The organism is Parvibaculum sp., assembly GCF_049671045.1.
Lineage (GTDB): Bacteria > Pseudomonadota > Alphaproteobacteria > Parvibaculales > Parvibaculaceae > Parvibaculum.
The window spans coordinates 1-53499 of sequence record NZ_JBATUH010000113.1 but is presented as its reverse complement, the minus strand read 5'-3'; the positions used below and the strand labels follow the sequence as shown (position 1 = coordinate 53499).

General features: G+C 65.9%; 56 protein-coding genes and 1 tRNA gene. 19 read left to right on the top strand and 38 right to left on the bottom strand.

Going from position 1 to position 53499, the window contains the following annotated elements; genetic code table 11:
• Nucleotides 1-49: 49 nt before the first annotated feature.
• Entirely contained in the window at nt 50-1528 is a 1479-nt protein-coding gene (locus WBG82_RS13430) for a DUF7133 domain-containing protein (RefSeq protein WP_424425021.1), read from the bottom strand.
• Nucleotides 1529-1611: 83 nt separating this feature from the next.
• Complete coding sequence (locus WBG82_RS13425) at nt 1612-2676, bottom strand: alpha/beta fold hydrolase (protein WP_424425020.1); 1065 nt, start codon at nt 2674-2676, stop codon at nt 1612-1614.
• Nucleotides 2677-2899: 223 nt separating this feature from the next.
• On the opposite strand from WBG82_RS13425, the gene WBG82_RS13420 reads away from it, so the two are divergent.
• From WBG82_RS13420 to WBG82_RS13410, 3 genes are read left to right on the top strand one after another with little or no spacing between them, the layout of a single operon-like run.
• Entirely contained in the window at nt 2900-3703 is an 804-nt protein-coding gene (locus WBG82_RS13420; RefSeq protein WP_424425019.1) for an SDR family oxidoreductase, read from the top strand.
• Between the two features lie 35 nt (nt 3704-3738).
• Nucleotides 3739-4560, top strand: a complete 822-nt coding sequence (locus tag WBG82_RS13415; RefSeq protein ID WP_424425018.1) for an enoyl-CoA hydratase/isomerase family protein — start codon at nt 3739-3741, stop codon at nt 4558-4560.
• A gap of 20 nt (nt 4561-4580) precedes the next feature.
• Nucleotides 4581-4937, top strand: a complete 357-nt coding sequence (locus tag WBG82_RS13410; protein ID WP_324297529.1) for a hypothetical protein — start codon at nt 4581-4583, stop codon at nt 4935-4937.
• An 11-nt stretch (nt 4938-4948) separates the two neighbouring features.
• On the opposite strand, the gene WBG82_RS13405 is transcribed toward WBG82_RS13410, so the two are convergent.
• A complete protein-coding gene (locus WBG82_RS13405) occupies nt 4949-5275 on the bottom strand; it encodes a hypothetical protein (protein WP_424425017.1) in 327 nt (108 codons plus the stop codon).
• 337 nt (nt 5276-5612) lie between these two features.
• Between WBG82_RS13405 and WBG82_RS13400 the strand changes: the two genes are divergently transcribed.
• A complete protein-coding gene (locus WBG82_RS13400; protein WP_424425016.1) occupies nt 5613-7271 on the top strand; it encodes a putative bifunctional diguanylate cyclase/phosphodiesterase in 1659 nt (552 codons plus the stop codon).
• Nucleotides 7272-7281: 10 nt separating this feature from the next.
• Here the strand turns inward: WBG82_RS13400 and phaR are convergent, their stop codons facing one another.
• Nucleotides 7282-7938 (bottom strand): polyhydroxyalkanoate synthesis repressor PhaR, encoded by a 657-nt coding sequence (gene phaR, locus WBG82_RS13395; protein ID WP_424425015.1) that lies wholly within the window; start codon nt 7936-7938, stop codon nt 7282-7284.
• A gap of 263 nt (nt 7939-8201) precedes the next feature.
• On the opposite strand from phaR, the gene WBG82_RS13390 reads away from it, so the two are divergent.
• Both WBG82_RS13390 and phbB read left to right on the top strand, forming a co-directional pair.
• On the top strand, nt 8202-9392 hold the full coding sequence (locus tag WBG82_RS13390; protein ID WP_424425014.1) for an acetyl-CoA C-acetyltransferase: 1191 nt from the start codon (nt 8202-8204) through the stop codon (nt 9390-9392).
• 43 nt (nt 9393-9435) lie between these two features.
• Nucleotides 9436-10161 (top strand): acetoacetyl-CoA reductase, encoded by a 726-nt coding sequence (gene phbB / locus WBG82_RS13385; RefSeq protein WP_424425013.1) that lies wholly within the window; start codon nt 9436-9438, stop codon nt 10159-10161.
• A 2-nt stretch (nt 10162-10163) separates the two neighbouring features.
• Here the strand turns inward: phbB and WBG82_RS13380 are convergent, their stop codons facing one another.
• The 4 genes from WBG82_RS13380 to gloB all read right to left on the bottom strand — a co-directional run bounded on the left by WBG82_RS13380 (nt 10164) and on the right by gloB (nt 12946).
• Nucleotides 10164-10793, bottom strand: coding sequence for a DUF882 domain-containing protein (locus WBG82_RS13380; RefSeq protein WP_424425012.1), 630 nt, complete (start codon nt 10791-10793; stop codon nt 10164-10166).
• A gap of 17 nt (nt 10794-10810) precedes the next feature.
• Nucleotides 10811-11671: a polysaccharide deacetylase family protein gene (locus tag WBG82_RS13375; RefSeq protein ID WP_424425011.1), complete on the bottom strand. Its 861-nt coding sequence runs from the start codon at nt 11669-11671 to the stop codon at nt 10811-10813.
• Nucleotides 11672-11744: 73 nt separating this feature from the next.
• On the bottom strand, nt 11745-12173 hold the full coding sequence (locus WBG82_RS13370) for a cupin domain-containing protein (protein ID WP_424425010.1): 429 nt from the start codon (nt 12171-12173) through the stop codon (nt 11745-11747).
• Between the two features lie 2 nt (nt 12174-12175).
• A complete protein-coding gene (gene gloB, locus WBG82_RS13365) occupies nt 12176-12946 on the bottom strand; it encodes a hydroxyacylglutathione hydrolase (protein WP_424425009.1) in 771 nt (256 codons plus the stop codon).
• Nucleotides 12947-13064: 118 nt separating this feature from the next.
• On the opposite strand from gloB, the gene WBG82_RS13360 reads away from it, so the two are divergent.
• Entirely contained in the window at nt 13065-13826 is a 762-nt protein-coding gene (locus WBG82_RS13360; protein ID WP_424425008.1) for a class I SAM-dependent methyltransferase, read from the top strand.
• Here the strand turns inward: WBG82_RS13360 and metW are convergent, their stop codons facing one another.
• Together metW and metX are read right to left on the bottom strand one after the other, a co-directional pair.
• On the bottom strand, nt 13827-14477 hold the full coding sequence (metW, locus tag WBG82_RS13355; RefSeq protein ID WP_424425007.1) for a methionine biosynthesis protein MetW: 651 nt from the start codon (nt 14475-14477) through the stop codon (nt 13827-13829).
• Nucleotides 14474-15658, bottom strand: coding sequence for a homoserine O-acetyltransferase MetX (metX, locus tag WBG82_RS13350; RefSeq protein ID WP_424425006.1), 1185 nt, complete (start codon nt 15656-15658; stop codon nt 14474-14476). Before metX ends, metW begins: the two co-directional genes overlap by 4 nt.
• A 285-nt stretch (nt 15659-15943) precedes the next feature.
• On the opposite strand from metX, the gene pheA reads away from it, so the two are divergent.
• The 3 genes from pheA to WBG82_RS13335 are packed head-to-tail and all read left to right on the top strand — an operon-like array spanning nt 15944 to nt 18884.
• Entirely contained in the window at nt 15944-16840 is an 897-nt protein-coding gene (pheA, locus tag WBG82_RS13345) for a chorismate mutase (protein ID WP_424425005.1), read from the top strand.
• A gap of 2 nt (nt 16841-16842) precedes the next feature.
• A complete protein-coding gene (hisC, locus tag WBG82_RS13340) occupies nt 16843-17940 on the top strand; it encodes a histidinol-phosphate transaminase (protein WP_424425004.1) in 1098 nt (365 codons plus the stop codon).
• Nucleotides 17937-18884 carry a prephenate/arogenate dehydrogenase family protein gene (locus tag WBG82_RS13335; RefSeq protein ID WP_424425003.1) on the top strand — a complete coding sequence of 316 codons (948 nt, stop codon included), beginning with the start codon at nt 17937-17939 and terminating at the stop codon, nt 18882-18884. Before hisC ends, WBG82_RS13335 begins: the two co-directional genes overlap by 4 nt.
• Here the strand turns inward: WBG82_RS13335 and WBG82_RS13330 are convergent.
• Complete coding sequence (locus WBG82_RS13330; protein WP_424425002.1) at nt 18881-20017, bottom strand: DUF2125 domain-containing protein; 1137 nt, start codon at nt 20015-20017, stop codon at nt 18881-18883. The two genes, WBG82_RS13335 and WBG82_RS13330, sit on opposite strands and share 4 nt — an antisense overlap.
• Before the next feature lie 96 nt (nt 20018-20113).
• Between WBG82_RS13330 and WBG82_RS13325 the strand changes: the two genes are divergently transcribed.
• Nucleotides 20114-20626 carry a gamma-glutamylcyclotransferase gene (locus WBG82_RS13325; protein ID WP_424425001.1) on the top strand — a complete coding sequence of 171 codons (513 nt, stop codon included), beginning with the start codon at nt 20114-20116 and terminating at the stop codon, nt 20624-20626.
• Here WBG82_RS13325 and WBG82_RS13320 read toward each other — a convergent pair.
• The 10 genes from WBG82_RS13320 to ftsE all read right to left on the bottom strand — a co-directional run bounded on the left by WBG82_RS13320 (nt 20568) and on the right by ftsE (nt 29709).
• A complete protein-coding gene (locus WBG82_RS13320; protein WP_424425000.1) occupies nt 20568-21773 on the bottom strand; it encodes a winged helix-turn-helix domain-containing protein in 1206 nt (401 codons plus the stop codon). The two genes, WBG82_RS13325 and WBG82_RS13320, sit on opposite strands and share 59 nt — an antisense overlap.
• Nucleotides 21770-22189, bottom strand: coding sequence for a VOC family protein (locus WBG82_RS13315; RefSeq protein WP_424424999.1), 420 nt, complete (start codon nt 22187-22189; stop codon nt 21770-21772). The genes WBG82_RS13320 and WBG82_RS13315 overlap by 4 nt, the downstream gene beginning before the upstream one ends.
• Nucleotides 22190-22194: 5 nt before the next feature.
• On the bottom strand, nt 22195-22671 hold the full coding sequence (locus WBG82_RS13310) for a CreA family protein (protein ID WP_424424998.1): 477 nt from the start codon (nt 22669-22671) through the stop codon (nt 22195-22197).
• A gap of 57 nt (nt 22672-22728) precedes the next feature.
• Nucleotides 22729-23184: a thermonuclease family protein gene (locus WBG82_RS13305; RefSeq protein ID WP_424424997.1), complete on the bottom strand. Its 456-nt coding sequence runs from the start codon at nt 23182-23184 to the stop codon at nt 22729-22731.
• A 600-nt stretch (nt 23185-23784) separates the two neighbouring features.
• A tRNA-Ala gene (locus WBG82_RS13300) sits at nt 23785-23871 on the bottom strand.
• Between the two features lie 266 nt (nt 23872-24137).
• Nucleotides 24138-26453, bottom strand: coding sequence for an adenosylcobalamin-dependent ribonucleoside-diphosphate reductase (locus tag WBG82_RS13295; RefSeq protein WP_424424996.1), 2316 nt, complete (start codon nt 26451-26453; stop codon nt 24138-24140).
• A 192-nt stretch (nt 26454-26645) separates the two neighbouring features.
• Complete coding sequence (locus WBG82_RS13290) at nt 26646-27362, bottom strand: lysophospholipid acyltransferase family protein (protein WP_424424995.1); 717 nt, start codon at nt 27360-27362, stop codon at nt 26646-26648.
• Nucleotides 27363-27383: 21 nt separating this feature from the next.
• Complete coding sequence (locus WBG82_RS13285; protein WP_424424994.1) at nt 27384-27986, bottom strand: YdcF family protein; 603 nt, start codon at nt 27984-27986, stop codon at nt 27384-27386.
• Between the two features lie 111 nt (nt 27987-28097).
• Entirely contained in the window at nt 28098-29057 is a 960-nt protein-coding gene (locus WBG82_RS13280; protein ID WP_424424993.1) for a cell division protein FtsX, read from the bottom strand.
• The gene (ftsE, locus tag WBG82_RS13275) at nt 29050-29709 is read right to left on the bottom strand and encodes a cell division ATP-binding protein FtsE (protein ID WP_424424992.1); all 660 of its coding nucleotides are present in this window, start codon (nt 29707-29709) and stop codon (nt 29050-29052) included. Before ftsE ends, WBG82_RS13280 begins: the two co-directional genes overlap by 8 nt.
• A gap of 193 nt (nt 29710-29902) precedes the next feature.
• Here ftsE and WBG82_RS13270 point away from each other — a divergent pair, with 193 nt between their 5' ends.
• The 3 genes from WBG82_RS13270 to WBG82_RS13260 are packed head-to-tail and all read left to right on the top strand — an operon-like array spanning nt 29903 to nt 31822.
• Nucleotides 29903-30886, top strand: coding sequence for a DUF3426 domain-containing protein (locus WBG82_RS13270; protein ID WP_424424991.1), 984 nt, complete (start codon nt 29903-29905; stop codon nt 30884-30886).
• Between the two features lie 3 nt (nt 30887-30889).
• Complete coding sequence (hpt, locus tag WBG82_RS13265) at nt 30890-31435, top strand: hypoxanthine phosphoribosyltransferase (protein WP_424424990.1); 546 nt, start codon at nt 30890-30892, stop codon at nt 31433-31435.
• Between the two features lie 3 nt (nt 31436-31438).
• Nucleotides 31439-31822 carry a response regulator gene (locus WBG82_RS13260; protein WP_424424989.1) on the top strand — a complete coding sequence of 128 codons (384 nt, stop codon included), beginning with the start codon at nt 31439-31441 and terminating at the stop codon, nt 31820-31822.
• Nucleotides 31823-31824: 2 nt separating this feature from the next.
• On the opposite strand, the gene WBG82_RS13255 is transcribed toward WBG82_RS13260, so the two are convergent.
• From WBG82_RS13255 to argH, 4 genes are all read right to left on the bottom strand, one after another.
• Nucleotides 31825-34413, bottom strand: a complete 2589-nt coding sequence (locus WBG82_RS13255) for a TIGR02302 family protein (protein ID WP_424424988.1) — start codon at nt 34411-34413, stop codon at nt 31825-31827.
• A gap of 99 nt (nt 34414-34512) precedes the next feature.
• Complete coding sequence (gene lysA, locus WBG82_RS13250; protein ID WP_424424987.1) at nt 34513-35802, bottom strand: diaminopimelate decarboxylase; 1290 nt, start codon at nt 35800-35802, stop codon at nt 34513-34515.
• An 11-nt stretch (nt 35803-35813) separates the two neighbouring features.
• Nucleotides 35814-36056, bottom strand: coding sequence for an LPS translocon maturation chaperone LptM (lptM, locus tag WBG82_RS13245; RefSeq protein WP_424424986.1), 243 nt, complete (start codon nt 36054-36056; stop codon nt 35814-35816).
• A 1-nt stretch (nt 36057) separates the two neighbouring features.
• Nucleotides 36058-37464, bottom strand: coding sequence for an argininosuccinate lyase (argH, locus tag WBG82_RS13240; protein ID WP_424424985.1), 1407 nt, complete (start codon nt 37462-37464; stop codon nt 36058-36060).
• Nucleotides 37465-37602: 138 nt separating this feature from the next.
• Between argH and WBG82_RS13235 the strand changes: the two genes are divergently transcribed.
• Complete coding sequence (locus WBG82_RS13235; protein WP_424424984.1) at nt 37603-38160, top strand: TlpA family protein disulfide reductase; 558 nt, start codon at nt 37603-37605, stop codon at nt 38158-38160.
• Between the two features lie 16 nt (nt 38161-38176).
• Here WBG82_RS13235 and WBG82_RS13230 read toward each other — a convergent pair whose 3' ends face one another.
• From WBG82_RS13230 to WBG82_RS13190, 9 genes are all read right to left on the bottom strand, one after another.
• The gene (locus WBG82_RS13230) at nt 38177-38692 is read right to left on the bottom strand and encodes a PAS domain-containing protein (protein WP_424424983.1); all 516 of its coding nucleotides are present in this window, start codon (nt 38690-38692) and stop codon (nt 38177-38179) included.
• 84 nt (nt 38693-38776) lie between these two features.
• On the bottom strand, nt 38777-39316 hold the full coding sequence (locus tag WBG82_RS13225; RefSeq protein ID WP_424424982.1) for a PAS domain-containing protein: 540 nt from the start codon (nt 39314-39316) through the stop codon (nt 38777-38779).
• Between the two features lie 121 nt (nt 39317-39437).
• Nucleotides 39438-40313, bottom strand: a complete 876-nt coding sequence (locus WBG82_RS13220; RefSeq protein WP_424424981.1) for a 3-hydroxybutyryl-CoA dehydrogenase — start codon at nt 40311-40313, stop codon at nt 39438-39440.
• Nucleotides 40314-40451: 138 nt separating this feature from the next.
• The gene (locus WBG82_RS13215; protein ID WP_424424980.1) at nt 40452-41393 is read right to left on the bottom strand and encodes an electron transfer flavoprotein subunit alpha/FixB family protein; all 942 of its coding nucleotides are present in this window, start codon (nt 41391-41393) and stop codon (nt 40452-40454) included.
• Complete coding sequence (locus tag WBG82_RS13210; protein WP_424424979.1) at nt 41390-42139, bottom strand: electron transfer flavoprotein subunit beta/FixA family protein; 750 nt, start codon at nt 42137-42139, stop codon at nt 41390-41392. The genes WBG82_RS13215 and WBG82_RS13210 overlap by 4 nt, the downstream gene beginning before the upstream one ends.
• A gap of 300 nt (nt 42140-42439) precedes the next feature.
• Complete coding sequence (locus WBG82_RS13205) at nt 42440-43033, bottom strand: cob(I)yrinic acid a,c-diamide adenosyltransferase (protein WP_424424978.1); 594 nt, start codon at nt 43031-43033, stop codon at nt 42440-42442.
• 9 nt (nt 43034-43042) lie between these two features.
• On the bottom strand, nt 43043-43597 hold the full coding sequence (locus WBG82_RS13200; RefSeq protein ID WP_424424977.1) for a cytochrome b: 555 nt from the start codon (nt 43595-43597) through the stop codon (nt 43043-43045).
• A gap of 60 nt (nt 43598-43657) precedes the next feature.
• Nucleotides 43658-44560 carry a haloalkane dehalogenase gene (locus WBG82_RS13195; protein WP_424424976.1) on the bottom strand — a complete coding sequence of 301 codons (903 nt, stop codon included), beginning with the start codon at nt 44558-44560 and terminating at the stop codon, nt 43658-43660.
• Nucleotides 44561-44729: 169 nt separating this feature from the next.
• Nucleotides 44730-45263 carry an acyloxyacyl hydrolase gene (locus tag WBG82_RS13190; RefSeq protein WP_424424975.1) on the bottom strand — a complete coding sequence of 178 codons (534 nt, stop codon included), beginning with the start codon at nt 45261-45263 and terminating at the stop codon, nt 44730-44732.
• 311 nt (nt 45264-45574) lie between these two features.
• Here WBG82_RS13190 and WBG82_RS13185 point away from each other — a divergent pair, with 311 nt between their 5' ends.
• Nucleotides 45575-46465: a hypothetical protein gene (locus WBG82_RS13185; RefSeq protein ID WP_424424974.1), complete on the top strand. Its 891-nt coding sequence runs from the start codon at nt 45575-45577 to the stop codon at nt 46463-46465.
• On the opposite strand, the gene WBG82_RS13180 is transcribed toward WBG82_RS13185, so the two are convergent.
• The 3 genes from WBG82_RS13180 to WBG82_RS13170 all read right to left on the bottom strand — a co-directional run bounded on the left by WBG82_RS13180 (nt 46447) and on the right by WBG82_RS13170 (nt 49532).
• Complete coding sequence (locus WBG82_RS13180) at nt 46447-46638, bottom strand: twin transmembrane helix small protein (RefSeq protein WP_424424973.1); 192 nt, start codon at nt 46636-46638, stop codon at nt 46447-46449. The two genes, WBG82_RS13185 and WBG82_RS13180, sit on opposite strands and share 19 nt — an antisense overlap.
• Nucleotides 46639-46721: 83 nt before the next feature.
• Nucleotides 46722-48419, bottom strand: a complete 1698-nt coding sequence (locus WBG82_RS13175) for an acyl-CoA dehydrogenase family protein (RefSeq protein WP_424424972.1) — start codon at nt 48417-48419, stop codon at nt 46722-46724.
• Nucleotides 48420-48638: 219 nt separating this feature from the next.
• Complete coding sequence (locus tag WBG82_RS13170; protein WP_424424971.1) at nt 48639-49532, bottom strand: MBL fold metallo-hydrolase; 894 nt, start codon at nt 49530-49532, stop codon at nt 48639-48641.
• 113 nt (nt 49533-49645) lie between these two features.
• Here WBG82_RS13170 and WBG82_RS13165 point away from each other — a divergent pair, with 113 nt between their 5' ends.
• Nucleotides 49646-50167 carry a rhodanese family protein gene (locus WBG82_RS13165; RefSeq protein WP_424424970.1) on the top strand — a complete coding sequence of 174 codons (522 nt, stop codon included), beginning with the start codon at nt 49646-49648 and terminating at the stop codon, nt 50165-50167.
• 13 nt (nt 50168-50180) lie between these two features.
• Complete coding sequence (locus tag WBG82_RS13160) at nt 50181-50972, top strand: sulfite exporter TauE/SafE family protein (protein ID WP_424425022.1); 792 nt, start codon at nt 50181-50183, stop codon at nt 50970-50972.
• Here the strand turns inward: WBG82_RS13160 and ccrA are convergent.
• Nucleotides 50969-52261 (bottom strand): crotonyl-CoA carboxylase/reductase, encoded by a 1293-nt coding sequence (gene ccrA, locus WBG82_RS13155; protein ID WP_424424969.1) that lies wholly within the window; start codon nt 52259-52261, stop codon nt 50969-50971. The two genes, WBG82_RS13160 and ccrA, sit on opposite strands and share 4 nt — an antisense overlap.
• Nucleotides 52262-52558: 297 nt before the next feature.
• On the opposite strand from ccrA, the gene WBG82_RS13150 reads away from it, so the two are divergent.
• The coding region (locus WBG82_RS13150) for a ferritin-like domain-containing protein (RefSeq protein ID WP_424424968.1) at nt 52559-53499 on the top strand (941 nt) is incomplete at its 3' end.

Genomic DNA, 53499 nt, shown 5'->3' with positions numbered 1-53499 from the left:
CCGGACCTCGCTCAAGAGCATGCCCAAGCCGGGCTCAAGTCTAATCCGCCTAGCGGTATGTGGCGAGCACATAGGCGGCGATGGCGCGGCGCTCGTCCTCCTTCAGATGGGCGAAGGAGGGCATGTTGGCCGGTGGCGTTGCCAGAAGCGCGGCGATGTCATCCTGGCCGTAGCGGGCGCCGAGATTCCTGAGCGGCGTCACCGGATGCTCGCCGCCATGGCAATTCTTGCAGCCGACCGCGCCGAACATGCCCTGGCCGCGCAGCACCTCGTCATTGGTCGGCGTTTCGCGCGGGCCTGCCGCCTCGACTTGCGGCTCGGCGGGCCGGGCGGCGGCGGAGGCGGCGTTGCCCTTGCCGTAGCTCACGCGATAGATGACGCCCGCATAGTCGTCGGAAATGTAGATCGCGCCGTCGGGCCCGACCGCCGTATCGACGGGGCGGCCAATCACTTCCTCGTTCTTCTCGAAGCCGGTGATGAAGGGCTCGAGGCTGATTCTTCCTGCGGCGTCCCAGTGGAGTGCGACGACCTGATAGCCGCTTTTTCGCGAGCGGTTCCACGAGCCGTGGAAGGTCACGAGCGCGGCGTTTTCGAGGCCGGGCAGGGCGGCGTGGAGGAACTTGATCGAGAGCGGCGCCACATGGGCGGGGAAGGCGAAGGCCGGCGGCACGGCGGCCTCGACGCGCGGATCGGGCGTCGCGCCGAAATCGGGGTCGGGCACGTTGTTCCCGTAGCGGAAGGGCCAGCCATAGAACCTGCCCTTCTCGATGTGGTTCAGCTCTTCCGGCGGCAGATCGTCGCCAAGGAGATCGCGGCCATTGTCGACGCCCCAGAGTTCGCCCTTCGCGTCCCAGTCGAAGCCGACGGTATTGCGAAGGCCTCCGGCGAAGATTTCCTCGCCCGATCCGTCGGGCCGGAAGCGCAGGATGGCGGCGCGGCGCGCGTCTTCCTCGATGCAGACATTGCAGCTCGAGCCCACATTCACATACATCCAGCCATCGGGCCCCATGCGCAGCGTGCGCGACCAGTGATTGCCATTGGCGGGAAGGCCGGTGAGGATGCGCTCGACCTTGCCGGTGAGTTCGCCCTTCGCCTCGTCGAAAGGCACGCGCAGGATCGCATCCGTTTCGCCGACATAGAGATAGCCGTCATGGATCTCGATGCCATGCGGGCGGTTGAGGCCGGTGAGAAGCGCGCGAACGGCGCCGCCGCGTCCGGTCTTTTTCGTATCGCGGCCGATGAGCGCGATCTCGCCCTTGCGCGGAATGGAGACGAGGAGGTCGCCCCCGCTCGTCCAGCGCATGATGCGCGCCTGCCCGAGCCCGATCGCATAGCGATTGATCTGGTAGCCCGCGGGCAGCGTCAGCCGCTCGCGCAGAAGCGCCTCGGGCGCGGCGTCGACGCCCCAGCCGAAAAGCGAGTTCATGATCGGCGCGTTGACGGTCCAGGTCGCGGGCCAGAAGAGATAGGCCGCGCCCGCTCCGGCGAGGATCAGGCCGAGGAACCCTGCAAGGATCTTGCGCAGCATCGTCTTCTCCCAAAAAGCCCGGACGGGATCGCGGGCGTCTTCGCGATTATCCACCCGGAAGCGCCGGGTGGTGATTATTTCCGTCACTCGACCGCCGCGCCAGCGGGTTTCGGCGCGGTCTGCGGCGCCGCTCCGGCGGGCCGCGTCCCGATCCGCGAGATGGAGCCGCTGCCCGCCGATGCGGAGCCCGACCCTTGCGCGGCGATGAAGTCCGTGATGAGCCCGGCGACGAGCGGGGCCTGCGAGAAGGCGATCTCGTGGCCGGATTTCGGGTAGGAGCGCAGGGCCGCATAGGGCATGAGCTGCATGAGCCTCTGCGCATTGGCGAAGGGAACGGTCCCGTCCATTTCGCCCCAGATCACGAGCACGGGGCGGGGCGAACGGCCGGCCTCGGCATAGGCCGCCTCGCTCGTCGTCAGCGGGTAGTTCCGGAGCGTCGAGAGAAGCGCCTCGCCATAGCCGCGATAGTCCATCTGGCGGTCGAAATCGGCGAGGAAGCGGGCGGGGTTGGGTGCTGCCTTCGCCTCCTCGGCGGCGGTATCATGGAAGATCCGCAGGCCGAACATGCGCACGATCCAGTCGCCGATGAGCGGGCGTTTGATGAGATCGACATTGCGCTCGCCCGGAATGTCGAGGCCTGCGGGCGCGATCAGCGTCAGCGAGCGGACGCGATCGGGATGGCGCGCGGCGAAGATCACGGCGGCGGCGCCGCCCATCGAATAGCCGACGAAATGGGCGGGCTCGCCAAGTTCGAGCTTGTCGAGAAGCTCGGTGATCAGCCCGTCGGTCAGATCGGCGTCGTAGATCGCATCGGGCCGGTCGGAAAAGCCGCGGCCGTAATTGTCGAAGGCGAGGACGCGGTAGCCCGCCGCGGTCAGCGGCGCCACATAGTCGTCGAAAACGAAAGAGGCGACCGAGAAGCCGTGCACCAGCACGATGAGCGGCCCGCCTTCCGGGCCTTCGAGCCGGTAATGCACCCAGCCCTTCGGCAATTCGATGAAGGAGTGAGCAAGGCCGCGCTTCTGCAAATAGCCGCGTGCCGTGGCGTCAAGCGAAGGGTTCGCCTGTCCCGCTGCCCAGTAGCTCATCAGCATGATGATCAGGAAGGCGGCGGTCGTGACTGCCGCGCCCTTTAGGATCGCCATCATCTCTCTCGTATTTGCCCCCGCCGCGACAGGCGGCTGACCGAGCGGCAGTCTAGTGCTTCGCGCGGAAGGTCACAAATGCTGACATGCCCGTAAGCGCGGACTGCACATCCGTTGTACATGAGCGGACTTGCGGGACCCTCCGAATGGAGGCTTGATGCGGGCAGTGCAATTCGGCGCGGGCGGCAGCTCCGCGCCATCCAGCAGGGATCGGAAGGTCGGACACATGCAGAACGCATTCAAGGACAAGGTGCTCGCGGGCAAGGTTGCCTTCGTCGCCGGCGCGTCGAGCGGCATCAATCTCGGCATCGCCCAGCATTTCGCGCGGGCGGGTGCGAGCGTCGCCATCATCAGCCGCAGCCATGAAAAGATCACGGCGGCTGCGAAGACGATCGCCGACGAGGGCTTCCCCGCCATCGGCATCGCCGCCGATGTGCGCGATTTCGCCTCGGTGGACGGCGCGCTCAAGGCCGCGCATGATCGCTTCGGCAAGATCGACATTGTGCTTTCGGGCGCCGCCGGAAATTTCGTCGCGCCGGCGCTCGGCATGTCGTCCAACGGTTTCAAGACGGTGGTCGACATCGATCTCATCGGCACGTTCAACGTGCTGCGCGCCTCCTTCCAGTATCTCAACCGGCCGGGCGCCTCGCTCATCTCGATCACGGCGCCGCAGGCGGTCAATCCGTCGATGTTCCAGGCGCATGTCTGCGCGGCGAAGGCAGGCATCAACATGCTGACCAGGTGTCTGGCGATGGAGTGGGGCCCGGCGGGCGTCCGCGTCAACGCGATCTCGCCCGGACCCATCGCGGAGACGGAGGGCATGGCGCGGCTCGCGCCGACGCCGGAGATGGAAGCGGCGGTCAAGAGGCGGCTGGCGCTGCGCGACTACGGCACCAAGACCGACATCGCGGACACGGCGCTTTTCCTTTCGACCGACAATGCCAGATACATCACCGGCGCCATCATCGACGTCGATGGCGGCACGACGCTCGGCGATGCGAGCGCCGATGCGCTGGCAGGTTTCAACTGAAGCGCGGAAAAACGCGCATTTGACGGGAGGAGCAGATGCAGGGGGGAGTGAAGATCGCGCCCGCGGATTTCCAGTGCGTGCGCTACGAGGTCTCGGATCACGTCGCGACGCTGACGATCGACCGGCCGGACCGGCGCAATGCGCTCAACCGCCGCGCCTATGACGAGATCGAGGCCGGATTCCGCGCGGCGGCTGCCGATGCGGAGGTCCGGTGCGTCATCGTCACCGGGGCCGATCCGGCCTTCTGCTCGGGCGAGGATGTGAAGGAGATGATGACGGGCGAGGAGCGCGACCGGAGCGTCGCGCGCCTCACCAGCGTCAGGCCGGAGCCCACGCCCGCCGCCGTCGCCGCTCTCGAATGCGACAAGCCCGTCATTGCGGCGGTCAATGGCGCGGCGGTCGGTTGGGGCATGGAGCTTGCGCTCTTCGCCGATATCCGTATCGCCTCCGAAAATGCGAAGTTCGGTGAGATCTTCATCAAGCGCGGGCTCATCTCGGATGTGGGCGGGCTCTGGAGACTGCCTGCCATAGTGGGCCCGGCGAAGGCGGCGGAGCTTCTCTTCACGGGCGACATCATCGACGCCGCCGAGGCGTTGCGGATCGGCCTTGTGAGCGAGGCCACGCCGCATGCCGAACTCATGGAGCGGGCGCGCGCGCTGGCGGGGCGCATCGCCGTCAATCCGCCGCTCGCATTGCGTTTCATGAAGGAAGGGCTCAGGCGCACGAGCTATGGCGATCTGCGCGAGATCGGCGGCTGGGTTTCCGGCACTCTGGGCAAACTCTTCCAGACCGAGGATCATCGCGAGGGCGTGAGAAGCTTTCTGGAAAAGCGCGCGCCGGTGTTCAAGGGCAGATAGGACGGAGAAAGACGGGCGGCATGGCGCTTTTTTTCGATCAGGAGTGGTTCGACCGGAAACTCGCGGCCAAGGGGCTGACGCGCGACAGCGTGGCGGCCGGGCTTCGCATCAGCCGAGGCGAGGTCGACGAGGTCTTCAAGGACCAGCGCGAGCTTTCGCCCAACGAGGTGGCGATGCTGGCGCGGCTGATGGGCGAGCCGCTGAGCGAGGTCGTCTCGCGGGCGGGCGTTGCGACGCCCATGCCGCAACAGCAGAAGGCGCCTGACGATGGCGCCGTGCTCGCAAAGCTCGAGGAGATGGATCAGCGGCTCCGCCGCATCGAGCGGGCGGTCGCCGATCTGCAATCGCTGATTCTTGCGACGCGGCCCGCGGGCTGAAGCTCTCTACTTCAGAGATCCTTGTCTATCGTCCGTATACGGAGCGCATCGGCAAGGACGTCGGGGAGCATGTCGGCGGCGAGATAGGCGCTGGCCGCGCGCTGGCGCTTTCCTTCCTTGCGGAAGGGCGAGCGCGCCCAGGGGAAATGCTGATCCACATATTGCGCGAGGAAGCCGGCCGCGGGGCGGAAGCCCGTCGCGTGGCGCTCACGAGGCGCGCGCGCCTGAACCTGCATCCGCTCCGGTGCGTTCTCGACTTCTTCGACGAAGCGCTCGGTCGTACGCAACTGCGTCGAGGGCAGTCTTTGCGGCGAACCGGCGCGCCTTATGGGCTCCATGGTCGATGGCCTGCGATAAAGGACAGTTTCATGCTCCAGGCAAGCAAGAAGTCTGCCATATGAAGCCCGCTCGCGCCAAGTCAAGGTCGGTTAACCAGATTTGTTAAAGCTTTAGTCGCCAAGAGACTTGGCGGAATTTTAAGACCTGTCAAGGAAACTGACCGCCTCTGTTGAGATTGCCCAGGATGGGTACACGGCCAGAAATGTCCGGTCAAAAAGCAGGCGAGTGAGGTCCCAGGTGGACGAGAAAGCGCAGACCGCTGCCCGGGAGGCCTCGAGCCGCGTTTCACAAAGCGACGAACGGCCTGCGGAAGCGGGCGGATTCTCGGCGAGCGCCGTGAGCGCCGTCGGCGATGTGGCCTATCGCTGGACCCTCGCGGATGACCGGATTCACTGGGGCGAGGGCGTCGAGGCCCTTCTCGGCATCGCGGACAAGGGTGCCGTGGCGACGGGCCGCGCATTTGGCGGCCGCTCCGTGTCTCAAAACGGTTCAAGCCGGTTCGATCTTGTCGCGCGCTCGCGCGAAAGCGATGGCGGCAGCGGTGTCCGCTACGAAATCGAATATCAGGTGGCTGACGATTATGGCGGCCTGCGCTGGATCGAGGATCGCGGCCGCTGGTTCGCCGACGAACAGGGCAGGCCCGAGGTCGCCATCGGTGTGCTGCGCGCCATCGACGAACGGCGCGTGCGCGAGGAGCGGCTGGTGCGGCTCGCCACCTATGACGAGTTGACGGGGCTTCTCAACCGCATCCGCCTCAAGGAAGCGCTCGAGGATGTGCTGATCCAGTCCGAAAATTCGCGCCAGACGGCGGCTTTCCTGCTGCTCGCGATCGACAATCTCGCCCTTATAAACGAATCCTACGGTTTCGACGTCGGCGATGAAGTCATCATCGGCGTCGGGCAGAGGCTCTGCGGCATGGCGCGGCGGGTGGATGCGGTCGGCCGCTATTCGGGCAACAAGTTCGGGCTCGTTCTCAGGAATTGCGACAAGGACAGGCTTGCCTCGGTGACCGAGCGGCTGCTGACCTCGGTGCGCGATCAGGTGGTCACGACGTCGCGCGGGCCGATTTCGATGACCGTTTCGGCCGGGTGCCTTTCGCTGCCTTCCGATGCGCGGACCGTCGAGGCGGCTCTTGCTCATGCCGAGGAAGCGCTCACCGTCTCCAAGGAGCTGCATCGCGACAGCTATGTCATCTACACCCCATCGCGCGAACGCGAAAAGGCGCGCCGCCGCAATCTCAGCCTGGCGGACGAGCTTGTCACGGCGCTGAACGACCGGCGCATCTGCCTTGCCTATCAGCCCATCGTCTCGGCGGCGACGGGCGAGGTTTCGATGCATGAATGTCTGATCCGGCTCGTGCAGCCCGATGGCAGCATCAGCGCGGCGGGCAATTTCGTTCCCATCGCCGAGAAGCTCGGCCTGATCGGCCTGCTCGATTACCGCGCGATGGAACTGACGCTCGAAACGCTGAGAGCGCATCCGGCGCAGAGGCTCGCGCTCAATGTTTCGGGCCGCACCACGAACGATCGCATGTGGCTCGACACGCTGGTCGCGCAGCTTCGCGCCGAGCCCGCGCTTGCCCGCCGCCTTACGGTCGAGATCACCGAAACGGTGGCCATTCAGGACATGGAGGAATCGGTCGATTTCGTCGCGACCTTGCGCGATCTAGGCTGCCTCGTCGCGATCGACGATTTCGGCGCCGGCTACACATCGTTCCGCAATCTGAAGACGCTCGATGTCGATATGGTCAAGATCGACGGCTCCTTCGTGCAGAACCTCGCCGCGAACCGCGACAACCAGTTCTTCGTGCGCACGCTGGTCGATCTCGCCCACAATTTCGATCTGCCGACGGTCGCCGAATGGGTCGGCAATGCGGAAGAGGTCGAAATGCTGAAGGGCTTCGGCGTCGACTATCTGCAAGGGTTCTTCCTGGGCGAGCCGATGCTGACGCTGCCCCAGGAAAACACCGTTCTGCGCTTAGGCGCGAAGGCCTGACCGCGCCCGCCTACTTCTTCGCCAGAGATTCGATCTGGGCCTGCATCGCCGCGACCTGGCGCTTCAGCTCCTCGAGCTCGCGCTCGCGCGCGGCGGGCTCCGCCTCTGTCCGGCTTTCGCTCTTGGCAGCGGGGGCATTGGCGGCGGGGGGAGCCTTCGGCGCTTCGGCCTCCTCGCCGCGCTCGGTCTTCGGACGCGGAACGAAGGGCGAGAACATGCGCATGGCGCTGTCGAACATGGCGAAGTTCTGCCGGATCTGTTCCTCGAAATGGCCGAGCCGCGTGTTGCCACCAAAGGCGGTGGCGATTTTCGCGCGCAGTTTTTCCTGCTCGCGCGCGAAGGTGTCCATGCTCAGTTCCAGATAGGATGGGATGAAGCCCTGCAGGCTGTCGCCATAAAAGCGGATGAGCTGGCGCAGAAACTTGATCGGCAGCAGGTTCTGCCCGCTCTTGCCTTCTTCCTCGAAGATGATCTGGGCAAGAACCGAGCGCGTGATGTCCTCGCCGGTCTTCGCGTCATGTACGACGAAGTCCTGTCCCTGCTTCACCATCTCGCACAGGTGATCGAGCGTCACATAGCTCGACGTCGCGGTGTTGTAGAGGCGGCGGTTCGCATATTTCTTGATGACGATGACGTCATCACCCGTGGATGCGGTTTTTTTTGCCACGGCTGGCTTAATCTCCACTGAAAGCGGCCCGCATGTCGCGAAAATGCGCGCAATCGAGAGGCCGCCTGTTCCCGATGCGACCTCGCGAGCCTTAATCCCCCTGATTTCGTCATATTCTGACGCGGTATTGTTGCAATGCGCAAGCCCCACGTTGCATTGCACAGAAATCCGTTTACCGCTGCATTCCGCTGGGGCATTGTCGACGGATCTCGGGCCCGGCGCCGGGCGCGCAGGGCCTCAGGGCAAATCCAGGGACAGGTAACATGAGCAAATCCGAAACCGGTGTCGTCATCGTCGGCGCGGCGCGCACGCCCGTCGGCTCATTCAACGGAGCACTGTCGAGCCTGCCGGCGCATGAACTGGGCCGGATTGCCATTGACGCCGCGCTTGCCCGCGCGGGCGTCGAGAAGGGCGAGGTTTCCGAAGTCATCATGGGCCAGATCCTGCAGGCCGGGCAGGGGCAGAACCCCGCGCGTCAGGCCGCCATCGCCGCCGGGCTTCCCGTCGAGGTGCCGGCCTGGGGCGTCAATCAGCTTTGCGGCTCGGGGCTTCGCGCCGTCGCGCTCGGCTATCAGGCGATCGTCAATGGCGACAGCGAGGTGGTGGTCGCGGGCGGCCAGGAAAGCATGAGCCAGGCGCCGCATGCTGCCTATCTGCGCGCGGGCCAGCGCATGGGCGATGTGCAGTTCGTCGACACCATGCTCAAGGACGGGCTCTGGGACGCCTTCCACGGCTACCATATGGGGCAGACGGCCGAGAATGTCGCCGCGCGCTGGCAGATCACGCGCGACGAGCAGGACGCCTTCGCCGTCGCCTCGCAGAACAAGGCCGAGGCGGCGCAGAAGGCCGGCAGGTTCAAGGACGAGATCGTACCGGTCACGATCAAGGGCCGGAAGGGCGATACGGTCGTCAGCGACGACGAGTACATCAAGCACGGCGTCACGCTCGATGGCGTGAAGGGCCTCAAGCCCGCCTTCCAGAAGGAGAACGGCACCGTCACCGCCGCGAATGCGAGCGGCATCAATGACGGCGCGGCGGCGCTCGTGCTGATGAGCGAGGAGCGCGCGCGCAAGGAAGGCCGCAAGGTGCTGGCGCGGATCGTCTCCTGGGCGCAGGCAGGCGTCGATCCTGCCGTCATGGGCACAGGCCCCATTCCCGCTTCGCGCGCCGCGCTCAAGAAGGCGGGCTGGTCGGCCGGCGATCTCGATCTCGTCGAGGCGAACGAGGCCTTTGCCGCGCAGGCGATTGCCGTCAACAAGGATCTCGGCTGGGATACGGCGAAGGTCAATGTGAATGGCGGCGCGATCGCCATCGGCCATCCGATCGGCGCGTCCGGCGCGCGCGTTCTCGTCACACTGCTCCACGAGATGGAAAAGCGCGACGCGAAGAAGGGCCTCGCCACGCTCTGCATCGGCGGCGGCATGGGCATCGCGCTCTGCGTCGCGCGGGATTGAACCATCGTCAGCACCGGACACCGGCAGCAAAAGGTTCCGACACATGAGCAGAGTTGCACTTGTCACGGGCGGCACGCGCGGCATCGGCCTGGCGATCTCGGTGGCCCTGAAGGCGGCCGGATACGAGGTCGCCGCCAACTTTGCCGGCAACGATGCCGCCGCCGAAGCCTTCACCCGCGAAACGGGCATCAGGGCCTTCAAGTGGGACGTCGGCGATCATGAGGCTTGCGCCAAAGGCATCGCCGCGGTCGAGGCCGATCTCGGCCCGGTCGACATTCTCGTCAACAATGCCGGGATCACGCGCGACGCGATGCTCCACAAGATGACGCCGCAGCAATGGCGCGAGGTGATGAGCGTCGATCTCGATTCGATGTTCAACATGTGCCAGCCGGTGGTCAACGGCATGCGCGAGCGCGGCTTCGGGCGCATCATCAACATCTCGTCGATCAACGGTCAGAAGGGCCAGATGGGCCAGACGAATTATTCGGCGGCCAAGGCCGGCGTCATCGGCTTCACGCGCGCGCTCGCGCAGGAAGTCGCGAAGAAGGGCGTGACCGTCAACGCCATCGCGCCGGGCTATATCGACACGGAAATGGTATCGGCCGTTCCGCCGAAGGTTCTCGAGAGCATCATCGCCACGATCCCGGTCGGCCGTCTCGGCACGGCGGATGAGATCGCCCATTGTGTCGTCTTTCTCGCGGACGACAAGGCCGGCTTCATCACCGGCGCGACGCTGACGGCGAACGGCGCGCAATACATCACGGGCTGATTTCAGCCCTTCTGCTTTTCCGCCTCTTCGCGCTCATAGCGCTCGGCGCGCGTCGGGTCGCCATGTTCGGGATAGATCCAGCTATCCGGCGGGCCGACATCGACGTGAACGAAGGGGCGTTTGACCGGATAGAAGCCGGCGCCGCCCTTGCCGAGCTTTTTCGCCACGCGATAGATCATGCCGGGGTCGGAGAAATCCTGCGTGAGATCCATCGCCATGCCGCGCATGTGGAAGCTCGAAGGATCGACGCCGTCGGAATGCGCGGCGAGCCAGGCATTGGTGCTCTCCGAGCGAAAGCCCGACATGGTGTAGAGCGGCTGGGTCGATGGCGTGAGACTGTCGATCTCCCAGAGAAGATCGAGAAGAGCGGTGTGCATCCGCGTCGTCTCGCCGGTCCTGAGATCGCGCATGAACCAGTCGATGCGCCGCAGCGCCTCGTCGATATAGGCGCCATCCGCCCAATAGGTGATGTTGAGTTTCTCGCCCGAATTGAGGCTCTGCATGTTGAGCCTGCGCTTGTAGGGGGCGGAGGCCCTGACGATGGCCGGAGCGGCGACGAGCCCCACGGCGCTCGCGCCCAGTGCCAGCGCGCCGCGCCGGGTGAGGGATTTTCCAAGCCGTTTCGTCGTCATGGGCTTCCGGTCCTGCATCATTGCACCGCGTGCGGATTGCCAAGCAGCGGGTCCGGCGCATTGGCGGCAAGCGTGCGCCCATCGCTTTCGGGAACGAGCTGCACGAAACGGTATCCGCGCTTTTTCAGCGCGACGATGAGGTCCGGCAGCATGTCCGCCGTGTGCGGCTTGGTGTCGTGGAGAATGAGGATGCCGCGCCCGACCTGATCGATATTGGCGAGCGCGCGGCGTTTCACCTCGGCGGCGGAAATCCTGAGCCAGTCGTCGGCGCCGAACTCGCAGGAGACGGTGGCGATGTTGCGGGCGGCGAGCCATTTCATCAGCGGCGCGGAATCGTTGAGCCCCGGAAAGCGGAAGAAGGGCGCAAGCCGCGCCTGATCCTCGGGCGGGGCGGCGGCGAGCGCCTCCTCGACGGCGGCGAAGCCGCGCGCGATCTCGCGCTTGGCGTCCTTGAGCGGCAGGTGGCGCAGATTGTTGGGGTGGAGCCAGCTATGGGTGCCGATGGTGTGGCCACGGGCCGCCACTTCGCGCACGAGGTCCGGGCGGGCCTTCGCATACCAGCCGACCATGAAGAAGGTCGCCTTGATGCAGTGCCGGTCGAGAATGTCGAGCACGCGCTCGGTCGTTTTCGGGTCGGGCCCGTCATCGAAGGTGAGGGCGATCTCTTTCGGCCCGAGGGCCCCGCCGCCCGCATATTGCATGGTGCCGTATCGCGCGCCACCCCTTGTCGTCAGCGTGACGGTGGGCGTCGGCGCCTCGCCGGGGCAGGCAGCCCGGGCCGCATGAGCCGGTTCCGTATGGGCCGGCTCCGCATGGACATGAAGCGCGAGGCCGATCGCGCCCGCCAGCAACAGGCCGGAAAGAAGTTTGATGTGCATGCCCCCGGCTCCGGATGTCCCCGCAAGGCAATCTAGCATTGTTCCAAAACGGGAAAAGCGGTTTCCGGCCTTGTCAGGCGCCGGGCGCCCAGTCATTCCCGGCCATTTCGAAGCCAGCGAAGTCGAAGCCGGGCGCGACGGTGCAGCCGACAAGGGTGAAAGCGCCGAGCGGTTCGGCCGATTGCCAGTGGCGGGCGGGAATGACGATCTGCGGCCGTTCTCCCTTGAGGAGGTCGGGACCGAGAACGGCGCGCGCCGCGAACTGGCTGTCGGGGGAGACGGACAGCGCCAGCGGGCCGCCCGCATACCAGTGCCAGACCTCCGCGGCGTCGACCCGGTGCCAGTGCGAGCGCTCGCCCGCCCTGAGCAGGTAGTAGATCGCGGTGGAGCGGGCGCGCGGCTCGCCCTCGTCGCGGAAGGTTTCGCGGTACCAGCCGCCTTCCGGGTGCGGCGCGAGATCGAGCAGGCGGATGATCTCGTCCGCGTCGGGCATGGAGGACATGATCAGAAATTGTCCTTGCGGCGGCGCGTCTCGGCGAAGACATCGACATTGGAGGCCGCCTCGAGGCCGATCGTGCGGCGCAGATCGTGGCTTGCCGCGCGCAGGAAGGGGTTGGTCGCCTTTTCGAGGCCGATAGTCGTCGGCACGGTCCATTCGCCGCGCGCGCGCTTCTCGTCGATCTCCCTGGCGCGGGCGACGAGGGCGGCGTTCTGCGGCTCGACGCTGAGCGCGAAGCGCGCGTTCGACTGCGTATATTCATGCGCGCAATAGACGGTGGTGTCGTCGGGCAGCGCCATCAGCTTGGAAAGCGAGGTCCACATCTGCTCGGGCGTTCCCTCGAAGAGCCGGCCGCAACCGAGCGCGAAAAGCGTATCGCCGACGAAGACGGCGTGATCTTCCACGAAATGATAGGCGATGTGGCCGCGCGTATGGCCGGGCACGTCGATGACGCGGGCGCGCGCCGCGCCGATCTCCACGATGTCGCCTTCGCCGACGGCGCGGTCGATGCCGGGAATGAGGTCCTTCTCGCCCTTGGGGCCGATGATCGTGCAGCCCGTCTTCTCCTTGAGTTCCGCATTGCCGCCGGCATGATCGAAATGATGATGCGTGTTGAGAATATGCGTGAGCTTCCAGCCCTTGCTGTCGAGCGCGGCGAGCAGGGGCGCGACTTCGGGCGTGTCGATGGCGGCGGTAGCGCCCGATGAGCGCTCATGCACGAGATAGCCATAATTGTCGTTGAGGGCGGCAAACTGGAGGATCTCGATATTGCTCATATGCGGGGTCCGGCTTTCACTGAATGGGGATGAACATAAGGTAGTGTCGATGAGGCCGAGTTTGAAGCCCTCAAGCGGGTGCAACGAAGCGTCAGGGAGAATCTGCTAGGGTTCCCGCATGCCGATGGATGTCATCGATCTCAGGAATTTTTACGGCAGGGCGCTCGGGCGGGTCGCACGCGCGCTGATCGGCCGGCGGATTCGCGCCATGTGGCCCGATGTGAAGGGGCTTTCCGTGCTCGGCCTCGGCTTCGCCACGCCCTATCTCGGATCATTTCTGGGCGAGGCGGAGCGCGTCGTCGGCCTCATGCCGGCGCAGCAGGGCGTTCTGCGCTGGCCGCCCGAGGGGCGCTGCCTCACCGGCCTCGTCGATGAAAAGGAACTGCCGCTCGAGGACGAGAGCATCGACCGCGTTCTCATCGTGCATGGGCTCGAGGCGAGCGAGGCGATGCGCGCCATGCTGCGGCAGGTGTGGCGGGTGCTGGCGCCGGGCGGGCGGGTGCTCATCGTGGTGCCGAACAGGCGCGGCCTCTGGGCGCGGCGCGAGGCGACGCCTTTCGGGCAGGGGCAGCCTTTCTCGCGCGGCCAGATCACGCAGGCGCTGCGCGAATCGATGTTCAGCCCGGCGGGCTGGGAGGTGGCGCTTTTCGTGCCGCCCTTCGATCTGCGGCCGCTGATGCGCTCGGCGCGCGCATGGGAGCGCGTGGGCACTTTCCTTTGGCCGCGCTTCGCCGGCGTCATTCTCGTCGAGGCGACGAAGCAGATCTATGCGGCGACGCCCATTCCGGAGGCGCGCTGCATGGCCGCGATCCGGCAGCGCGTGCGGGCGATGACGCCGGTGCCGCGCGGCTGGCAGAAGGACATGGAAGACGACCGCTGATTATTTCCGCGACAGCAGCAGCACCGCGTCCTCGGCGAGCAGATTGTCGATGCGGCCGGGACGGCCGACGCGGCGCGCGCGATTTCCGCTGACGCTCACCGCATCGTCGATATTGAAATCGACTTCCTCGCAAAGCGCCACGAAGTCGCGCACCGTGCAGAGGTGAATGTTCGGCGTGTCGTACCAGGCATGGCCGAGCGTGCGCGTCACCGGCATGCGGCCGGAGCAGAGAAGCTGAAGCCGCACGCGCCAGTTGCCGAAATTGGGGAAGGAGACGACGGCGCGGCGGCCGATGCGCTTCATCTGCTGGAGCACCTCGCGCGGATTGCGCGTCGCCTGGATGGTCTGGCTCAGGATCACATAGTCGAAGGCATCGTCGGGATAGGTGCGAAGGTCGGTATCGGCATCGCCCTGAACGACGGAGAGCCCGCGCGAAACGCAGGCATTGACCCCCTCCTGCGAAAGCTCGATGCCGCGCCCGTCGACATTCTTCGTTCGCGCGAGCAGTGCGAGAAGCTCGCCATCGCCGCAGCCGACATCGAGCACGCGCACATTAGGCGCGATCATCTCGGCGATGAGCGCGAGATCGACGCGGCTTTGCGCATGGCCGTTATTGCCGCCATTGGAGGCCGTCACGTCTCTTGCCGTCATTCCGCCAGCCCCCGGCGCTTGGCGGCCGAACCGATGAAACCCCTGAGGGTCGAGAACATTTCCGGTTCGTCGAGCAGGAAGGCGTCATGGCCCTTGTCGGTCGCGATCTCGACGAAGCTCACATTGGCGGCCGCCGCGTTGAGCGCCTGCACGACCTGGCGATTGTCCGAGGTCGGAAAGAGCCAGTCGGATGTGAAGGAGACGACGCAGAAGCGCGTCGCCGTGCCCTTGAAGGCGTTGGCGAGCACGCCGCCGTAATCGGCCGCGAGATCGAAATAATCCATGGCGCGCGTGATGTAGAGATAGGAATTGGCGTCGAAGCGGTCGACGAAGGTCGAGCCCTGATGGCGCAGATAGGATTCGATCTGGAAATCGGCGTCGAAGCCATAGGTGATCTTCTCCCGGTTCTGCAGATTGCGGCCGAACTTGCGGTGAAGGGCCGCCTCCGAGAGATAGGTGATATGCGCCGCCATGCGCGCGACGGCGAGACCTTTCGCCGGCGTCGTGCCTTCGTCGAGATAGGCGCCGCCTCTCCATTCGGGATCGGCCATGATCGCCTGCCGGCCGACCTCGTGGAAGGCGATGTTCTGCGCGGAGTGGCGCGCGGCGGTCGCGATCGGAATGGCCGAGAAGACGCGCTCGGGATAGGCGGCCGCCCATTGCAGCACCTGCATGCCGCCCATGGAGCCGCCGATGACGCAGAAAATGTCCTTGATGTCGAGCCGGTCGAGCAGCATGGCCTGCGCCCGCACCATGTCGCCGATGGTGATGACGGGGAAGGAGAGGCCATAGGGCTTGCCGGTCGCGGGGTCGATGTCCATCGGCCCCGTCGTCCCCATGCAGCCGCCGATGACGTTCTGGCAGATGACGAAGAAGCGGTTCGTGTCGATGGGCAGGCCCGGACCCACCATCTGCGGCCACCAGCCGCCGGGCTTGCCCGTGATCGGATGGCGGCTCGCGACATACTGGTCGCCCGTCAGCGCGTGGCAGACGAGGACGACGTTCGACTTGTCGGCGTTGAGCGTTCCGTAGGTCTGATAGGCAATGGTGAAGGGTGAAAGGCTGACGCCGCAGTCGAGCGCCAGCGGCGTCTCGGGCCCGAAGGTCTCGACGGCGCTCACGGCCTCGACCCCGTCCGCCGCGGCGGTGGGCCCGGTTTTCAGCTCTCGGCTCTTGCTCATCGCCCGGCTATCTTTCCCTAAAATCTCGGAGCAAGCCACGGGCGGCAGGGTCAGACGGGCGCTGGGCCAGGACCATTCCGGACCCCCGGCGGCAGGCTGCATAGCTAGGGACCAGGCCCGCTAAATGTCAATGTTTTCTTTGATTTTGCCGGGTGCGCCGCTTATGAATACCCCTCTTGCGGGCGGGGCGTGGGGGCCTTCCGCCTTCAATCCAGAGTCCCGTTCCGGCCAGCCGGATCGCCGCCGGGAGCCTTGTGACGAGAGCCCCCTGAAGAGCTGAGCCCCATGTCGAGCAAGACCATGAATCCCGAGAAGGCGCTCGCCGAGGTCCGGCGCGAGATCGACACGATCGACGACGCCATCCAGGACCTGCTGATGAAGCGGACCGAGCTTGTCGTCGAGGTCGCGGAAGCCAAGGCCCGGGCGGCCAGCGCCGAGGGGCAGGGCAGTTTCATCGCCTTCCGGCCGGGCCGCGAGGCGCAGGTGCTGCGCCGCCTTGCCGGTCGCCAGAGGGGGCAGTTGCCGCTCAAGGTCGTCTTCCGCATCTGGCGCGAGATCATCTGCACCATGACGCGCATCCAGGGGCCGTTCCGGGTCGATGTCTTCGGCGCCGACCGGGATCTCGCCTTCTGGGATCTGGCGCGCAGCTATTACGGCTCGTCGACCGATATGGAGCTTCATGAGACGGCGCGCGACGTGCTGCGGCGCGTCTCGCATGACCGTTCCGCCATCGGCATTCTGCCCGAGCCCGGCAATTATGCGGGCGGCGACTGGTGGCCGGCGCTGGCGGGGGGAGGCGCGGAGGGACCGCGCGTCGTCGGGCGTGTGCCTTTCCTCGAGATCGGGGACGACGCGGAGGCCGTGCGCGGCCTCGTCGTCGCGCAGGCCGAGTTCGAGCCGACCGGAGACGATACGAGCCTTGTCGCGGTCGCGACCGAGGGCGATGTGAGCGAGGCGACGATCGCGGCGCGGGTCAAGGCGGCGGGGCTTGCCGCAAGGCGGATCGCGGTTGCGGCGACGAAGGACGGCCAGGCCCTTCATCACAATCTCTTCGCGGTGGCAGGCCATCTCGATGCGGGCGACCCGCGCATTGCCGCGCTCGCGTCGGATGGGGCGATCGAAACCGCCTCCGTCATCGGCGGCTATGCGAACCCCGTTCAGCGCGCAAAGGATGGCGAGTGACCATGACGCACCCTCTGCCCCAGAAGGGCATTCTCGAGATCGAGCCCTATGTCGCGGGCCGCGCGCAGGCGCATGGCGCGGGGCGGGTCTTCAAGCTTTCGGCCAATGAGACGCCGCTCGGGCCGAGCCCGCGCGCGCGCGAGGCTTTCATTGCGGCGGCGGGCGCGCTCGAGTGCTATCCGGAAGGCTCGGCCGGCGAATTGCGCCGGGCGATCGCCGAGCGCTTCGGGCTCAATCCCGAGCGCATCGTCTGCGGCGCCGGTTCGGACGAGCTGCTGCACCTTCTCGCCCAGGCCTATCTCGGGGAGGGCGACGAGGCGATCGCGACCGAGCACGGCTTTCTCGTCTATCCGATCGTCACAAGGGCGGCGGGCGCGAAGCTCGTTTCGGTGCGCGAGAAAGGACTGCGCGCCGATGTCGATGCGATCCTCGCCGCGGTGACGCCACGGACGAAGATCGTCTTCCTCGCCAATCCCAACAATCCGACGGGGAGCTATCTGCCGGTCGACGAGGTGAAGCGGCTCCATGCCGGGCTTCGTCCCGACATTCTCTTCGTGATCGATGCCGCCTATTGCGAATATGTGCGCAAGAACGATTACGAAAGCGGCATCGAGCTTGTGGCGACGTCGGACAATGTGGTGATGACGCGCACCTTCTCGAAGATTTACGGCCTCGCCGCGCTTCGGCTCGGCTGGATGTATGCGCCGGCCCATGTCGTCGATGTTATCAATCGCATCCGCGGCCCCTTCAACGTCTCCGTTCCGGCGCTCGAGGCCGGCATCGCGGCGATCCGCGACATCGCGCATTTCGAGAAGGCGCGCGCGCATAACGAGACATGGCTCGCATGGCTCAGCGAGGAGATCGGCAAGCTCGGCCTCGAGGTCGCGCCGAGCGTTGCGAATTTCCTGCTCATCCGTTTCCCCGAAGAAGCGGGCAAGACGGCACAGGATGCCGACCGCTTCCTGATGACGCGCGGGCTCATCCTCCGCCAGGTCGGTTCCTACGGGCTTCCGCAGCATCTCCGGCTCAGCGTCGGCACGGAGGAGGCAAACCGCCTCGTCGTCGCCGCGCTCGCCGAATTCATGGGGAAGCGCGCATGAGCGCCGACCCGAAATTCGCGCGTATCGCCATTGTGGGCCTCGGCCTCATCGGCGGTTCGCTCGGCTATGCGGTAAAGCGCGGCAAGCTCGCCGATCACATTGTCGGCTATGCGACGAGCGAGGCGACGCGGCGCCGCGCGCTTGACCTCGGCTTCATCGACAGCGCCGCCGCAAGCCTCGCCGAAGCGGTGAGCGATGCCGATCTCGTCGTGCTCTGCACGCCGGTCGGCGCGCTTGGCGATGTCGCCGCCGCCATCGAGAAGCATCTGAAGAAGGGCGCGATCCTCACCGATGCGGGATCGGTCAAGACGGCGGTCATCCGCGATGTCGGCCCCTTCGTGCCCGAAGGCGTCAGCTTCATTCCCGGCCATCCGATCGCGGGCACCGAGCAGTCGGGCCCCGATGCGGGCTTTGCCGAACTCTTCGACGGGCGCTGGTGCATTCTGACGCCGGTGCCGGGCACGGACCGGGCCGCGCTCACGAAGCTCACCGCCTTCTGGGAGGCCTGCGGCTCGAAGGTCGATGTGATGGAGCCGAAGCATCACGATCTGGTGCTCGCCATCGTCAGCCATCTGCCGCATCTCATCGCCTACAACATCGTCGGCACTGCGGACGATCTCGAAACGGTGACGGAGTCCGAGGTCATCAAATATTCCGCCGGCGGCTTTCGTGATTTCACGCGCCTTGCCTCCTCCGATCCGACCATGTGGCGCGACATCTGCCTCAACAACAAGGACGCGATCCTCGAAATGCTCGGCCGCTTCTCGGAAGATCTCTCGGCCATGCAGCGCATGATCCGCTGGGGCGACGGCGAGGGACTTTTCGCGCTCTTCACGCGGACGCGCGCCGTCCGCCGCGCCATCATCGATGCGGGGCAGGACGTTTCCGCCCCGAATTTCGGCCGCAATCCGGGCCAGGCCGGCCCCGGAGGCGGGCGCGGCTAGAAGAGCGGGTCGAGCGTCGCGACGAGCAGCGGGCCGAGGAAGAGCCTTCCATCCTTCATCAGTACAGGAACATGGACCCGGCCCGACTTGTCGCCCTGCAACTGCGCGACAAGGCCGAGGCCGACAAGCGCGACGCGCGCATCCTTCTCCTTGACGACCTTCGCCTTCACAAGCGCGTTCACGAGCCCTGCATAATCCGCGATGGCGGCATCGAGGCGGCCTTCCGGCCGCATCTGCCGGTCGAGCGTCACTTCGCCCTGGGCCATGAGGTCGAGCGCGCCCCATTTGATGGCGAGATCGGAGATGGCGAGCTTGCCGCCATTGGCGAGCCATTCGCGCGACATCTCGACCGGGCTCGCATTGGCGCTTGCGGGCAGGTTGCGCAAGCGCGCCTGCGCGGCAAAAAGCGTCATGCGCTCGCCGAGAACCTGCGACGCGGCGAGGCGCTCGAGGTCGATATCGTCGCCCTGCAGCGCGATGTCATAGCTTGCCGCGTCGCCCGGCGCGGGCGGGCTTCCAGGTTCGGCCGCCGCGGGCTGCGCATGAAGCTGGAGGCGTCCGGCGGCGAAGCGGCCTTCCTTTCCCGCGCCCGCTTTGGCCGCGGGCTTGTCCGTGCCCGTATCGCGCAACGCGACGAGATTGTTGATGTCGATGGCAAGCCGGCCGACCGGAGCGCCGTCGATGGCGACATAGCTCGCCCAGGCGCCGTCCGAAATCATGCTCACCCAGTGCGTTTGCCGCGCGGGCCCGGACACGTCGCGATATTTCAGAAGCTGCCCGCCATCGATCTTCAGTACGACGTGGCGGAGATTGTAGGGCAGGAAATCGGCTTCGAGATTTTCAGCCGACCATTCCCATGCTTCCGGCGCGTGCGGCGCACGGATGACGGGGGCGACGAAGGCGGCCTCGATGCGATAGGGAAAACCGGAGATCGAAAAGGCGTCCCAGCCGACGGCGATCTTCTCGGCAGGCGCGGCGGCGAAACGCTCGATCGCCTCGCGCGTCTTGCCTGCGGCGACATACCAATAGGCCGAATAGGCGGCGAGCCCCGCCATGAGAACAAGCGTCGGCCCGAAAATGCGCCATGGAAACGCAGCTGCGGCATTTCTCGTGTCGGGTGGTGTGCTCGTCATGGTGTCGATAATATCCGCCGCGCCGTTCTTGAAATCCAGAACATGCTTCCGGGGCACAGGATGCAGGATTTATGGGTCTTTGGATATGGGTCGCTGATGTGGCGGCCGGGTTTCGAGCATGAGGAGCGCAGGCCCGCGCTTCTCAGGGGCTATCGCCGTTCCTTCTGCGTTTACAGCCATGTGCACCGGGGCACGCCGGAGCGGCCGGGACTGGTTTTCGGCCTCGATGCGGGCGGAGCCTGCCGGGGCGTCGCCTTTCGCGTGGCGGCTTCGCGGGCGGAGGAAACGCGGCGCTATCTGCAGGCGCGCGAGCAGGTGACATCGGTTTATGTCGAAGCGTTGAAAAACGTCGAGCTTGTCGATGAGAGGCGCCGTGTCGAGGCGCTCTGCTTCATCGTCGATCGCAGGCATCCGCAATATGCGGGTGCGCTTCCCTTCGAGCGGCAGGTCGAAATCGTCGCGGGCGCGGAGGGAAGGTCGGGCCGGAATCCCGACTATCTCGAAAGCACGGTCCGCCATCTGGAGGAAACGGGCATCGCCGACCGCGAGCTCACGCGCCTCTGGCACGCCGTAGCGGAGCGCCTGCCGCGACCCGATCGGCGCCCGTGAAGCGGGCAAGCTCGCCAAGCGCGTCCTCGATCGCGGCCTTGCGTACCTTGTCGAGCTTCATGCCCGGTTCGAGCCACATGCCCTTCACTTCGAGCAGGCCCTTGTCTCGATGCGTCTTGAGATCGGCGCGCGCGACGAAGCGGTCGCCTTCGAGGATCGGCAGCACATAGTAGCCGTAGCGGCGCTTCGCCTCGGGCACGAAGATCTCGATGCGGTAGTCGAAGCCGAAAAGGCGGATGGTGCGTTTTCTGTCACGGATCGCGGGATCGAAGGGCGAGAGAAGGCGCAGGCTTTCCGGCATCTCGTCGAGCGCGGTGATCCGCGCCTCGATGCCGGGCAGCGCGAGCGCCGGTTTCCGCATGCCGTCGGCGCCTTCGACCGTCACCTCGACGATCTCCTTGCGGCGCAGCGCCTCCTTCGCCCAGGTCCGCGCCTCTGCGATCTCGACGAGGTCGAAGAAGGCGGCGATCTCCGTGGGCGTCGCCATGCCGAGGCGTTCCAGCGCCTCGCGGCAGGCCCAGTCGATCGTCTGGCCGCGCGTGGGGCGCGCCTTGCGCCATTCGTCCGGGATCACGCGCGCGGCGAGATCATAGACCTTTTCGAAACCGTCGCGCCGCGCGATGGCAAGTTCGCCCGTGCGCCAGAGATATTCGAGCGCCGTCTTCGAGGGGCCCCAGCCCCACCAGCCGCCTTCGCCCTTGTCCTCGAAATCGCGCGCGGCGAGCGCGCCTTCCTTGCGAATGCGGGCGCGCACATTGCGGATCGCCTTTTCGGGCTCGGGGCCGAAGCGCTGGCGCCAGCGGGGATGATCGATACGCGCCTTCGCCGCGCGGAAGCGGTGATGCCAGTGCGGGTAGAACTCGATGGGGATGAGCGAGGCGTCGTGCGTCCAGTGCTCGAAAAGCGCGCGGCGTTCGTGGTGGAGCGCGTGGAGGGTTTCGCGCCTGTATCCGCCCGCGCGCGAGAAGAGGATCATGTGGTGGGCGCGCTCCACCGTGTTGACGGAATCGAGCTGCACGAAGCCGAGCTTGCGCACCAGCGCGAGCGTTTCCTCATGATCGAGCGCGTGAGCGGCGCGGGGCCCGAGCGCGTGACGGTCGAGAAAGAGGCGGCGGGCCTCGCCGTTCGATATTGGGAGAGGCGTCATGCGGGGCGCGGCTCGAAGACGAATTCGAGCTTGAGCCCGTCCGGGTCCGCGAACATGACGGCGTAATAGCCTTCGCCATATTCGGGATAGTCCGCAGGCGGATCGAGCACGGTCGCATCCATCGCGACGAGCAGCCTGTGGAGCGCGTCGACATCCTCGCGGCTTTCCGCGATGAAGGCGACATGATGAAGGCCGGGCGAGTAGCGGTCGTGGCGGCGCGATCTGCCTTCGCCTTTCGCGGCGAAGATGCCGATGGTGGGCAGATGGCCGGGCGAGGCCGCATGCTCCCAGTCGATGCCGTTCTCATCCTCCGTCCAGCGGCGATAGCCCATATGGCCGAGCACGGCATCGTAGAAGGGTGCGGCGCGCGCCACGTCGGAAACGGTGAGGTCGAGATGATGGAAGAGACCGCGCATTTGCCTCAGCGGCCCGTCCATGGCTTCACGGGCACGCTCGCCACCGCGTTGAAGGGCGAGCCGTCGATGATCTTGTCGCTGATGGCGAGATAGACGAGCGTTTGCCGCTTCGTGTCGACGATGCGATAGACCTTGGTGTGCTTGAAGAAGACGGAGGTCTTTTCGGAATAGACCTTCTCGCGCGATTTGAGTTTCGCGAGGTCGGCGGTGATGGGGCCGGTCTGGATGCAGGAGAGCGAGAAGCGCGAAGGGTCTTCGGCAAGCCCCACCATGCCCGACATGCCGCCCGTGCGGGCCTGCGCGATGTAGCAGGTGACGCCGCCCACTTTCTCGTCATCGAAGCCGGACACGCAGACCTTGTCGTTCGCGCCCATGACGCGGAAGGTGGTCGAGACGCAATCTATGTCGTCGGCGCGGGCGGGTGAAACGAGCACAAGCGCGGAGAGAAGCCCAAGGCACGCGCTGACCAGAAGCGTTCGCATGGCGACGATGTCCCTTTGCGGCCGGTGCCCCGTGTCTTTCGCGGGCATGGCGCGATGTTACCCGCAAATCGCGCGCTGTCGATCAAACTTGTTCCAGCGGATCGCATAGCCGCCGCGCACCATGGCGCAGTTGAGTTCCGTGCCGGCCGATGTGCGGCAGATGGCGGTTACGCGGCCATAGCTCGTGCCGGTCGCTTCGCAGGTGAGCCTTTGACCGAGCGCGAGCGCCTCGAGCGCGCGCTTGGCGGCCGCCCCCGAAGCGCCGGGGCATGGATGTCCGCGCAGGCAGGTTTCGTCGAGTTCGCGCGCGGCGATCGCATGAAGGCGGATTTTCGGTCCCTCGGCGCAATAGATGGGGCCGTCTCCGTCATGGACGCCGGTCACGGTGCAGGTAAAGGCGCCTGGAGTCGCGGACGCGGGCAGCGCCGCCATGCGCGAGCGTATCGCCGCCGGGTGCGGGAAGTAATAGACGAGGCCGAAAACGCAGATGGCGAAGAGGACCGTCACAAGCACGAAAGACGGCTGCGCACGCCTTGCCCGGCCCCGCCCCTGCGGAGCGCCGTGCGAGTTCTTGCGGTAAGGCCCGTGCGCGTGCCGGGCGCGTCTGAAATTCGGAAATTTGTCCCGTGCGGAAAACATGCGTCCATCCGGAAGCGGGCAGCGGTTCCGGATGAAGATAGTTGCCGGGCGTTAAGGCTTCCCGGCTTCGCGGTGGTCAATTTATTTCAAATTGGACGGGCTCGCCGGGACGGGCGGGCCGGGGTGACATTGAGGGAAGGTGAAACTCTTCAACCGTCATCCCGGGCCTGTCCCCGGATCCAGTGCCGCAAGCTCGGAGCTTCTGACTCTGGCCCCCGGGGCTATGGGAGCCGCTGGCTCAGCTGCATTTCGAAAAACCGCAGGAAGTGCAGGTCTCGCAGCCTTCCTGCCGGATCATCGCCCGCTCGCCGCAATGTCTGCGCTAACCTGGGAAATTACAGCAATTTGCAGGTGCGCTAAAATTTACATTTTTGGTGTATATTTCAAGGTACGTGATTACTGTATGATGTCTCAAAAGCCGTGTTGGCTAATTGTGGATGGTCTCTTATTCGCGTCTAAATTCAGCGACGAAATTGGTGCCCCCGGTCGGATTCGAACCGACAAACCCGCTCAGGTGGTAGCTTGCAAAGCTACTGTGTCTACCGTTTCCACCACGAGGGCACCGATATGGGGCGAGTGGGAACCACGCAGAGGGTAGCCGCCCAAAGCGTGGCCCCTCGCCCCGACCATCTGTCGTCGCTCATTCGTGCGACAGCTCACGTTACAAAAAAAAGGGGAAACAGAACTCATTGCGCCGAGTCCTTTATTCCCCCCCTCACTCCATAATTCTGCGACGGATCGCCCGAAGGTCAACCGAATCCTTCATATAGTTCACATGATTTGGCTGACGCTGAAAAAGACCTCAGCTTTTCAAGTGCTTGTTAGACTCAGCTGCATTTCGAGAAGCCGCAGGAGGTGCAGGTCTCGCAGCCTTCCTGCCGGATCATCGCCCGCTCGCCGCAGCGCGGGCAGCCCTTGAGATTCGCCGCGCCCGTGCCCTGTTCGGGCTTTTCGCCCATAACGGCGCGGACGGCTTCCTTCAGCGGGTGGCCGTCCTCCTTCGCGATGAAGCCCGTGTCGATCATGTGCTGCTCGATGATCTCGCCGATGGCGGCGAGAAGGCTCGGCACATAGCGGCCCTTCATCCATGAGCCGCCGCGCGGATCGAAGACGGCCTTCAACTCCTCCACCACGAAGGTCACGTCGCCGCCGCGGCGGAAGACGGCCGAGATCATGCGCGTCAGCGCCACCGTCCAGGCATAGTGCTCCATGTTCTTCGAGTTGATGAAGATCTCGAACGGGCGGCGCCTGCCGTCCTGCACGATGTCGTTGATGGTGATGTAGATGGCGTGGTCGCTTTCCGGCCATTGCAGTTTGTAGGTGAAGCCCGGCAGCACCGTCTCGCGCTCGAGCGGCTTCGACATATAGACGACGCCGCCCTTTTCATAGGGCGCGGGCTTTTGCGGCGCGTCGAGCGGCAGGGCGGGCTGCACCTCCCCGGCGCTCGGGGCGGTGTCGACCGAGAGCACGGAGCCGCGCACATCGCTCGGGCGGTAGGTGGTGCAGCCCTTGAGCCCCTGCTCATAGGCCTGCATGTAGACGTCCTTGAACGCCTCGAAGGAAATGTCCTCCGGCACGTTGATTGTCTTGGAGATCGAGCTGTCGATATAGTCCTGGCAGGCGGCCTGAACCGCGATGTGCTCGGCCGGCGTCAGTTCCTGCGCGTTGACGAAATAATCGGGCAGCGCCGCCGTCTCGCCGAACGCCGCGCGGAACTTCATCACCGCGTAATCGACCACCTGCTCCTCGCGCCGCGTGCCATCGGGCATCAGCACCTTGCGCGTGTAGGAATAGGCGAAAACGGGCTCGATGCCCGACGAGACATTGCCCGCGAAGAGCGAGATCGTGCCCGTCGGCGCGATGGAAGTGACGAGCGCGTTGCGGATGCCATGTTGCGCGATCGCCTCGCGCACATCCTCGTCGAGCGTGGCAATGGTCTCGCCCGCGAGATAGGCGTCGCGGTCATAAAGCGGGAAGGCGCCCTTCTCCTTCGCGATATCGACGGAGGCGAGATAGGAGGCGCGCGAGAGCGCGTGCATCCATTTGCGGATGAGCCCGATCGAGGCGGGCGCGCCGTAACGGCTGCGGCACATGATGAGCGCGTCGGCGAGCCCCGTGACGCCGAGGCCGATGCGGCGCTTGGCCTGCGCCTCATGCGCCTGCTGTGGCAGCGGGAAGCGCGAGACATCGACCACATTGTCCATCGCGCGGATGGCGACGCGAACGAGGCCGTCGAGTTCCTTCTCGTCGATCCGCGCCTTCTCCGTGAACGGATCACGGACGAGGGCGGCAAGGTTGATCGAGCCGAGCAGGCAGGCGCCATAGGGCGGCAGGGGCTGCTCGCCGCAGGGGTTCGTCGCGTGGATCGTCTCGCAATAATGGAGATTGTTGCGCGCGTTGATGCGGTCGATGAAGATGACGCCGGGCTCCGCATAGGCATAGGTCGCGGAGATGATCCGGTCCCAGAGCGCGCGGGCCTTCAGCGTCTTGAAGACCTGACCGCCAAAGACGAGCGGCCAGTCGGCATCGGCCTTCACCGCCGCCATGAAGGCGTCGGTCACCAGCACCGAGAGATTGAACATGGTGAGGCGGCCGGCCTCGCGCTTGGCGTCAATGAACTGCTCGATGTCGGGATGGTCGCAGCGCATCGTCGCCATCATGGCGCCGCGGCGCGAGCCCGCCGACATGATGGTGCGGCACATGGCGTCCCAGACATCCATGAAGGAGAGGGGGCCGGAGGCGTCGGCGCCGACGCCCTTCACGGGCACGCCGCGGGGGCGCAGCGAGGAGAAGTCGTAGCCGATGCCGCCGCCCTGCTGCATGGTGAGGGCGGCTTCCTTCAGGCTTTCGAAGATGCCGGCCATGGTGTCCGGGATCTCGCCCATGACGAAGCAGTTGAAGAGGGTGACGTCGCGGCGCGTGCCCGCGCCCGCGATGATCCGGCCCGCCGGGAGGAAGCGGTAGCCCGTCAGGGCGTCGCGGAAGCGCCCGGCCCATTCGGCCCGCGCCTCGGGCGCCTCGGCCTCGGCAAGCGCATTGGCGATGCGCGTCCAGGTGTCCTCGACGGTCAGGTCGACAGGGGTCCCGTCTTCGCCCCGGAGGCGGTATTTCATATCCCAGATCTGTTCGGCGATCGGATGCATGGCGGCCTTCGACTTCGGTTGAGAGGGGCAGCCTAGTCCCAGCGGTTCGGCCGGGTCAATGTTCTCTTTTTGTCCAGAACGAGCCACAGGCTGAGACAGGTTAAAAGCCTGAAATGTCTATATGATTACCGTTATCCCCGATTTCCACAGGCAGGGCGGACGAAACTGTCCACAAGAGCCGCGCCGCGGCGCTCAGCCTGGCATGCCGGCTTCGCCGAGGAGTTTTCCGGTCGCCCCCTCGATGCGGGTCTCGAGTTCGGCCATGAAGGCCTGCCGGTCGAGGCCCGGAGCTATCGGTTCCAGAAATTCGATGAGGATGGTGCCGGGGCGGCGGAGGAACTTCCGGCGCGGCCAGAAGAGGCCGGAATTGACGGCCACGGGCACACAGGCCACGCCGAGCTGGCGGTAAAGGGCGGCGACGCCGGGCTTGTAGTCGGGTGCCGCCCCCGGCGCGACGCGGTGCCCCTCCGGAAAGATGACGATCGGCCGGCCGGCCGCCGCCGCCGCCTTGCCCTGCGACACGAGCCGCCTGAGCGCATTGGCGCCCGAGCCCCGGTCGACGGCGATCATGTCGGTCTTGCGGGAGAACCAGCCGTAATAGGGGATCCACAGAAGCTCCTGCTTCATCACCATGGCGGGGTCGTTGAGGATCGCCGTGTAGATGATCGTGTCCCACATGGACTGATGCTTGGAGGCGACGAGGACGGCGCCCTCCGGGAGCCTGCCCCTGATCTCGTAGCGGGTGCCGGCGACGACGCGCAGGAGCCACATCGTGAGGTGCGACCACTGCCTCATGGCCCAGACCGATGAGCCCCTCGGCAGCGCGAGGAGCGGCGTCGCGGCGACGATGATGACGACGGTCGTGAGGTAGAAGGCGAGGTTGAAGGCGATGGAGCGAAGCCAGAGCAAGCGGGGGTGTTCCTTTCAGCCTCAGATCTCCGGCCGCCGCAGAAGCGGGCGGGCATGGGCGAGCGTCAGCAGATATTTCGAATATTCGGCCACGAGCAGTTTCGTCGTGCCGGGAAAATCCCACCAGCCGTCGAGATGCAGCGTGTCCTGCACGACGGGGAAGGGCGTGATCGAGATGCCGGGCATGGCGCGCTTCAGCTCCAGCGTCGCGCGCGGCACGTGATAGGTCGATGTGACGAGGATGATCGAGCGATACTGATGCGTGCGCACCCATTCGGCCGTCTCGTTTGCATTGCCGATGGTGTTCTCGGCCTGGCGGCCGACATCGACGCAGCAGTCGAACTTTCCGGCCGGGCCCGCGATCATGCGCCTGACGGTTCCGATCTTCACTTCGGGGTGGACGCCGGTGATGAGCAGCCGCTGGCCCTTGCCGTCTTCGAGCAGCTTGTAGGCTTCGGTGATGCGGCCCTCGCCGCCCGTCAGCGCGACGATGCCGTCGGCGACGGGCACGCTGTCCGGCGCCTTGCGGTCGAGTTCGGCCGCAAAGACAAAAAAGCCAACGACATAGGCAGTCAGCGCAAGGCCCGCGATGCCCGTCAGGCCGCGCGCGATTCGTCGCCTCAATCCGCCTCGCAGCGCAGTCTCCGCCGCCATCTTTCCCCTACCTGCAAAATTACGCACCGATCCAGCGTCCGGGGCCCGAAACGGGGCGACTGTAGCATAGAGCCGGGAGGCTTAAAGCAGGCGGTGGAGCGTTCTGATGACGGTCAGCCGCGCGGTGACGAGGGCGACGAGGGCGGCGATGAGCGGCACGGGAAGGAGCGCGGGATAGAATTCCGGACGCAGGCCCGAAGCCGGAACGAGGAAGAGGCTCGTGGCATGGCCGTATTGCCCGAGCGCGAGGAAGGTCGCGACGGAAAGCGCAAGGCCGATGGCGCCGCCTCTGAGGCCGAGATGAAGGAAATGGCGCTCGATCTCCGCGGCGATGAAGCGGTCGCGCGCGCCGATGAGATTCAGAACCTCGACAACCTCGCGATTGGCGGAAAGACCGGCGCGCGTCGCGAAGGTGACGATGGCGATGGTCGTCGCGGCGACCACGGCGAGCACGGCATAGGCGAGCCATTCGACGGAATGCGCGGTGCGGATGAGTTCGGCATGCCAGCGGCGATGCGTGTCGAGCCGGGCTCCCGGCGCTGCGGCGGCGATGCGTTCCGCCAGCGCGTCGAAATCGGGCGGCGAGTTGGGGTCGATCCGCACATCGACGAGATGCGGCAGCGGCAGGTCCTCGGTCACATTGCCCTGACCGAGCCAGGGCTCGAGCAGGCCCGCGACATCGGCGCTGGTGAGCGCGCGGGCGGAAAGCACGCCCTGCGTGCCCGAAAGTACATTGAGGACGGCGTCCGTCTGGTCGGCCTGCGACATCGCGGGCGAGGGCTTCACCTCGACGGTGAGGGCGCCCGAAAGCTCGCGCGCCCATTCGGCCGAGGTGTGGCCCACCGTGAGCGCCGTGCCGAGGGCGAGGCTTGCGAGAAAGCACATGGCGGCGACGACGAGAATGAGCGGGAGGCCGGTTGCGCCCGCCGCCGGCATGACGCTCCGCGTCTCGACGATGAGCGCCCTGAGCCTTTCGCCCGGACCGCGCCTTTCGGCCGTCTCGTGATGGGCGCTGCGGCGCGCTGCGGCAGGATCAGCCACGGATGGCGAGCCTCCCGTTGTTGAGCACGAGTTCGGGCGCTCCCGCCGCCTCGACCAGCGCATGATCGTGGGTGGCGATCAGGACCGAAGTGCCGAGGCGATTGAGCTCGACGAAAAGGCGCAGGAGCCGCTTGCCCATTTCCGGGTCCACATTGCCGGTCGGCTCGTCCGCGAGCAGAACGTCGGGCTGGGCGACCACGGCGCGGGCGATGGCGGCGCGCTGCTTCTCGCCGCCCGAAAGCGTGGGCGGCTTTGCGTGCATGCGCTCGCCGAGGCCGACCCAGGAGAGAAGCTCCTTCACATCGGCGCGGTAGCTTTCCTCCGGCCGGCCCTGAATGCGCAGCGGCAGCGCGACGTTCTCATAGGTGCTCAGATGATCGAGCAGGCGGAATTCCTGAAAGACGACGCCGATGCGGCGGCGGAGGTCGGGAAGCTCCGCGCGGGGGAGCGTCGCGACATCCCGCCCGAACATGGTGATGAGGCCGCGCGAGGGGTGCGAGGCGAGAAACATCAGTTTCAGCAGCGAGGTCTTGCCCGCGCCGGACGGGCCGGTGAGAAAGTGAAAGGAGCCGGCGGCGAGGTGAAAGCTCACATCGCGCAGGATTTCCGGCCCCATGCCATAACGCATGCCCACATTCTCGAAGCGAATCATGCGCTGAAAGGTATCATGGATGAACGCTGCCGGAAGCTTGCGGAATGCCGGAACACACGCGCCGGTGCTCCGATCTTAATCGGACTTTAACCATGATGCGGGTTTCAATAGGCTTTGGCGAAGAGGCATCCCGCGGGGAGCCTCGAAGCGCGCCCCCGGTCGTTCACGGCTCAAAGTTTCGGCAAATACCCGGATGATCATTACCTGCCCGTCCTGCTCGACACGCTATCCGGTGGATGCGGCCTCCTTTGCGCCCTCGGGACGCAAGGTGCGATGCGCCAGATGCGGCCATAGCTGGCATCAGGCGCCGCCGACCGATCTGCCCCGCAAAGGCGAACCGGCGGTGGAAGACGACATTGGCTTCGCGGATGCGGCGGCTGCGGCAGGCGAGGCGGAAGCGCCCGTGGCCGAGCCTCTGCCCGTCCTCCCGGCTGGCGGGCCGCTCTTCAAGAGCAAGGCCGAGGTTCCGGCCGCTGCCGATGGGCAGGCCGATGCCCGAGCCGAAATGCCTGCCGATGTGCCAGCCGATGCGCAGGCCGGGGCGGGCGAGGACGCATCCGCTACCGACGCGGCACCGCCCTCGCAGCTCGGCAATGGCGGCAGGCTCCGCGCCTTCATTCACAACGCCGCCTCGACACGGCGCGGCCGCGTGCTCGGCGCCATTGGCTGGGTGCTGCTTGTCGGCTTTGTCGCCAGCACCGCCTATGCGGGCTGGCACTGGCGGCAGGACATCGCCGTGCGGTGGCCCGCGACGACGACGCTTTATGCGGCGGTCGACAAGCCCATCAATCTGCGCGGCTTCGAATTGCGCGGCGTCGGCTATGAGCGCCAGACGGAGAACGGCCTGCCCGTTCTCGCGATCAAGGGCGAGGTCGTGAATGTGAGCGGCGAGCGGCGCGCCGTGCCGCGCCTCAGGGTCGCGCTTTTCGATCAGCACCAGCGGGAGCTTTATCACTGGACCTTCGCGCTTGTGGAGAAGGACATCGCCCCCATGGAAGCGGCGAGCTTCGTCACGCGGCTTTCGAGCCCGCCGGTCGAGGCGCGCGATCTCGAACTGCGCTTCGTGCAGAAGGACGAGGATCGCGAAGCCGCAAAGGGCGAAGCCGCAAAGGGCGAAGCCGAGGGAGAGGCGGCCGCGAGCGAGAAGGTGCTGCCCTCCGAAACCGCCGGCCACTGACGCATGGCAGGGCCCTGCGCCGGCGATGCGCGCATTTCCGTCCTCTATTCGGCCGAGGCTCTTTCGGCACGCGTGCATGAGCTTGCGCGCGAGATCGTGGCGCGCATGGGGCCCCGGCCCCTCATCGTGCCGATCCTCAAGGGGAGCTTCGTCTTCGCCGCCGATCTCATGCGCGCGCTCCATGATGCTGGGGCGGCGCCTGACATGGATTTTCTCAGCCTGTCGAGCTATGGCGCGGGCCGCACCTCGCGCGGCGAGGTGAAGATCCTGCGCGACACGGAAGTCCCCATCGAGGGGCGCGACGTTCTCATCATCGACGACATACTCGAATCGGGCCGTACGCTCGCCTTCGCCAGGGATCTGATGGCGGCGCGCCATGCCCGCACGATCCTGACCTGCGTGCTGCTCGACAAGCCGGGCAAGCTCGCCACCCAGTTGAAGGCCGATTTCGTCGGCTTCGAATGCCCGGATGTTTTCGTCGTCGGCTATGGCATGGATGCGGCCCATGCGTTCCGCCAGCTTCCCTTCGTCGGCTTCGTGGAGGAGTGAGCGATGGCGCGCATTCTCATCGCCGAAGACGAGCCGAGCGTCCGGGCCTTCATCACGCGGGCGCTCGAAGGGGTCGGCCATGAGGTGGAGGCGGCCGCCGATGGCAGCGAGGCTCTTGCGGCGCTCGGGCGGGCGCGGGCGGGCGGCAGGCCGCATGAGCTTCTGCTCACCGATATTCTGATGCCGGTGATGGACGGCATCTCGCTGGCGCTTGCCGCTGCGCGCGACGCGCCGAACATGCCGATCCTGCTCATGACGGGCTATTCCGACCAGCGCGAGCGCGCCCACGGGCTCGAGGCAATCATCAGCGACATTCTGCTCAAGCCGTTCACGCTCGACGAGCTTGTCGAGCGCGTCGAAGCAGCGCTGGCGCAAGGCCCGCGCTGAAATCAGAAGCGCTTCAGCAGGCGGTCGAGATAGTCGAGTTCGATCTTCGGCCGGCCAAGTTCGCCCGCGCGGCGGCGCAATTCCTCGATGATCTCCCGCGCGCGCTGAATGTCGATCTTGTCGGGCACGGCGACATCGGCGCCGAGATCGGTGCCGGAACTCGGCAGCGAGCGGCCGAGGGGGTCCATGGTGCTGCCATTGCCGCGTCCGGTCGTGCCACGGCGTCCCGCCATGCTCTGCATCAGCTGATCGGCAAGCCCCTGCGCACCTTCGCGCAGGCCCGCTATCGCCTGCCCCTGCGCGCCCGTCGCCCGGTCGGCGCGGCCTTCGCCGAGGCGCTCGCCCGCGCTTTCCATCGACCGGCCCGCCTTGTCGAGAGATGAGGGTATCTTCGTTCCCGTCTTGGCGAGATCGCGGATGATGCCGTCGAGCTCCTGGCGCAGCGCCTCCTGCGCGCGCTTCAGCTCCTCGAGGGATTTGCCTGCGTGCTTTCCGCCCGCCTTGCCGCCCGTGCCGCTCTCGCCTTGCGCGCCCGCGCCGCCCTGATTGCCCTGGCCGCTCTGGCGGAAGGTTTCGTCCATGAGCTGGCGCTGCCGGTCGATGAGCTTGCCCATGCGATCGACGCCCTGCGCCATCGCCTGCTCGCTCTCGCTCATGGCCTCGTTGCCCTGCTGCGGCACGCGCATGTTTTCCATGATCGCCTGCAACTGCTCGAGCATGGCCTTGGCCTGTTCGCGCGCGCCCGTGCGGGCAAGCTCGCTGATGGCGCTCAGCATCTTCTCGAGCTGATCGCGGTCGATGGTCTGGCCGTCGCGGGGCGCGAACTGCTCCATCGGGTTCGGCATGTTGCCGCCCCGCGCGGCAAGCGAATCCATGTAGCGCTTGAAGCTTTCCTTGAGTTCGTCCAGCAGCCGCTCGATTTCGTCATTGCCCGCTCCCCTGGCGAGCGCGTCGTTCAGCGCGTCGCGGGCGCGGCGCAGATCGCTCTCGGCGAGCGAGAGGTCGCCATCCTCGATATGGAGCGCCGTCGCCCAGAGGAGATCGAAAATGCCGTTGAGGTCGCTCTCATGTCCGGCGCTGGTGAGCCGCCAATAGGCCGAGCGCAATGCGAGATAGACGGTGGTGTCGTCGATATAGCGTTCCGGATCATGCGTGAAAGCGTCGATGACGCTGGCGATGCGGGGTGTCGATGCGGGGTCGAGAGCGAGGGCGCGGCGCTGCTCGACGATGGCGGCGGCAAGCGGCTTCCTGAAGTCGCGGGCGGGCAGCGTCATGGCGACGGGCTCGCTCATGCCTTCCTGTTTCGCGTCGTCCTCGGCGACGAGCGTGATGGTGACCGGCAGGCCCGCCCAAGGGTGCGGCGTGAGATCGACATAGGTTTCGCCGCTCGCATCGCGGGGCCGGAGCGTGGGCAGCGCCAGCCTGATGACGGGCGGGGTGACATGCGGCACGGGCTTCGTGTGAGCGGCCGGTTTCGCGGCGCCGGGCTTCGGCTTCGGAGCCGGGGCGGCGGGCGGCGGGGGCGGCGGCGCCACGAGCGCGATGCGCGCCTCGGCGCTCACCACGCCATAGTCGTCATGGACCTTGTAGGCAAAACGAAGCGAGCCGGTGGCCGTGTTCTCGATGGGCTTGGTGAGCGCGATGGTGGGCTTCTCGTCCGGGATGACGGCGATGTTCCAGCTGCGGACGACGCGGCCGCCGACGGTGAGCGCGAATTCGGTCGCATCGGCGAGCTTCGTGTCGACGATGTAATTGCGGTCGCCGGTATCTTCCAGCAGTTCGGGCTTGCTGCGCTCTCCGCGCTCGCCGGAGGCCGTCTGGAGCGCCGGCGGGTTGCGGGGACCGTGAACGCGGATCGAAAAGACGCTGTTCACGGGCACGGTGAGCGTTTCGCCGTTCGCCGGCGTCTCGCCGAGTTCGGCGCGGCTCAGATAGATCGGCGCGCGCCCCGTATAGGCGGGGGGCGTGACCCAGGCTTCGATGGAGAGGGTCTTTGCCGCGCCGACGCCGGGCAGGAGGGCTGATGCGACGCGCCGAATCCGCCCGTCGCCGGTGCCCGCAAGCGCCACGACGAGGAGCAGGGCCACGATCGCGCGCAGCGCATAGGGGTCGCGCGCGGCAAGGCCGGGCGAGGGCAGGCCGAGCCTCAGCTTCCGAAGGCGCTCCGCGACCCAGTTCTGGTGGGCGCGCCACAGCGCGGCGTCGCCGCTGCCGGGCGCGGGAAGATCCTCATAGGCGGCGAGCGGCCGGTGCGGGAGGTCCGACACGCGCTCCAGATGGCGCAAGGCGGCGTCGCGCCCCGGCCAGCGCAGGCCCATGAGCCCACGCCAGACGAGCCACGCCATGAGAAGGGCCGAGGCGCCGAGCAGCGCCCAGTGGAGTGCCATGGGGAGCCGCTGAAAGGCGCCGAAAAGGGCAAGGCTGAGGAAAATGCCGGCGAGCCCCACAGGCGGCCACAGCACGGGCCAGAGCGCCTCCCAGACGAGGAGGATGCGCGCGATCCCGATGCGCCGCTCGACGCGCGGCGGCAATCGGCGCGCGACCCTCGCGGGAGCGTTGTGCTCGGGCTCTTTGCTATCGGGGCCGCTCAAATCTCGCGCCTCTTGCCGGGCCTGATACCGGAATATGGTGCGGGAAGCTTGCAGACTTTCCGGGAAAAATCATGCCCCCCGCCTATCGCGGAACCGGCCCTAGCGCTTCGGCGATGCCACAGGCCCGATCCATTGCGGAATGATATCCTGCTTCAGGATTTCGTCATAACTTGGGCGCGCGCGCACCACGGCATAGTCGGCGCCGTTGACGAGCACTTCGGGCACGAGCGGCCTCGTATTGTATTCGGATGCCTGAACGGCGCCATAGGCGCCCGCCGACATGATGGCGACGAGATCGCCCGCCATGAGGCGCGGCAGGGTGCGCCCCTTGGCGAGGAAATCGCCCGTCTCGCAGACGGGGCCCACGACATCATAGGCCGTCTCTTCGCTGCCGCCGGATGGCTCCGAAACGGGCCTGATCTCGTGATAGGCGTCATAAAGGGTGGGGCGGATGAGGTCGTTCATCGCGGCATCGACGATGAGGAAGTTTCTGTCGTCGCCGCGCTTCTCGTAGATCACGCGCGAGACGAGGATGCCCGCATTGCCGACGATGAGGCGGCCCGGCTCGCAGGTGATCTCGCAGCCGAGATGGCCGACCGTGCGCTTGACCATCGCCGCATATTCATCTGGATGCGGAGGAATATCGTTGTCGCCGCGATAGGGAATGCCGAGGCCGCCGCCAAGGTCGATGCGGCTGATGGCGTGTCCTTCCGCGCGCAAGTCGGCCACCATCTCGGCGACACGGCGGAAGGCGGCTTCAAAGGGTTCGAGCGAGGTCAGCTGGCTGCCGATATGGACGTCGATGCCGCTCGCCTCGATGCCGGGAAGCTCGCGGGCGCGCGCATAGACGGCGGGCGCGCGCTTCCACGAAATGCCGAACTTGTTTTCCGCCTTGCCGGTCGCGATCTTCTCATGCGTCTTGGCGTCGACATCGGGGTTCACGCGGATGGCGATGGTCGCCGTGAGCCCGCGCGCGGCGGCGAGCGCGGAGAGCAGGTCGAGTTCCGGCTCCGATTCGACATTGAACTGGTCGATGCCCGTTTCGAGCGCGAAGGCGATTTCGGCCGCGGTCTTGCCGACGCCGGAAAAGACGATCTTGCCGGGCGCGATCCCGGCGGCGAGCGCGCGGCGTAGCTCGCCTTCGGAGACGACATCGGCGCCGACGCCCAGACGGGCGAGCGTGGCGATGACGGCGAGGTTCGAGTTGGCCTTGATCGCGTAGCAGAGCCGCGCCGGCTGGCCCCTGAAGGCGTCCATGAAGACCTGCGCGTGGCGCGTCAGCGTCGCCGTCGAATAGCAGTAGAACGGCGTGCCGACCGCCTCGGCGATCTCGGGGATCGCGACATCCTCAGCATGCAGGATGCCGCCGCGATATTCGAAATGGTTCACTTGATTTCGTCCTAGCAGCCCGGAACCGCATTTTCCGGTATCTGGGTCGGATTGCCCGAAGGGATCATCGGCGAGCGCGTCGTGTCGACCGGGCGGCCTTCAAGGCCGGGCGGGGTCGCGCAGGCGGGCTGTTTTGCGGCCATGTCGGGGCTGACATTGGGCGGCGGCTCGAGATCGCCCTTGCGGCCGCAGGCGCCGAGCGCGAGGAGAGCCGAGAGGCCGAGCGCCGCCGCGATCGTCATCCGCCTGTTCATGTCATTTCTCCCCTGCCTTCGCCGCGGCGCGCGCCAGTTCCCGGCGCCACCAGGAGGCCGCCTCGCGCACATTGTCGGGCGCCGTGCCGCCGAAGCTCGTGCGGCTGCGGACCGAATTATCCACGCCCAGGACCGAATATACCTCATCGGTGATCCTTGGCTCCACCTCCCGCATTTCAGCAAGCGAGAGCCCGTCGAGATCGACGCCTTTCTGCTCGGCCTTCGCGACGAGGGAGCCCGTCACGTGATGGGCCTGGCGGAAGGGCATGCCGAGCTTGCGCACCAGCCAGTCGGCGAGGTCGGTCGCGGTCGCGAAGCCGCGCGAGGCGGCGGCGCGCATCGCCTGTTCGTTGACGGTGAGCGTCTCGACCATGCCGGTCATGGCGGCGAGCGAAAGCGAGAGCGCGTCGAGCGCGTCGAAGGCCGCTTCCTTGTCCTCCTGCATGTCCTTGGAATAGGCGAGAGGCAGGCCCTTCATCACGACGAGGAGCGTCGTCAGCGCGCCCATGACGCGGCCGGTCTTGGCGCGGACAAGCTCGGCGGCGTCCGGGTTGCGCTTCTGCGGCATGATGGAGGAGCCGGTGGTGAAGCTGTCGGGCAGGCGCACGAAGTCGAAGCCCGGCGTCGACCAGATGACGATTTCCTCGGCCAGCCGCGACAGGTGTGTCGCGGCGATGGCGGCGGCGGAAAGCGTTTCCAGCACGAAGTCGCGGTCGGAGACGCTGTCGAGCGAGTTGCGCGTCGGCCGGTCGAAGCCCAGTTCCTTCGCGGTGCGCGCGCGGTCGATCGGGAAGGAGGTGCCGGCAAGCGCGGCGGCCCCGAGCGGGCTCTCGTTGAGGCGCCTGCGCGCATCGGCGAAGCGGCCGCGATCGCGCGCCGCCATTTCCACATAGGCGAGGCAGTGGTGGCCGAAGGTCACGGGCTGCGCCGTCTGCAGATGCGTGAAGCCCGGCATGATCGTGGCGGCATGGGCCATGGCCTTTTCGACCAGCGCCTTCTGGAGCTGCGCGAGCTGCTCGTCGAGATGGTCGATCGTGTCGCGCACATAGAGCTTGAAATCGGTGGCCACCTGATCGTTGCGCGAGCGCGCGGTGTGGAGCCGGCCCGCCGCCGGTCCGATGAGCTCCGCCAGACGCGACTCGACATTCATGTGGATGTCTTCAAGCGCGCGGCTGAAGGTGAACTGGCCCGCGTCGATGTCCTTGCGGATTTCCTCGAGTCCCGCGACGATTTGCTCCGCGTCCGCGCTTGAGATAATTCCCTGTGCGGCCAACATGGAGCAATGCGCCTGCGAGCCCCGGATATCCTGGGCGAAGAGGCGCTTGTCGAAGTCGATGGAGGCGTTGATCTCCTCCATGATGCGGTCGGGGCCCTGGCCGAAGCGACCGCCCCACATTTTGTTGCTCATCGCAGTGTCCCCGGGTGCGCCCCGCCCCCGGCCCCGGCATTGCGGGAGGGAGTTGTCGGAAGCCCGATGTTTGGATCCAGACCGAAGTCTATCCTGATTTTGGCGGCTGCGGCTCTTGTGGCCGTCGCGGCTCTATACTTGATCGCGCGGCCCCTAGGCAATGGCGCGGCGGTGCAGGGGCCGTCATCGGTCGGTGCCGCGGCCTCGCTCGCCCCCTATGCCACTGGCGCCATGGCCAATTTCAGGGCCGATGCGGAGCCCCGGCCCGTGCCCGATCTCGAATTTCTCGACGGGGAGCGGAAGACGGTCCGGCTTTCCGATTTTCGCGGCAGGCTGGTGCTTCTCAATCTCTGGGCGACATGGTGCGCGCCCTGCCGGGAGGAGATGCCGACCCTCGACCGGCTGGAAGGGGCGCTGGGGGGCGACCGGTTCGAGGTCGTCGCTCTCAGCGTCGACAAGGACGGCCACGATCTTGCCAGAGGCTTTCTGGATGAGATGAAGGCCAGCCACATCAGCCTCTATAACGATCCGTCCGCGCGGGCGAACTTCCTGATGAAGGGCTATGGGCTGCCGACGACGGTGCTGATCGGGCCGGATGGCCGGGAGATCGGCCGGCTGGTCGGCCCCGCCGAATGGGACGCGCCCGAGGCCAAGGCGCTGATCGAGGCCGCGCTCAGGGTGAATTCGGTCGAATGAGGGCCGTCCCGGCCCGTCAGCGCTTGTCGACGACGAAAAGGCCGCCCATCAGCTGGCTGACGGCGGTGCCGCCCGCTGTGAGCGGGCAGGAGACGGCGTGCCAGGCGATGTAGGGACGGTCCGAACTCGTCATCGCGCCGCTGACGAAAACGGGCCTCGCCTGCTGGTAGGAGCGGCGGATCACCTCCAGCCAGCGGTCCTGCACGATTTCCGGCCGTGTCGGGACGATCGCACGGGCACCGAAATCGGAGAGGCTCCTGCCGGTGCGCTCCTCGCCGGTGAGTTCGACGAGCTTGGTGCCGAAGATGCGCATGCGGAAATCCTCGCCTCCGCGAAGGACTTCGCAAATGACGATGTTCGGCAGCAGCCGGGGAATTTCGCCGGGAACGATGTCGGAGCGATCGGGCATCGGCCGCGTGCCGCGCTTGGCATTCCAGTAAGCTACGAGTTCGGCGACGCGGGGATGCTCCGGCGCATCGTGATAGCGCAGCGGTTCCGCCAGCTTCGGCGTGTCGCTCGGATCTCTGCCCATATCAAGTTCAATCCGTGCATGGCCATCCCTCACCCCGGGACGGTAGTTCATTGTCGGACTCGGAAGTTAACGAATCCTGCTTCGCTATTTCTGGCGGCCGGTATGGAGGACGCTGACCATGATGCCGAAAATCTGGCCGATTTCCGCGTTGCCGGCCGTCAGGGGCATGAACATGCCGTGATAGGTCATGAAGGCGCGTTCGGGCGACACGGTCGGCGATCTGAAGAAGATCGCTTCCCGGCGCTTCAGGGTCAGTTTCGAGACGGTCAGCCATCTCCTGCGCAGTTCGGTGGCGTCGGTCGGGATGCGCGGCTCGCGTCCGAATTCCGAGAGGAGCTGGCCCGTGCGCTCCTCGCGCATGAGTTCGACAAGCGCCGTGCCCCAGATCCTCACGCGGAAGTCATTGCCGCCATCGAGCACGTCGAGCACGACGAGATGCGGCAGCAGGGGCGCGATCTCCGCGGGGCGGATGTCGCCGCGATCGGTGAAGGGGCGGCCTTGCCGCTTCTGCTCGAGATAGGCGTGAAGCCGCGCCACCGTTGGGTGGCTCGGCGCATCGAGAAGTTCGGGGCCGCGGCTCAGCCGGAAATCCTCTTTCACTTCCTCCAACCCGCCGATGCTCATCCAAACTTCCCCAACTAACGCGCCTCTTTACGGGGGCGGTCGGGAGAAGCATGACATGATGAGGGTTAAGGAAGTTTGGTTTTCCTCGTCGGGAGCGGGGATGCGCCCCCGCCGGACCGGGTCAGCGGGTCGGCACCGGCTTGTCGCCACGATAGTCGTAGAAGCCGCGGCGCGTCTTGCGGCCGAGCCAGCCCGCCTCGACATATTTCACGAGAAGCGGGCAGGGGCGGTATTTCGAATCCGAAAGACCGTCATGCAGCACCTGCATGATGGAGAGACAGGTGTCGAGGCCGATGAAGTCGGCGAGCTGCAAGGGGCCCATGGGATGGTTGGCGCCGAGGCGCATGGCCTTGTCGATGCTTTCGACGGAGCCGACGCCTTCATAGAGCGTGTAGACAGCTTCGTTGATCATCGGCAGCAGGATGCGGTTGACGATGAAGGCCGGAAAATCCTCCGCATTCGCCGTCTGCTTGCCGAGGCGGGCGGCAAGCTCGCGCACGGATTCGAAGGTCGCGTCGTCCGTGGCGATGCCGCGCACCAGTTCGACGAGTTCCATCACCGGCACGGGGTTCATGAAATGCATGCCGATGAAGCGCTCGGGCCGGTCGGTCGAAGCGGCGAGCCTCGTGATGGAGATCGACGAGGTGTTGGTGGCGATGATCGCATCCTCGCGCAGATGCGGGCAGAGATCGGCGAAGATCTTGCGTTTCACCACTTCGTTCTCGGTCGCGGATTCGACGACGAGATCGGCGGTCTCGAAATCCTCATAGCTGATCGCGGGGGAGATGCGGTCGAGCGCCGCGTCGCGGTCGGCAACGGAGATGCGGCCGGAGGCGACCTGGCGCGTCATGTTGCCGTTGATCGTCGCAAGGCCCGCCTCGATGCGCTCCCTCGAAGTGTCGTTCAAAAGCACCTCGCAGCCCGCCAGCGCGCAGACATGCGCGATGCCGTTGCCCATCTGTCCTGCACCGATAACACCGACCTTGCGAATATTCATACCGTTCACCCAAAGCTGGCGCGGGATTTCCTCCGCGCCCCAACATCATAGCCGATCGTCTGCGTTACACAAAAACGGCGCCGCAGGGAATGCCCCGCGGCGCCGTCCGCCAATTCATGGCTTGCCGGTCCTCCGGACTCAGAGGCCGATCTTCGACAGCTCCTGCTCGAGCGCGGGAACGGCCTGGAAGAGGTCCGCCACGAGGCCGTAATCCGCCACCTGGAAGATCGGGGCTTCCTCGTCCTTGTTGATGGCGACGATGACCTTGGAGTCCTTCATGCCCGCGAGATGCTGGATCGCGCCGGAAATGCCGACGGCGATATAGAGATCCGGGGCGACGACCTTGCCGGTCTGGCCGACCTGATAGTCGTTCGGAACGAAGCCGGCATCGACCGCCGCGCGCGAGGCGCCGACCGCGGCGCCGAGCTTGTCGGCGATCTTTTCCAGCATCTGGAAGTTCTCGCCCGACTGCATGCCGCGGCCGCCGGAGATGATGATCTTCGCCGAGGTGAGCTCGGGGCGATCCGACTTCGTCAGGCTCTCGCTCACCCACTCCGAAAGGCCCGGGTTGGCGGCGGCGGCGATCTTCTCGACCGCGGCCGAGCCGGTCTGGGCGGCGGCGGGGAAGGCCGTCGTGCGGACGGTGATGACCTTCTTCGCGTCCGTGGACTTCACGGTCTGGATCGCGTTGCCGGCATAGATCGGGCGCTTGAACGTATCGGGTGCGTCGACCTCGATGATCTCGGAGATCTGCGCCACGTCGAGAAGTGCCGCGACGCGGGGCATGAAGTTCTTGCCCGACGTCGTTGCGGGCGAAACGATCGCGTCATAGGCGCCGGCGACGCTCACCACGAGGGCCGCGAGCGGCTCGGCGTTGAGATGCGCATATTGCGCGTCGTCGGCGACGAGAACCTTCGCCACGCCATCGAGCTTCGCGGCGCTGGCCGCAACCGCCTCCACGCCCTGACCGGCGACGAGGATGTGGATTTCGCCGCCGAGCTTCGCGGCAGCGGTCACCGTCTTGGCGGTCGCGTCGTTGAGGTTCTGATTGTTGTGTTCAGCGATAACCAGCGTTGTCATCCGATCACTCCCGCTTCCTTGAGCTTCGACACGAGCTGCTCGACAGATTCAACCTTGATGCCGGCCTGGCGCTGCGGCGGCTCGGTCACCTTCAGAACGTCGAGATGCGACTTCACCTCGATGCCGAGATCGGCCGGGGTCTTCTCGTCGATCGGCTTCTTCTTCGCCTTCATGATGTTGGGAAGCGAGGCATAGCGCGGTTCGTTGAGGCGAAGGTCGGTGGTCACGATCGCCGGCATGTTGAGCTTCAGCGTCTGCAGGCCGCCATCGATTTCGCGAGTGAGCAGGAGCTTGTCGCCCTCGAATTCGAGCTTCGAGGCGAAGGTGCCCTGCGACCAGCCGAGAAGAGCCGAGAGCATCTGGCCCGTCTGGTTGCAGTCGTCGTCGATCGCCTGCTTGCCGAGAATGACGAGGTCGGGCTTTTCGGCCTCGACGATCGCCTTGAGGATCTTGGCGACGTTGATCGGCTCGACCGTCTCGTCCGTCTTCACGAGGATGCCGCGATCGGCGCCCATGGCAAGCGCCGTGCGGATCGTCTCGGTCGCCTGCGCGACGCCGATCGACACCGCGACGACCTCGGTCGCCTTGCCCGCTTCCTTCAGACGTACCGCCTCTTCGATGGCGATTTCGTCAAAGGGGTTCATGGACATCTTCACATTGGCGAGATCGACGCCCGTCTGATCCGATTTCACGCGGATCTTGACGTTGTAGTCGACCACGCGCTTTACGGGCACGAGGACTTTCATCGAGATAAACTCCCTGCGCGTCGCCCTGGCTGTTACGAAACGGTTTCGTCCGCCCCGGCGACCGATCGTGATGTTGCTCTTGGCCGCGGCCCTCAAACCGCCCCCACGGCGCGAAAAGGCACCCTTGAAGTGGCGACCCTGATGGGAACGAGAACCGGCAGCGCGAAGACTTGGCCGTTGTTGCAGCGCGGCAACCTAGAGCCGCTACAAGCCCCTGTCAACGGAATGGGGAGCGCGATGCCCGATCGCTGGCGGAGTTCCGAAATATCTTTCGTTACAGCGACTTACTGACGCGGGCGCTCAGCGGTTCGCCCCCGGCGTCCAGAGCACGTCGCCGGGGCCCCGGCCGTCGGGCGCCCAGTTGACGTATCGGGCGGCAACGAAAAGGAAATCGGAGAGCCGGTTCACATATTTGAGCGCCGGCTCGCTGACGAGGCCGGGCTCGGCCGCCTCGAGCGCGACCATGAGCCTTTCGGCCCGGCGACAGATGGCGCGGGCGAGATGAAGATGCGCGGCGGCCGCCGTTCCCCCCGGCAGAACGAAGGAGCGCAGCGGCGCGAGATTGGCGTTCAGCGTATCGATCTCGTGTTCGAGGCGGGTCACCTGCGCCTCGACGATCCGCAAGGGCTCGTAGCCGAGTTCTTCCTTCGTCTTGCCCGGCGTCGCGAGATCTGCGCCGAGATCGAAAAGATCGTTCTGGATGCGCGACAGCATAGCATCGAGCCTTGCGTCATCGGCGGTGGCGAGCCGGGCAATGCCGATCGCCGCATTGGTCTCGTCGACGGTGCCGTAGCTTTCGATCCTGAGCGTGTGCTTGGGCACGCGCTCGCCCGTCGCAAGAGAGGTCGTGCCTTTGTCGCCAGTGCGCGTGTAGATCCTGTTGAGTGTGACCATTCCTGATGCTCAGGCCTTTGCGAAGGGGAGCATGCGCTTCAGCACGCCGTCGCGCCGCACGAAATGATGATAGAGCGCGGCGGCGATGTGGAGAAGGATGAGCGCGGCGATCACCCAGGCGTTGATCCCGTGCAGCGTCTCGCCGATCTTGTGAACGGTCTCGTTGGGCGCGATCTGGAGGCCGAGCACGCCAAATGCCTTCAGGTTGAATTTCGACGTGGTGGTGATCGCGAGCCCCAGCAGCGGCTGAAGGATGACGAAGAAATAGAGCCCGTGATGGGTCGCCTTGGACGCGACAACCTGCCAGCGCGGCATGTCCGCGGGCAGGGCGGGCACCGGATGGCCGATCCGCCAGAGGAGCCGCGAGGCCATGAGGACGAGAACGGTGAGGCCGAGGCCCGCATGGGTCTGCATGACGCCGAGGCGCTCCTCCTTGGGCAGATCCTCAACCGTCCAGCCGGCATAGAGAAGGAGGCCAATGAGAATGACGATCGCCCAGTGCAACAGCTTGGCGACGCCGGAATAGGACTGGCTGGAATTCGCGGCCGTGGCGGCGTTGGTCATGGTGTCACCGAACCTTTCCGTTGTTCCTTCGCGCGGATGCGATCCGACTGCCGATGAAGTCTAGTCCGCGGCCCGGACCCCGCGCCACCTCTTCCGCCATGTGGCGATGGCCTCGCCGATCTCGTGGGGGCTGTCTTCCTGGATGAAGTGGATGCCCTTCACGGTCACCTCGGTCTGGTTCTTCCAGCTCCGGCAGAATTCGCGCTGGGGGCCGATGAGGATCGATCCCGGATCGGCATTGATGAAGAGCTTGGGCAGGTCGTTGGCGGCCATGTAGTCGGCATAGGACTGCACGATGGCGGCCACCGTCTCGGGCTCGCCGTCGAGCGGGATCTGGCGTGGCCAGCTCAGCGTCGGCCGCCTGTCCTCGCCCGGCTCGCGGAAGGGGCGGCGATAGACCTCCATTTCCTCATCGGCGAGCTTGCGGATGACCGATCCCGGCAGGACACGCTCGACGAAGAGGTTTCGCTCGAGGATCATTTCCTCGCCCTTTTCCGAGCGGAACCCCTCAAAAATGCGGCGCGCGGCCTCGTTCCATTCGCTCCATGCGAGCGGCCGCACGATCGCTTCCATATAGGCGATGCCTTCCACCGCGTCGCGGTGGCGGTTCGCCCAGTCGAAGCCGAGCGCCGAGCCCCAGTCGTGAACGACGAGGGTGACGCGCTCGCGCACGTTCACCGCCTCGAGAAAGGCGTCGAGAAAGCGGCGATGCTCCTGAAAGGTGTAGCGTTCGGGCCCGGAAGGCTCGAGCTTGTCGCTGTCCCCCATGCCGATGAGATCGGGCGCGATGCAGCGGCCCTGATCCTTCAGATGCGGCATCACATTGCGCCAGAGATAGGATGATGTCGGATTGCCATGCAGGAAGACGATGGGATCGCCTTCGCCAATCTCGACATAGGCCATCTGGCGGCCGGCGATATTGACCGTCTGCTTGGGAAGTTCGGCGGGCGAAATCGCTGTCATATCGGCCTCGTTTCGTTCCGGGGGGAGGCAGCATAGCCGCCCGCGGGGGGCGATGGCAAAATCCGGGGCGAGTCATGTCGCCGCATGGCGCCCGGAAACGGGCGCATTCCCACGAAAAAGGGCACCTGGAGAGGCGCCCTTCGATTTTGTGTTCCGCTTGCCCGCGACGTCAGAACTTGAAGCCGTAACGCACGCCGATGCCGGTGAGGCCGGGATTGGGCGTGCAGGCGCTCGCATTCGACATATGGTCGACCGTGACCATCAGGCTCGATTGCTCGTCGAGGCGATAGCCGACCGAGGCGTTCTCGTGGAACATGAAGCGGCAGCCATAGTTGATGCGGCTGCGGCCGTTGGTCGGGCCGGATGTTTCGCCATTGTGGATGGCGCCGCCGAACGAGCCCTCGATGAAGAGCGCGGGCGTCAGGTCGAATGTCCAGGCGAGGCCCGCATAGGCGATGCTCGTGCCGCCGCCCGTATTGATATTGGCGCCAATGGCAGGACGCGGAGCAAAGGCCCAGGACAGCCAGTCCGGCGACTTGAAGAGAACCTCGCCGTTGATGTCGGGATTGCTTGTCTCATGCCTCGTGGCGAAGAGGCTCGAATTGTGATCGTAAAGACCGATCCTGACCTCATCGACGAGATTGTCGGCGGCCAGTGCGGGCACGCTCGCGGTCGCCAGGATCCCCACCGCCGCCGCGGCCATCAAAACTCTTTTTTTCGGCACCTTGTTCCCCTTCTGCGGCCGCCCGTCCTGCGGCTGCCTCTATCGGTTGCTCGCCGTGGAAAGTAACTCATTCCGCGGCCGATTCTGCGCCATCCCGGAAGATTCTTGCAAGGCTGTTGCCGATTTGCCTCTGGTCCCCTTCCGCGCGCGGATGGCCCTCCGGGCCTCGCCCCTCCCGGCGCCGACCTGCCTCCGGCCGGGGCGCGCGTCCGTGACGGGGTTCATGTTTGAGTTGTGACACAAATCATGTCACTTTCCGTGACCGTCCGAAAACCTTCCGGATCGCAACCATGTCCGCCATCCAGACCGTTCTCGTCATCCTCGCCCTGGTCGGGCTCGGCGTCTTTCTTCTGCGGCAGATCGGCGGAAGGGAGCCCGTCTATCACGTCAGCGCCCGCGCGCCCGCCTTCTTCGTCGCGCTCAAATATCGGAATCCACAGCAGGCGGCGGAAAAGCCGGTCGCGGGAGTGGAGATCCGCTGGAGGGCGGATGCCGACTTCACTCTCATCGGCGGAGGCGCGCCCTATTGGGACCGTTTTCTGATCGTCGCGGGCGGCGCGCCGGATGCGATCCCCTTGCATCTTTCCGACGGAATCGAGGATGCCTATGTGGCGCGGCTCGCGCTCGCCGAGCCGCCGCGCCTCGTGCTGGGCGTCATCCGTCTCCTCGTCGCGACGCGGATCTGGCGGATGCCGGAGGGCGAGGTTTCGGCCGATCTCGGGCATACGGGCTTTCGCAACGATGCGATGCCCGATCGGCAAGCCATCGACCGGCTCATGGCGCAGCCCGTCACCTACAGCCCGTCAATGGTGAATTTCCTCAAATATTACCCGGCCGCCCGTTATGCCGGGACGGATGCCAGCCGGACGCCTTCCTCGGGCCGCGCGGCCTATAATCGCTATGGCGTCGTCGCGATGCAGACGGTTTACAGGACCGGTGGCCATCTCATCTTCTACGGCCGGGTCGAGGCGGTGCTGCGCGAGGCGAAGGACGGGCCGACGCTGGGGGCCTGGGACGACATCGCCGTCATGCAATATAGCGAGCCGAAGGCGATCCTCTCCATGGAGCGGGTCGAGCGCTATGTGAAGGCGCTCAATCATCGCGATGCCGCGCTCGAGCGCACGATCGTGATCGCCTCGACGGCGCGGCAGGGAAGCGTTCGTCAGCCTGCGGTGAAATAGAGCGCGGCCATCAGGAAGATGATGGCGACGAATTGCAGCCCGACGCGCCAGCGCATCAGCATCTGCGAGCGCGAGCCCGATCCGCCGCGCATCATGTTCAGGAGCCCCAGCACCAGAACCGCGAGGACGGCGGCCATGGCGATGGGCCCCAGATAGCGGAAAAATTCTTCCATCGCGTCTTCCTTTATCTTTGCTGGCTTTATCTTTGCGGGCTTTGTCTTTCGCGGGCTTCGCTGCCGTCGCCGCGCTCACTCCATCAATTGCCGCCTTCGAGAAGACGGCGCGCGATCACCTGCGCCTGAATTTCCGCCGCGCCCTCGAAGATGTTGAGGATGCGGGCATCGCAGAGCACGCGGCTCACCGGATATTCGAGCGCGAAGCCATTGCCGCCATGGATCTGCAGCGCATTGTCCGCCGCCGCCCAGGCGACGCGCGCGCCGAGGAGCTTGGCCATGCCCGCTTCGAGATCGCAGCGCCGTCCGCCATCCTTCTCGCGCGCGGCGTGATAGGTGAGCTGGCGGGCGACGAGGATTTCGACCGCCATCATCACGAGCTTTCCGGAAACGCGCGGGAAGTCGAAAATGGGCTTTGCGAACTGGATGCGCTCCTGGGCGTATTTGAGGCCGAGTTCCAGCGCCGCCTGCGCGACGCCGATGGCGCGGGCCGCCGTCTGGATGCGCGCGCTCTCGAAGGTCTGCATGAGCTGCTTGAAGCCCTGGCCTTCCTCGCCGCCGAGCAGGTTTTCGGCCTTCACCTCGAAATCGTCGAAACCGATCTCGAATTCCTTCATGCCGCGATAGCCGAGAACGGGGATCTCGCCGCCCGTCATGCCCTTGGCGGGGAAGGGGTTGGCGTCGTCGCCGCGCGGCTTCTCGGCCAGCATCATCGACAGGCCCTTGTAGCCCGGCTCGTCATTGGTGCGGCAGAGAAGCGTCATCACATCGGCGCGCGCCGCATGGGTGATCCAGGTCTTGTTGCCGGTGATCCGGTAGACGTCGCCGTCCTTCCGGCCTCGCGTTCTCAGGCTCGCAAGGTCGGAGCCCGTATTGGGCTCGGTGAAGACGGCGGTCGGCAGGATCTCTCCGCTCGCGATCTTCGGCAGCCATTTCGTCTTCTGCTCCGGCGTGCCGCCGCCGAGGATGAGTTCGGCCGCGATTTCAGAGCGCGTGCCGAGCGAGCCGACGCCGATATAGCCGCGCGACAATTCCTCGGAGACGACGCACATCGATTCCTTGCCGAGGCCGAGGCCGCCGAATTCCTCCGGGATCGTCAGGCCGAAGACGCCGAGCGAGGCCATCTGTCCGATCACGGAGAGGGGGATGTATTCGTCCTTGAGATGCCATTCATGGGCATAGGGCACGACCTCGGTGTCGGCGAAGCGGCGCATCTGGTCGCGGATCTGCTCGTAGGTCTCTTCAAGGCCCGGATCGCCGAAGGTCGCGGCGCCCGCCTTTTCGGCCATGAGTTCGGCGAGCCGGGCGCGCGTCTCGCGCGAATTGCCCTCGACGATCAGCCTGCGCACGGCAGGCGTGTGGAAGGCCGCGTGATCCGCATCCGAAATGCCGAGATCGTGAGGTCGGACGGTTTCGCCCTGGCTCATCGGGATGCCGCCTGAAAGCTGGCTCAGATATTCGCCGAAGGCGATGGCGACCATCAGCCTTTCGGTCTCGCCGAGGCGGCCTTCCTCGGTCATGCGGGCGGCATAGGCGGCAAGCTGGCGCAGCGCCTCGACATAGGTCGCCATCCAGGCGAGCCCGTGGGCGGCGAACTGTTCGCGCTCGATGAGAGCGGCCGAGATCCTGCCGTCCTTGCTCACCTTCCGCGTCACGGCGCTCCGCGCATGGGCAAGAAGCGTTCCGGCGGCGCCAACGGCGCTTTCGGTCAGCGGCAGAAGATTGCCGGGAGCGAGGATTTCGCCCGCGGTCGCGGCGGTGGAATTCTGGGCATGGCTCATGGGCAGCACTCACGACTTCTCAAACGAGGGGACACGGGGCTCGGGAATTCATACGGGAGCAGGGAGGAACGGCTCTCGCCATGTCGGGTTTTATATAGCCCCAAGCGCTGCGGGCCGCCAGCGGCGGTGAGATCCGCCGGGCAGCCCGCTGCATCCTTCATGTCCGGCCGTCATGTCCGGTCGTCATGCCCCGTGCCGGCCGGGGCCGGCGGGCATGGCTCAGAGGCTCTTGGCCGCTTCCTCCGCGATCGAGAGCGGGATCTTGAGATAGCGCCGGCCGTTCGCCTCCGCCGGGGGCATGTGCCCGGCCTTGATGTTCACCTGGATCGAGGGCAGGAGCAGGACAGGGCTTGCAAGCGTCTTGTCGCGCGCCTCGCGCATCTTCACGAACTCGTCCTCGCTCACGCCATCATGGATCTGGATGTTGTGCGCGCGCTCTTCGGCGACCGTCGTTTCCCAGACATAGGCGTCCCGGCCCGGCGCCTTGTAGTCGTGGCACAGGAAGAGCCTCGTCTCGGGCGGCAGGGCGAGGAGCCTGCGGATCGAGCGGTAAAGGGCGCGGGCATCGCCGCCGGGGAAGTCGGCGCGGGCGGTGCCGTAATCGGGCATGAAGAGCGTGTCGCCCACGAAGACCGCGTCGGCGACCTTGTAGGAAATGCAGGCGGGCGTATGGCCCGGCGTCGCCAGCACCTCGAAGGTGAGGCTTCCCAGCGCGAAGGTTTCGCCGTCCTCGAAGAGGTGGTCGAACTCGCTCCCATCGGCGGGCGCGGGCGTCACCTCGAAGACCGGGCTGAAAATCTTCTGCACCTTTCCTATATGCGCGCCGATGCCCACCCTGGCGCCGGTCTTCGCCTTCAGATACTGCGCGGCCGAAAGGTGGTCGGCATGGGCGTGGGTTTCCAGAATCCAGACGATCCTCGCGCCCGCCTCATGCGCGGCGGCGAGCAGGGCGTCGGCGCTGGCGGTCGCGATCCTGCCCGAGCGCGGCTCGAAGTCGAGCACGGGGTCGATGATCGCCGCATCGCGGGTCGCGGGGTCGACGACGAGATAGCTCACCGTATTGGTGGCCTCGTCAAAGAAGCCGCTTATGGCCGGCTGGGCTCGCTTGTTCATGTGGCTCTCCTTCAAACAGGGGGGCTTCGTTTCGTTCGCTCTTGATTTATATATTAGCAATAGTTAAATTAGCAATAGATAAATTAAGGCGCAACCCGAGACGGAGCATTGCCATGTCACTCAAGACCCTCACCCCTGCCGCCGCGCGGACGCTCATCGAGAGCGGGGCCGCCGTCATCGACATTCGCGAGCCGGACGAGTTCGCGCGCGAGCACATTCCCGGCGCGCGGAACGAGCCGCTCTCGAAGCTCGGAGGCCCCGTCGCGACCGGAAAGGCTGACATCGTCATCTATCATTGCAAGTCCGGCATGCGGACTAAGGCCAATGCCGACAGGCTGGCGGCCGCGAGCGGCTGCGAGGCCTATGTTCTCGAGGGCGGGCTCGACGCCTGGAAGGCCGCGCAGCTTCCCGTCGCGGTCGATCGCAAGCAGCCGCTCGAACTGATGCGGCAGGTGCAGATTGCGGCAGGCAGCCTCGTCGTCATCGGCGCCGTGCTTGGCGCGCTCGTCCATCCGGCCTTCCATGCGCTTTCGGCCTTTGTCGGCGCCGGGCTCGTCTTTGCGGGTGTCAGCGGCTTTTGCGGCATGGCGCGGCTTCTCATGCTTATGCCGTGGAACCGGGCGCTGCGGAGCTGAACGGGAGGTGACGATGTTCGCCCTTGCCGATCTGGTGGCGGTGGGAGCCGGTGGGCTCGTCGGGCTCACGCTCGGGCTCATCGGCGGCGGCGGTTCGATCCTCGCCGTGCCGCTCCTCATCTATGTCGTCGGCATCGCCTCGCCCCATGTCGCCATCGGGACGAGTGCGGTCGCCGTCGCGGCCAATGCGCTTGCAGGCGTCGTGCTTCACGCGCGGGCGAAGACGGTCAAATGGCCTTGCGCCGTCGTCTTCGCGGCCGCGGGCGTCGTCGGCGCCTTTGCCGGCGCAAGGCTTGGCAAGGCGATTGATGGCGAGCTTCTGCTCGCGCTATTCGGCCTCGTCATGATCGCGGTCGGCCTCTCGATGCTCCGGAGCGGCGCAAGGGACGGCAATCCCGATGTGCGCCTCGATCTTGCGTCGGCGCGCGCGCTCCTTCCCTCGCTCACCGGCTACGGTTTCGCGGTCGGCGCGCTTTCCGGCTTCTTCGGCATTGGCGGCGGCTTCCTCATCGTGCCCGGCCTCATCAATGCGACCGCCATGCCGATCCTCAATGCGGTCGGCTCCTCGCTCGTCTCGGTCGCGGCCTTCGGCGCGGCCACGGCGGCGAGCTATGCGGCATCGGGCCTTGTCGACTGGCATGTGGCCGCCCTCGTGCTCGCCGGCGGTGTCGCGGGCGCCTTTGCGGGCACGCTGCTCGCGCGCAGGCTTGCCGCGCGCAAGGCGGTGCTCGTCCGCCTCTTCGCGGGCGTCGTCATTCTCGTCGGGCTTTATGTGAGCGCGCGCGGGATCGCGGTTTTCGTCTAGCGGTTGCCGGCCTCGATCGCATCCTCATAGGTGCGCAGGCCCGCGCGCTTCGCCGACACGAGCACCGCCATGTTGCCGGGCAGGTGCTCGTTCTTCCACATCTTCATATGGGCCTTCGGAATGTCCTCCCAGGCGAAGACTTCCGAAAGGCCGGGATCGATGCGCCGGTCGATGACAAGCTGGTTGGCGGCGGAAGCCTGCTTCAGATGCGCGAAATGCGAGCCCTGAATGCGCTTCTGGCGCATCCAGACGAAGCGGGCGTCGAAGGTGAGGTTGAACCCGCTCGTGCCGGCGCAGAAGACCACCATGCCGCCGCGCTTCGCCACCATGCAGGAGACGGGGAAGGTCGCCTCGCCCGGATGCTCGAAGACGATGTCGGGATCAACGCCCTTGCCGGTGATGTCCCAGATCGCCTTGCCGAAGCGGCGCGCCTCGCGGATGAAATCGTTGAACTCGGCGGAGTTCACCTTGGGAAGCTGGCCCCAGCATTTGAAGTCCTTGCGGTTGATGACGCCTTTCGCGCCGAGCGACATCACATAGTCGCGCTTCGATTCATCCGAGATGACGCCGATGGCATGCGCGCCCGCAGTTGCGCAGAGCTGCACGGCGAATGAGCCGAGGCCGCCGCTCGCGCCCCAGACAAGCACGTTCTGCCCAGGCTCGAGCGTGTGCGGACGATGTCCGAACAGCATGCGATAGGCGGTGGCGAGCGTCAGCGTGTAGCAGGCGCTCTCTTCCCAGGTCAGGTGTTTCGGCCGCGCCATGAGTTGCTGGGACTGGACGCGGGCGAATTGCGCGAAGGAGCCGTCCGGCGTCTCGTAGCCCCAGATGCGCTGCGAGGGCGAGAGCATCGGGTCGCCGCCATTGCACTCCTCGTCGTCATGGTCGTCCTGATTGCAGTGGATGACGACCTCGTCGCCCACCTTCCAGCGTGTGACCTTCGAGCCGACGGCATAGACGATGCCGGACGCGTCCGAGCCCGCGATGTGATAGGGCAGCTTGTGAACGTCGAAGACGGAGATCGGCGTGCCAAGCGCCGCCCAGACGCCGTTGTAATTGACGCCTGCTGCCATCACGAGAACGAGCACGTCGTGGCTGTCGAGTTCCCATGTCGGCACGACTTCCACCTGCATCGCCTGGGCGGGCGGCCCGTGGCGCTCGCGCCGGATCGTCCACGCATACATTTTCGGCGGCACATGGCCGAGCGGCGGAATCTCGCCGATCTCATAGAGGTCCTTTCTGGGGAGCGGATTACCGCTGGCGGCTGCCGTGCCGTCACTCTTGGCCATGTTCCATCCTTGCTCGCGCCTCCGCTTCCGCCGTTCGTCGCGGTGAAAAGAGGCTTTCTCAAACGATCCCTGTCACGCGGGAGCCGGCTGCTGCCCACCGGCGGCGCGGATCATTGAAGCATGCCGCAACGGATGCAAGGGGTTTTTGCAGTGCAGCATAATTTCCGCTTCCACCAGCCCGTTCGGCGAGGCCAGGGGCGGGCACGCGGATTCCTCTTTCCTGCCGCTTCTTTTCCGGTATAGGCTTTTCGTACTGCGGAGCTCTACTCCGCACTTCATGAGGGAGGGAGGAACCGCATGAGCTTCGCCAAGGAATATGCAATCCCGCTCGAGGGCAGCCACTGGTCGGTGCCGCAGAGCTTCGACGCCACGTTCAACTGGAACTACGATCCCGAGCGCGCGGCGATGATGGGTCTCTATCGCAAGGGCGTGGAGATGCAGTGGGACGCGAATACCCGCATCGACTGGTCCCAGGAACTCGACGAGGACAATCCCGAACAGCTTCCCGACGCGATGCTGCCGATCAACGGCATGGCGCAGTTCGAGAAGATGTCGCGCAAGGAGAAGGCGAACGTCCGCAAGCATTTTCAGGCGTGGCAGCTTTCGCAGTTCATGCAGGGCGAACAGGGTGCGCTCATCTGCACGGCGAAGATCGTCACGCAGGTGCCGGACATGGACTCCAAGTTCTATGCCTCGACGCAGGTCATCGACGAGGCGCGCCATGTCGAAAGTTACAAGCGCCTTCTGGAGAAGTTCGGTCTCGCCTATCCCATGACGAAGCCCTTGCAGGATCTGATCGAGCAGACGCTGCTCGATTCCCGCTGGGACATGACCTATCTCGGCATGCAGATCGTGATCGAGGGCCTCGCGCTCGCCTCCTTCGCGCAGATCCGCGACCACGCGCAGAACCCGCTTGCCGCCGCCGTCAACGCCTATGTGATGCAGGACGAGTCGCGTCACGTGGCCTTCGGCCGTCTGGCGCTCAGGGATTATTATCCTCAGCTCACGGAGAAAGAGCGCGACGAGCGCGAGGAGTTCCTGCTCGAGGCGAGCTATCTCATGCGCGACCGCTTCGACGCCGTGGAAGTGTGGAAGAATCTCGGCCTCAACCCGGTCGACTGCGCCGAGCACATGTATCACTCCGGCTTCATGGAGACGTTCCGCAACGGGCTCTTCCAGCGCATCGTGCCCATCGTCAAGGATATCGGCCTCTGGGGGCCGCGTATCCGAAAGGGGTA

Excerpts from the sequence above, each read along its gene's own strand:
- WBG82_RS13430 (WP_424425021.1), bottom strand. The coding sequence starts at position 1,528 with ATGCTGCGCAAGATCCTTGCAGGGTTCCTCGGCCTGATCCTCGCCGGA.
- WBG82_RS13425 (WP_424425020.1), bottom strand. The coding sequence starts at position 2,676 with ATGATGGCGATCCTAAAGGGCGCGGCAGTCACGACCGCCGCCTTCCTG.
- WBG82_RS13420 (WP_424425019.1), top strand. The coding sequence starts at position 2,900 with ATGCAGAACGCATTCAAGGACAAGGTGCTCGCGGGCAAGGTTGCCTTC.
- WBG82_RS13415 (WP_424425018.1), top strand. The coding sequence starts at position 3,739 with ATGCAGGGGGGAGTGAAGATCGCGCCCGCGGATTTCCAGTGCGTGCGC.
- WBG82_RS13410 (WP_324297529.1), top strand. The coding sequence starts at position 4,581 with ATGGCGCTTTTTTTCGATCAGGAGTGGTTCGACCGGAAACTCGCGGCC.
- WBG82_RS13405 (WP_424425017.1), bottom strand. The coding sequence starts at position 5,275 with ATGGAGCCCATAAGGCGCGCCGGTTCGCCGCAAAGACTGCCCTCGACG.
- WBG82_RS13390 (WP_424425014.1), top strand. The coding sequence starts at position 8,202 with ATGAGCAAATCCGAAACCGGTGTCGTCATCGTCGGCGCGGCGCGCACG.
- phbB (WP_424425013.1), top strand. The coding sequence starts at position 9,436 with ATGAGCAGAGTTGCACTTGTCACGGGCGGCACGCGCGGCATCGGCCTG.
- WBG82_RS13380 (WP_424425012.1), bottom strand. The coding sequence starts at position 10,793 with ATGACGACGAAACGGCTTGGAAAATCCCTCACCCGGCGCGGCGCGCTG.
- WBG82_RS13375 (WP_424425011.1), bottom strand. The coding sequence starts at position 11,671 with ATGCACATCAAACTTCTTTCCGGCCTGTTGCTGGCGGGCGCGATCGGC.
- WBG82_RS13370 (WP_424425010.1), bottom strand. The coding sequence starts at position 12,173 with ATGTCCTCCATGCCCGACGCGGACGAGATCATCCGCCTGCTCGATCTC.
- gloB (WP_424425009.1), bottom strand. The coding sequence starts at position 12,946 with ATGAGCAATATCGAGATCCTCCAGTTTGCCGCCCTCAACGACAATTAT.
- WBG82_RS13360 (WP_424425008.1), top strand. The coding sequence starts at position 13,065 with ATGCCGATGGATGTCATCGATCTCAGGAATTTTTACGGCAGGGCGCTC.
- metW (WP_424425007.1), bottom strand. The coding sequence starts at position 14,477 with ATGACGGCAAGAGACGTGACGGCCTCCAATGGCGGCAATAACGGCCAT.
- metX (WP_424425006.1), bottom strand. The coding sequence starts at position 15,658 with ATGAGCAAGAGCCGAGAGCTGAAAACCGGGCCCACCGCCGCGGCGGAC.
- pheA (WP_424425005.1), top strand. The coding sequence starts at position 15,944 with ATGTCGAGCAAGACCATGAATCCCGAGAAGGCGCTCGCCGAGGTCCGG.
- hisC (WP_424425004.1), top strand. The coding sequence starts at position 16,843 with ATGACGCACCCTCTGCCCCAGAAGGGCATTCTCGAGATCGAGCCCTAT.
- WBG82_RS13335 (WP_424425003.1), top strand. The coding sequence starts at position 17,937 with ATGAGCGCCGACCCGAAATTCGCGCGTATCGCCATTGTGGGCCTCGGC.
- WBG82_RS13330 (WP_424425002.1), bottom strand. The coding sequence starts at position 20,017 with ATGACGAGCACACCACCCGACACGAGAAATGCCGCAGCTGCGTTTCCA.
- WBG82_RS13325 (WP_424425001.1), top strand. The coding sequence starts at position 20,114 with ATGTGGCGGCCGGGTTTCGAGCATGAGGAGCGCAGGCCCGCGCTTCTC.
- WBG82_RS13320 (WP_424425000.1), bottom strand. The coding sequence starts at position 21,773 with ATGACGCCTCTCCCAATATCGAACGGCGAGGCCCGCCGCCTCTTTCTC.
- WBG82_RS13315 (WP_424424999.1), bottom strand. The coding sequence starts at position 22,189 with ATGCGCGGTCTCTTCCATCATCTCGACCTCACCGTTTCCGACGTGGCG.
- WBG82_RS13310 (WP_424424998.1), bottom strand. The coding sequence starts at position 22,671 with ATGCGAACGCTTCTGGTCAGCGCGTGCCTTGGGCTTCTCTCCGCGCTT.
- WBG82_RS13295 (WP_424424996.1), bottom strand. The coding sequence starts at position 26,453 with ATGCATCCGATCGCCGAACAGATCTGGGATATGAAATACCGCCTCCGG.
- ftsE (WP_424424992.1), bottom strand. The coding sequence starts at position 29,709 with ATGATTCGCTTCGAGAATGTGGGCATGCGTTATGGCATGGGGCCGGAA.
- WBG82_RS13270 (WP_424424991.1), top strand. The coding sequence starts at position 29,903 with ATGATCATTACCTGCCCGTCCTGCTCGACACGCTATCCGGTGGATGCG.
- hpt (WP_424424990.1), top strand. The coding sequence starts at position 30,890 with ATGGCAGGGCCCTGCGCCGGCGATGCGCGCATTTCCGTCCTCTATTCG.
- WBG82_RS13260 (WP_424424989.1), top strand. The coding sequence starts at position 31,439 with ATGGCGCGCATTCTCATCGCCGAAGACGAGCCGAGCGTCCGGGCCTTC.
- lptM (WP_424424986.1), bottom strand. The coding sequence starts at position 36,056 with ATGAACAGGCGGATGACGATCGCGGCGGCGCTCGGCCTCTCGGCTCTC.
- argH (WP_424424985.1), bottom strand. The coding sequence starts at position 37,464 with ATGAGCAACAAAATGTGGGGCGGTCGCTTCGGCCAGGGCCCCGACCGC.
- WBG82_RS13230 (WP_424424983.1), bottom strand. The coding sequence starts at position 38,692 with ATGGGCAGAGATCCGAGCGACACGCCGAAGCTGGCGGAACCGCTGCGC.
- WBG82_RS13225 (WP_424424982.1), bottom strand. The coding sequence starts at position 39,316 with ATGAGCATCGGCGGGTTGGAGGAAGTGAAAGAGGATTTCCGGCTGAGC.
- WBG82_RS13220 (WP_424424981.1), bottom strand. The coding sequence starts at position 40,313 with ATGAATATTCGCAAGGTCGGTGTTATCGGTGCAGGACAGATGGGCAAC.
- WBG82_RS13215 (WP_424424980.1), bottom strand. The coding sequence starts at position 41,393 with ATGACAACGCTGGTTATCGCTGAACACAACAATCAGAACCTCAACGAC.
- WBG82_RS13210 (WP_424424979.1), bottom strand. The coding sequence starts at position 42,139 with ATGAAAGTCCTCGTGCCCGTAAAGCGCGTGGTCGACTACAACGTCAAG.
- WBG82_RS13205 (WP_424424978.1), bottom strand. The coding sequence starts at position 43,033 with ATGGTCACACTCAACAGGATCTACACGCGCACTGGCGACAAAGGCACG.
- WBG82_RS13200 (WP_424424977.1), bottom strand. The coding sequence starts at position 43,597 with ATGACCAACGCCGCCACGGCCGCGAATTCCAGCCAGTCCTATTCCGGC.
- WBG82_RS13195 (WP_424424976.1), bottom strand. The coding sequence starts at position 44,560 with ATGACAGCGATTTCGCCCGCCGAACTTCCCAAGCAGACGGTCAATATC.
- WBG82_RS13190 (WP_424424975.1), bottom strand. The coding sequence starts at position 45,263 with ATGGCCGCGGCGGCGGTGGGGATCCTGGCGACCGCGAGCGTGCCCGCA.
- WBG82_RS13185 (WP_424424974.1), top strand. The coding sequence starts at position 45,575 with ATGTCCGCCATCCAGACCGTTCTCGTCATCCTCGCCCTGGTCGGGCTC.
- WBG82_RS13180 (WP_424424973.1), bottom strand. The coding sequence starts at position 46,638 with ATGGAAGAATTTTTCCGCTATCTGGGGCCCATCGCCATGGCCGCCGTC.
- WBG82_RS13175 (WP_424424972.1), bottom strand. The coding sequence starts at position 48,419 with ATGAGCCATGCCCAGAATTCCACCGCCGCGACCGCGGGCGAAATCCTC.
- WBG82_RS13170 (WP_424424971.1), bottom strand. The coding sequence starts at position 49,532 with ATGAACAAGCGAGCCCAGCCGGCCATAAGCGGCTTCTTTGACGAGGCC.
- WBG82_RS13165 (WP_424424970.1), top strand. The coding sequence starts at position 49,646 with ATGTCACTCAAGACCCTCACCCCTGCCGCCGCGCGGACGCTCATCGAG.
- WBG82_RS13160 (WP_424425022.1), top strand. The coding sequence starts at position 50,181 with ATGTTCGCCCTTGCCGATCTGGTGGCGGTGGGAGCCGGTGGGCTCGTC.
- ccrA (WP_424424969.1), bottom strand. The coding sequence starts at position 52,261 with ATGGCCAAGAGTGACGGCACGGCAGCCGCCAGCGGTAATCCGCTCCCC.